Source organism: Microbacterium sp. HJ5, assembly GCF_054824025.1.
Genome location: NZ_JSYE01000021.1, coordinates 57672 through 113826, shown reverse-complemented (window position 1 = coordinate 113826; position 56155 = coordinate 57672). Strand labels below are relative to the sequence as shown.

The 56155-nt window shown below is 68.0% G+C and carries 54 protein-coding genes and 3 tRNA genes (1 of these 57 running past the window's edge); 15 read left to right on the top strand and 42 right to left on the bottom strand.

Annotated features, from left to right (window positions below; genetic code table 11):
* Positions 1-241 precede the first annotated feature (241 nt).
* On the top strand, positions 242-1303 hold the full coding sequence (gene dctP / locus OB08_RS11690; protein ID WP_461474900.1) for a TRAP transporter substrate-binding protein DctP: 1062 nt from the start codon (positions 242-244) through the stop codon (positions 1301-1303).
* A 63-nt stretch (positions 1304-1366) separates the two neighbouring features.
* Here the strand turns inward: dctP and OB08_RS11685 are convergent, their stop codons facing one another.
* Together OB08_RS11685 and OB08_RS11680 are read right to left on the bottom strand one after the other, a co-directional pair.
* On the bottom strand, positions 1367-2131 hold the full coding sequence (locus OB08_RS11685; RefSeq protein ID WP_461474898.1) for an IclR family transcriptional regulator: 765 nt from the start codon (positions 2129-2131) through the stop codon (positions 1367-1369).
* A gap of 1 nt (position 2132) precedes the next feature.
* Positions 2133-2891 (bottom strand): IclR family transcriptional regulator, encoded by a 759-nt coding sequence (locus OB08_RS11680; protein WP_461474896.1) that lies wholly within the window; start codon positions 2889-2891, stop codon positions 2133-2135.
* A 132-nt stretch (positions 2892-3023) separates the two neighbouring features.
* Between OB08_RS11680 and OB08_RS11675 the strand changes: the two genes are divergently transcribed.
* The 4 genes from OB08_RS11675 to OB08_RS11660 are packed head-to-tail and all read left to right on the top strand — an operon-like array spanning position 3024 to position 6755.
* Positions 3024-4874 (top strand): bifunctional sugar phosphate isomerase/epimerase/4-hydroxyphenylpyruvate dioxygenase family protein, encoded by a 1851-nt coding sequence (locus tag OB08_RS11675; RefSeq protein WP_461474894.1) that lies wholly within the window; start codon positions 3024-3026, stop codon positions 4872-4874.
* Entirely contained in the window at positions 4871-5173 is a 303-nt protein-coding gene (locus OB08_RS11670) for a Dabb family protein (protein ID WP_461474892.1), read from the top strand. Before OB08_RS11675 ends, OB08_RS11670 begins: the two co-directional genes overlap by 4 nt.
* Positions 5170-6102, top strand: coding sequence for a shikimate dehydrogenase (locus tag OB08_RS11665; protein ID WP_461474890.1), 933 nt, complete (start codon positions 5170-5172; stop codon positions 6100-6102). The genes OB08_RS11670 and OB08_RS11665 overlap by 4 nt, the downstream gene beginning before the upstream one ends.
* Complete coding sequence (locus OB08_RS11660; RefSeq protein ID WP_461474889.1) at positions 6099-6755, top strand: TetR family transcriptional regulator; 657 nt, start codon at positions 6099-6101, stop codon at positions 6753-6755. Before OB08_RS11665 ends, OB08_RS11660 begins: the two co-directional genes overlap by 4 nt.
* Positions 6756-6766: 11 nt before the next feature.
* On the opposite strand, the gene OB08_RS11655 is transcribed toward OB08_RS11660, so the two are convergent.
* The 3 genes from OB08_RS11655 to OB08_RS11645 form a co-directional block, all read right to left on the bottom strand.
* Complete coding sequence (locus OB08_RS11655) at positions 6767-7534, bottom strand: IclR family transcriptional regulator (RefSeq protein ID WP_461474887.1); 768 nt, start codon at positions 7532-7534, stop codon at positions 6767-6769.
* Positions 7535-7537: 3 nt separating this feature from the next.
* Entirely contained in the window at positions 7538-8278 is a 741-nt protein-coding gene (locus OB08_RS11650; protein WP_461474886.1) for an IclR family transcriptional regulator, read from the bottom strand.
* A 187-nt stretch (positions 8279-8465) separates the two neighbouring features.
* Positions 8466-9431, bottom strand: a complete 966-nt coding sequence (locus OB08_RS11645; RefSeq protein WP_461474885.1) for a ThuA domain-containing protein — start codon at positions 9429-9431, stop codon at positions 8466-8468.
* A 263-nt stretch (positions 9432-9694) separates the two neighbouring features.
* Between OB08_RS11645 and OB08_RS11640 the strand changes: the two genes are divergently transcribed.
* Positions 9695-11494: an alpha/beta hydrolase domain-containing protein gene (locus OB08_RS11640; protein WP_461474883.1), complete on the top strand. Its 1800-nt coding sequence runs from the start codon at positions 9695-9697 to the stop codon at positions 11492-11494.
* Here the strand turns inward: OB08_RS11640 and OB08_RS11635 are convergent.
* From OB08_RS11635 to OB08_RS11585, 11 genes are all read right to left on the bottom strand, one after another.
* Complete coding sequence (locus tag OB08_RS11635; protein WP_461474931.1) at positions 11480-11698, bottom strand: alpha/beta hydrolase fold domain-containing protein; 219 nt, start codon at positions 11696-11698, stop codon at positions 11480-11482. The genes OB08_RS11640 and OB08_RS11635 overlap by 15 nt on opposite strands.
* A 5-nt stretch (positions 11699-11703) precedes the next feature.
* Positions 11704-12981 (bottom strand): ATP-binding protein, encoded by a 1278-nt coding sequence (locus OB08_RS11630; protein WP_461474881.1) that lies wholly within the window; start codon positions 12979-12981, stop codon positions 11704-11706.
* 81 nt (positions 12982-13062) lie between these two features.
* Positions 13063-13929, bottom strand: a complete 867-nt coding sequence (locus tag OB08_RS11625; protein WP_461474879.1) for a sugar phosphate isomerase/epimerase family protein — start codon at positions 13927-13929, stop codon at positions 13063-13065.
* A 25-nt stretch (positions 13930-13954) separates the two neighbouring features.
* Positions 13955-15868, bottom strand: coding sequence for a 3D-(3,5/4)-trihydroxycyclohexane-1,2-dione acylhydrolase (decyclizing) (gene iolD, locus OB08_RS11620; RefSeq protein WP_461474877.1), 1914 nt, complete (start codon positions 15866-15868; stop codon positions 13955-13957).
* A complete protein-coding gene (gene iolB, locus OB08_RS11615) occupies positions 15868-16782 on the bottom strand; it encodes a 5-deoxy-glucuronate isomerase (RefSeq protein ID WP_461474875.1) in 915 nt (304 codons plus the stop codon). The genes iolD and iolB overlap by 1 nt, the downstream gene beginning before the upstream one ends.
* 91 nt (positions 16783-16873) lie before the next feature.
* On the bottom strand, positions 16874-18427 hold the full coding sequence (locus OB08_RS11610; protein ID WP_461474874.1) for a CoA-acylating methylmalonate-semialdehyde dehydrogenase: 1554 nt from the start codon (positions 18425-18427) through the stop codon (positions 16874-16876).
* Between the two features lie 19 nt (positions 18428-18446).
* Entirely contained in the window at positions 18447-19367 is a 921-nt protein-coding gene (locus OB08_RS11605) for a class I fructose-bisphosphate aldolase (RefSeq protein WP_461474872.1), read from the bottom strand.
* Complete coding sequence (gene iolC, locus OB08_RS11600) at positions 19354-20358, bottom strand: 5-dehydro-2-deoxygluconokinase (protein WP_461474870.1); 1005 nt, start codon at positions 20356-20358, stop codon at positions 19354-19356. The genes OB08_RS11605 and iolC overlap by 14 nt, the downstream gene beginning before the upstream one ends.
* A gap of 72 nt (positions 20359-20430) precedes the next feature.
* On the bottom strand, positions 20431-21231 hold the full coding sequence (locus OB08_RS11595; protein ID WP_461474868.1) for an ATP-binding cassette domain-containing protein: 801 nt from the start codon (positions 21229-21231) through the stop codon (positions 20431-20433).
* A gap of 13 nt (positions 21232-21244) precedes the next feature.
* Complete coding sequence (locus OB08_RS11590) at positions 21245-22333, bottom strand: ABC transporter permease (protein ID WP_461474866.1); 1089 nt, start codon at positions 22331-22333, stop codon at positions 21245-21247.
* A gap of 68 nt (positions 22334-22401) precedes the next feature.
* The gene (locus OB08_RS11585) at positions 22402-23466 is read right to left on the bottom strand and encodes a substrate-binding domain-containing protein (RefSeq protein ID WP_461474864.1); all 1065 of its coding nucleotides are present in this window, start codon (positions 23464-23466) and stop codon (positions 22402-22404) included.
* 144 nt (positions 23467-23610) lie between these two features.
* Between OB08_RS11585 and OB08_RS11580 the strand changes: the two genes are divergently transcribed.
* Positions 23611-24639, top strand: coding sequence for a Gfo/Idh/MocA family protein (locus OB08_RS11580; protein ID WP_461474862.1), 1029 nt, complete (start codon positions 23611-23613; stop codon positions 24637-24639).
* Here the strand turns inward: OB08_RS11580 and OB08_RS11575 are convergent.
* Positions 24636-25622 carry a LacI family DNA-binding transcriptional regulator gene (locus OB08_RS11575; RefSeq protein WP_461474860.1) on the bottom strand — a complete coding sequence of 329 codons (987 nt, stop codon included), beginning with the start codon at positions 25620-25622 and terminating at the stop codon, positions 24636-24638. The two genes, OB08_RS11580 and OB08_RS11575, sit on opposite strands and share 4 nt — an antisense overlap.
* A gap of 130 nt (positions 25623-25752) precedes the next feature.
* On the opposite strand from OB08_RS11575, the gene OB08_RS11570 reads away from it, so the two are divergent.
* From OB08_RS11570 to budC, 3 genes are read left to right on the top strand one after another with little or no spacing between them, the layout of a single operon-like run.
* Positions 25753-26943, top strand: coding sequence for a Gfo/Idh/MocA family protein (locus OB08_RS11570; protein WP_461474858.1), 1191 nt, complete (start codon positions 25753-25755; stop codon positions 26941-26943).
* Positions 26943-27956: a sugar phosphate isomerase/epimerase family protein gene (locus OB08_RS11565; RefSeq protein ID WP_461474856.1), complete on the top strand. Its 1014-nt coding sequence runs from the start codon at positions 26943-26945 to the stop codon at positions 27954-27956. Before OB08_RS11570 ends, OB08_RS11565 begins: the two co-directional genes overlap by 1 nt.
* Complete coding sequence (budC, locus tag OB08_RS11560; RefSeq protein ID WP_461474854.1) at positions 27953-28732, top strand: meso-2,3-butanediol dehydrogenase; 780 nt, start codon at positions 27953-27955, stop codon at positions 28730-28732. The genes OB08_RS11565 and budC overlap by 4 nt, the downstream gene beginning before the upstream one ends.
* Positions 28733-28827: 95 nt before the next feature.
* On the opposite strand, the gene OB08_RS11555 is transcribed toward budC, so the two are convergent.
* Both OB08_RS11555 and OB08_RS11550 read right to left on the bottom strand, forming a co-directional pair.
* The gene (locus tag OB08_RS11555; protein ID WP_461474852.1) at positions 28828-29241 is read right to left on the bottom strand and encodes an acyl-CoA thioesterase; all 414 of its coding nucleotides are present in this window, start codon (positions 29239-29241) and stop codon (positions 28828-28830) included.
* Positions 29238-30311 carry a transaldolase family protein gene (locus OB08_RS11550; protein WP_461474850.1) on the bottom strand — a complete coding sequence of 358 codons (1074 nt, stop codon included), beginning with the start codon at positions 30309-30311 and terminating at the stop codon, positions 29238-29240. Before OB08_RS11550 ends, OB08_RS11555 begins: the two co-directional genes overlap by 4 nt.
* Before the next feature lie 142 nt (positions 30312-30453).
* Here OB08_RS11550 and OB08_RS11545 point away from each other — a divergent pair, with 142 nt between their 5' ends.
* Complete coding sequence (locus OB08_RS11545) at positions 30454-31215, top strand: GntR family transcriptional regulator (RefSeq protein ID WP_461474848.1); 762 nt, start codon at positions 30454-30456, stop codon at positions 31213-31215.
* Between the two features lie 98 nt (positions 31216-31313).
* Entirely contained in the window at positions 31314-32753 is a 1440-nt protein-coding gene (locus OB08_RS11540) for a sugar porter family MFS transporter (protein ID WP_461474847.1), read from the top strand.
* 210 nt (positions 32754-32963) lie between these two features.
* Here the strand turns inward: OB08_RS11540 and OB08_RS11535 are convergent, their stop codons facing one another.
* The 7 genes from OB08_RS11535 to OB08_RS11505 all read right to left on the bottom strand — a co-directional run bounded on the left by OB08_RS11535 (position 32964) and on the right by OB08_RS11505 (position 37330).
* Positions 32964-33233, bottom strand: coding sequence for a biotin carboxylase N-terminal domain-containing protein (locus OB08_RS11535; protein ID WP_461474845.1), 270 nt, complete (start codon positions 33231-33233; stop codon positions 32964-32966).
* Complete coding sequence (locus tag OB08_RS11530; protein WP_461474843.1) at positions 33226-33483, bottom strand: acetyl-CoA carboxylase biotin carboxyl carrier protein; 258 nt, start codon at positions 33481-33483, stop codon at positions 33226-33228. The genes OB08_RS11535 and OB08_RS11530 overlap by 8 nt, the downstream gene beginning before the upstream one ends.
* A gap of 130 nt (positions 33484-33613) precedes the next feature.
* On the bottom strand, positions 33614-33961 hold the full coding sequence (locus OB08_RS11525; protein ID WP_461474841.1) for a hypothetical protein: 348 nt from the start codon (positions 33959-33961) through the stop codon (positions 33614-33616).
* A gap of 655 nt (positions 33962-34616) precedes the next feature.
* Positions 34617-34690, bottom strand: a tRNA-Met gene (locus OB08_RS11520).
* Positions 34691-34713: 23 nt separating this feature from the next.
* A tRNA-Thr gene (locus OB08_RS11515) sits at positions 34714-34785 on the bottom strand.
* Positions 34786-34849: 64 nt separating this feature from the next.
* Entirely contained in the window at positions 34850-36322 is a 1473-nt protein-coding gene (locus OB08_RS11510) for a M23 family metallopeptidase (RefSeq protein ID WP_461474839.1), read from the bottom strand.
* 204 nt (positions 36323-36526) lie between these two features.
* On the bottom strand, positions 36527-37330 hold the full coding sequence (locus OB08_RS11505; protein ID WP_461474837.1) for an inositol monophosphatase family protein: 804 nt from the start codon (positions 37328-37330) through the stop codon (positions 36527-36529).
* A 101-nt stretch (positions 37331-37431) separates the two neighbouring features.
* Here OB08_RS11505 and OB08_RS11500 point away from each other — a divergent pair, with 101 nt between their 5' ends.
* On the top strand, positions 37432-39021 hold the full coding sequence (locus OB08_RS11500) for a phytoene desaturase family protein (protein WP_461474835.1): 1590 nt from the start codon (positions 37432-37434) through the stop codon (positions 39019-39021).
* A gap of 10 nt (positions 39022-39031) precedes the next feature.
* Here the strand turns inward: OB08_RS11500 and OB08_RS11495 are convergent, their stop codons facing one another.
* The 12 genes from OB08_RS11495 to OB08_RS11440 all read right to left on the bottom strand — a co-directional run bounded on the left by OB08_RS11495 (position 39032) and on the right by OB08_RS11440 (position 52329).
* Positions 39032-40000 carry a hypothetical protein gene (locus OB08_RS11495; protein ID WP_461474834.1) on the bottom strand — a complete coding sequence of 323 codons (969 nt, stop codon included), beginning with the start codon at positions 39998-40000 and terminating at the stop codon, positions 39032-39034.
* A 129-nt stretch (positions 40001-40129) separates the two neighbouring features.
* Entirely contained in the window at positions 40130-40687 is a 558-nt protein-coding gene (locus OB08_RS11490) for a YbaK/EbsC family protein (protein ID WP_461474833.1), read from the bottom strand.
* A 90-nt stretch (positions 40688-40777) separates the two neighbouring features.
* A complete protein-coding gene (locus OB08_RS11485) occupies positions 40778-42343 on the bottom strand; it encodes a hypothetical protein (protein ID WP_461474831.1) in 1566 nt (521 codons plus the stop codon).
* 503 nt (positions 42344-42846) lie between these two features.
* Positions 42847-42928: transfer RNA gene (locus tag OB08_RS11480), tRNA-Tyr, on the bottom strand.
* A gap of 98 nt (positions 42929-43026) precedes the next feature.
* Positions 43027-43947, bottom strand: a complete 921-nt coding sequence (locus tag OB08_RS11475) for a PfkB family carbohydrate kinase (RefSeq protein ID WP_461474829.1) — start codon at positions 43945-43947, stop codon at positions 43027-43029.
* Positions 43944-44444: an FBP domain-containing protein gene (locus OB08_RS11470; protein WP_461474827.1), complete on the bottom strand. Its 501-nt coding sequence runs from the start codon at positions 44442-44444 to the stop codon at positions 43944-43946. Before OB08_RS11470 ends, OB08_RS11475 begins: the two co-directional genes overlap by 4 nt.
* Before the next feature lie 106 nt (positions 44445-44550).
* Positions 44551-45453: a bile acid:sodium symporter family protein gene (locus tag OB08_RS11465; protein ID WP_461474826.1), complete on the bottom strand. Its 903-nt coding sequence runs from the start codon at positions 45451-45453 to the stop codon at positions 44551-44553.
* A gap of 59 nt (positions 45454-45512) precedes the next feature.
* Positions 45513-46298 (bottom strand): hypothetical protein, encoded by a 786-nt coding sequence (locus OB08_RS11460; protein WP_461474824.1) that lies wholly within the window; start codon positions 46296-46298, stop codon positions 45513-45515.
* Positions 46295-48271: a glycoside hydrolase family 13 protein gene (locus tag OB08_RS11455; protein ID WP_461474822.1), complete on the bottom strand. Its 1977-nt coding sequence runs from the start codon at positions 48269-48271 to the stop codon at positions 46295-46297. The genes OB08_RS11460 and OB08_RS11455 overlap by 4 nt, the downstream gene beginning before the upstream one ends.
* Positions 48272-48389: 118 nt before the next feature.
* Positions 48390-49304: a sugar ABC transporter permease gene (locus OB08_RS11450; protein ID WP_461474930.1), complete on the bottom strand. Its 915-nt coding sequence runs from the start codon at positions 49302-49304 to the stop codon at positions 48390-48392.
* 80 nt (positions 49305-49384) lie between these two features.
* On the bottom strand, positions 49385-50986 hold the full coding sequence (locus tag OB08_RS11445; protein ID WP_461474820.1) for an ABC transporter permease subunit: 1602 nt from the start codon (positions 50984-50986) through the stop codon (positions 49385-49387).
* Between the two features lie 83 nt (positions 50987-51069).
* Positions 51070-52329, bottom strand: a complete 1260-nt coding sequence (locus tag OB08_RS11440) for a sugar ABC transporter substrate-binding protein (protein ID WP_461474819.1) — start codon at positions 52327-52329, stop codon at positions 51070-51072.
* 269 nt (positions 52330-52598) lie between these two features.
* On the opposite strand from OB08_RS11440, the gene OB08_RS11435 reads away from it, so the two are divergent.
* On the top strand, positions 52599-53087 hold the full coding sequence (locus OB08_RS11435; protein WP_461474817.1) for a YajQ family cyclic di-GMP-binding protein: 489 nt from the start codon (positions 52599-52601) through the stop codon (positions 53085-53087).
* 33 nt (positions 53088-53120) lie between these two features.
* Here OB08_RS11435 and OB08_RS11430 read toward each other — a convergent pair whose 3' ends face one another.
* Genes OB08_RS11430 through OB08_RS11415 form a run of 4 tightly spaced genes read right to left on the bottom strand, consistent with a single transcriptional unit; the run spans position 53121 to position 55661 of the window.
* Positions 53121-53513: a DUF5655 domain-containing protein gene (locus tag OB08_RS11430; protein WP_461474815.1), complete on the bottom strand. Its 393-nt coding sequence runs from the start codon at positions 53511-53513 to the stop codon at positions 53121-53123.
* Positions 53514-53561: 48 nt separating this feature from the next.
* Entirely contained in the window at positions 53562-54326 is a 765-nt protein-coding gene (locus OB08_RS11425) for an aquaporin (protein ID WP_461474813.1), read from the bottom strand.
* Positions 54295-54711: an arsenate reductase ArsC gene (locus OB08_RS11420; RefSeq protein ID WP_461474812.1), complete on the bottom strand. Its 417-nt coding sequence runs from the start codon at positions 54709-54711 to the stop codon at positions 54295-54297. The genes OB08_RS11425 and OB08_RS11420 overlap by 32 nt, the downstream gene beginning before the upstream one ends.
* A gap of 47 nt (positions 54712-54758) precedes the next feature.
* Positions 54759-55661, bottom strand: a complete 903-nt coding sequence (locus OB08_RS11415; protein ID WP_461474810.1) for a metalloregulator ArsR/SmtB family transcription factor — start codon at positions 55659-55661, stop codon at positions 54759-54761.
* Between the two features lie 105 nt (positions 55662-55766).
* On the opposite strand from OB08_RS11415, the gene OB08_RS11410 reads away from it, so the two are divergent.
* Positions 55767-56155, top strand: partial view of an NAD(P)/FAD-dependent oxidoreductase gene (locus OB08_RS11410; protein ID WP_461474808.1) — the start only. It continues 814 nt past the right edge of the window; the window shows 389 of its 1203 coding nt (coding positions 1-389); its start codon is at positions 55767-55769; its stop codon lies beyond the right edge, outside the window.

The window sequence follows — 56155 nt, the reverse complement described above, 5'->3', positions numbered from 1 at the left end:
CATCATCCTCGTCGTCCCATTCAGTGGCCGGGCGCCCTGAGCCGCGGTGCGAACGCCTGTTCCACTCGACGGGACATCGCTTTGCGAACGCATGCGAGTCCGAGAGAGTCGGCACTGCCACAGGGCCGTGATCGGCGCCGTCGACGGGATTCCTTCGACTTGCACTTCCCGACGCCACGCGGTCATCGAACGTCACGTCCGCACCTGCACGACGACGTGCACAGAGTAAGAGGAGAGTCACATGGGCACAGCCCGATCGACGCGCCGAGGTCGCCTCGCCGCGTCGGTGCTCGCAGCATCAGCCCTCATCGTCACCGGCTGCGCCGGTGGCGGCGGTGGTGGAGGCGGGAGCACCGAGCCCGGATCCGATTCAGCGAACGAACCCGTCACGCTGACCGTGGCGACGAGCCAGAACGAGGAGACGCCGAACTACTACTGCGGCGTCGAACTGCTCCAGGAGCGCCTGGAGGCCGCCGACATCGGCTTCACCGTGGAGCTGTTCCCGGCCAGCCAGCTCGGCCCGGACGCCGACCGCTTCCCCCTCGTACAGGCCGGCGACATCGACATCGACCTGCAGGGCGCCTCCGCGCTCAGCTCGACGTTCGAGCCGATCGGGGTCGTCGACGCGGCGTACGCGTTCGACGACGTCGATCATGCGTTCCAGTGGATCGACGAGGGGTCGGAGGACCTGTTCACCTCGTTCCACGAGGCGACGGGCGTCAACATCGTCGACGGGTGGTTCTTCGGCAACCGTACGTTCACCACGAAGGATGTCGAGGTCCGCAGCCCCGACGACCTCGCGGGGATCCCGATGCGCTTCCCGAACTCGCCGCAGTTCCTGGCCAACGCCGAAGCCCTCGGCGTCGACAACCCCGTATCGGTCGCCGTCGAGGAGGTCTACTCCGCGTTGCAGCAGGGCATCGCGGTCGGTCAAGAGAATCCGATCGTGGCCACGCGGTCCTCGAGCTACGACGAGGTGCTGAACACGGCGGTCCTCAACGACCACAACGTGGGCATCCACTGGCTCATCGTCAGCGACAAGACCTACGAGAAGATGAGCGACGAGCAGGCCGAGCTGCTCGAGCAGACCATCCACGAGATCCGTCCCGAGAACCGCACGTGCGTCGAAGAGGCGACGGAGGAGATCCTCGACGAGTACCGCGAGGATGACGCCTTCACGGTCATCGAGAAGGAGGACATCGACATGGACGCCTTCATCTCGCAGGCCGAGGAGTTCTTCCAGGGGTACTACACGGGCGAGAACCTCGAGGCCTACCAGGCCATCCGCGACATGGCGGGCTGACAGCCGTTCCGGCTGCGAGGGGGCGGGTGCTTCGGCATCCGCCCCCTCTATCGTGCTCCGGTCTCATTCCGAGCGGGTCGAGGCGGCCATCCGGCTCAGGGTCGCAGCGGCGGCCCGCACGGACGGCCCCATCCGGTCGGGTGTGACGGCAGCGGCATCGCCGGCGACCGAGATCGCCGCGATCGGGACGTCCGCGTACCCGAGAACGGGACTGGCCGCGCACGCGCGTCCGATCACGCACTCTTCGACCTCGACGGCGACGCCGTGACTCCTGATGCGTCGGAGTTCGGCAACGAGAAGCTGGGGATCGGTGATGGTGTGCGCGGTCCGCCGCGACAGGCCCGTCCGGATCACCCGGTCGACCACGTCCCGCGGGGAGTAGGCCAACAGCGCCTTCCCCAGCGCGGTCGTGTGCGCTGGAAGCCGGCCGCCGATCGTCGCATGCGGCCGGAGCGTGGGTGCGCTGCGCACGATGGCCACGAAGACGACATCGGCGCCGTCGAGGATGGCGAGCTGGACGGACTGACCCGTGAGATCCCTGAGCTCGCTCATCACCGGCTGGGCGAAGCGGCGGAGTCTGCGCGGCTGGTCCACGGTTTGGCCGAGCTCGAAGAGCCGGACACCGAGATAGAACTTGTCGCCCTCGCGGTCGAGGAAGCGCTGCTCCACGAGCTCCGCGGCGATCCGGGAGACCGTCGACTTGGGGATGTTCGCCCGGCGCGCGAGCTCGGACACGCCGAGCCCTCCGTCCTGCTCGCCGAACGCCTCGAACACCGCGGTCACGCGGTCGAGGACGCTGACCGATTCGGTCCAGTCGGCGGTGCGCACGTCACGCCGCCGCGAGGCGACGCGTGACCGTCGCGCCGGCGGCGCGGACGAGCGGCGACACGCCGGCAGGGTCCATGGCGCCGCTGGGGCCGGCGATCGAGATCGCGCCGAGGACGACGCGGTCCGGAGACATCACGGGAGTCGCCACGGCCGCGATTCCGGGGTAGGACACATCGATGTCGGTGGCCAGCACGGCGGCGCGGACGTGGGTGAGCTCGTCTCGGAAATGCGCAGCCGCCTCCTCTACGAGCGGGGCTGCGATGCGGTTCACCACGCCCGGATCGGCGCAGAAGGCGAGATAGGCCTTGCCGCTCGCCGTGGTCAGAGCCGGCGAGCGCATGCCGGCCCGCGCCGGAAGCATCGGGAGCCGGCCGGGCACGGCGGCGATCGCGACCATGTCGCTGCCCTGCTGGACCCACAGCCCGACACGTTCGCCCGTGGCGTCGCAGAGGTTGCGGATGACGGGCCCCGCCGCGGCGAGCAGTCGGCGGGGCAGGCTCGCCCGCGCCCCCAGCTCGAACAGGCGCAGACCGAGGACCACCCCATCGTCGGACCTGTCGAGGTATCGCTGCGAGGTGAGATCCGCCACCATGCGCGAGGCGGTCGACTTCGGCAGCCCGGTGTGCAGAGCGAGGTCGGTGATCGTCACCGGACCGCCGGATTCCTTGACAGCATCGAGGATGGCGATCATGCGGCCCAGAACCGAGTTGGGCGGAGCAGGCTCGGACGCGGGTGTGTTCCATTCGGCGAGACGTGTCATCGCGCAGCCCTCCGCACCAGGTTGAATCAGCATTGATCGGCCCTTACACCGAACGTACTAGTTAGTACGCATCCCTGCAATGCTGTGGAGCATTCGATCCGACACCGACGGGGGTGTCGCCAGAAAGGTCTCATGCGCACGTCGATCGCCACGGTCTGCTTGAGCGGGACACTCGACCAGAAGCTCCACGCGGCGCGCGAAGCCGGGTTCGACGGGGTCGAGATCTTCGAACCGGACCTGGTGGCGTCACCGGAGTCCCCGGAGGCGATCCGCGACCGCGCGGCGGAACTCGGGTTGACGCTCGAGCTGTACCAGCCGTTCCGGGATTTCGAAGGCGTGGGGCCCGATCTGCTCGCGCAGAACCTTCGCCGCGCGGAGGCGAAGTTCGGCCTCATGAACCGGCTCGGCATCGACACGATGCTGCTGTGCAGCAATGTCGCCACCGCGCGAAGCGGTGACGAGCAGCTGGCGGCGACGCATCTGCGCCGCCTCGGCGACCTCGCGGAGTCGTTCGACGTCAGGGTCGCCTACGAGGCGCTCGCGTGGGGACGGTTCGTCGACGACTACGAGTCGGCGGCGCAGATCGTCCGCCTCGCCGACCACCCGAGCATCGGCAACTGCCTCGACAGCTTCCACATCCTCTCGAAGGGTCACAATCCCGAGGCGATCGAGACCATTCCGGCCGAGAAGATCTTCTTCGTCCAGGTCGCGGATGCACCGCTGCTGTCGCTCGACGTGCTGTCATGGAGTCGCCACCACCGCCTGTTCCCGGGTGAGGGCGCGTTCGATCTCGGCACCTTCATGGCGCATCTCGTGCGCACGGGTTACGACGGCCCGGTCTCACTCGAGATCTTCAACGACACGTTCCGCCAGTCCGATCCCGCCGCCACCGCGGTCGACGCCCGCCGCTCCCTGCGCTGGCTGGAGGACCGCACGGCCGATGCCCTCGCCCGCACCGGCGGGAGCCGGATCGGTCGGATGACGACCACGCCGCTCCCCCACGTGGATCCACCGTCCGACGTGAACTACGTCGAACTGCGCACACCCGATCGCGACGGACTCCGCGACCTCCTCACCCAGCTCGGCTTCCGCACGCACGGCGCGCACCGCACGAAGGAGGTCGAGCTGTGGTCGCACGGCGCGGCAAGGGTGATCCTCGGCGCGCCGGACTCGCGGAACCCGCAGCCCACCGTCGCGGGGCTGGGCCTGTCGGTCGGCGATCCCGCCACGGCTGTGCGGCGGGCGACGGAGCTCCTGGCGCCCGAGGTGCCGCGGCAGCAGAGCGTCGACGACGAGCCGCTGGCCGGTGTGCGCGCACCGGACGGGTCCGAGGTCTTCTTCGGGGCGGTAGGCCGCGGCGAACCGGACTGGGTGCGCGAGTTCGGGCGACCCGCAGCAGCGGATGCCGGCATCATCCAGCGCGTCGATCACGTCAACCTCGCGCAGCCGTGGCAGCACTTCGACGCGGCGGTGCTGTTCTTCCAGTCCGTCCTCGACCTGCGGGTGGATGCCTCCGTCGAGGTTGCCGCGCCGGTCGGACTGATCCGCAGCCAGGTGCTGCGCAGCGCCGACGATGTCGTCCGGATCGCTCTCAATCTCGTCCCGTCGGCGGCTAGCGAAGACGCGATCCTGCCGCAGCACGTCGCGTTCGCAGCATCCGATGTCCTCGCCGTCGCCCGCTCGGCGCGGGCGCGCGGATTCACCCCGCTCCAGATCCCGGGGAACTACTACGACGACATCGCAGCACGGCACCGCATCCGCCCCGAGCTGCTCGACGAATTGAAGGAGCTGAACGTGATGTACGACGAGGACGACACCGGCGTCTTCCTCCACTTCTACACGCCGCCCGTCGGAACGGTCTTCCTCGAGGTGGTCGAGAGGCGGGGCGGGTATGCCGGCTACGGCGCGGTCAACGCACCGGTGCGGCTCGCCGCGCAGTACCAGCAGCGCGACAGGCGGCAGCGGCAGGAGCCGACGGCATGATCAGGCACGTCGCCGTCTTCCGTTTCGTACCCGACTTCACGGCGCACGAGCGCGACCGCTGGATGGCGCTCGTGCGTGCCCTGCCCGGCAGCATCCCCGAGCTCAGGCGCATCAGCATCGGCGCGGACGTCGTGCACGGACCGTCTTCGCACGAGATCGCGCTCGTCGCCGATTTCGACGACCTCGCCGGACTCGACGCCTACACGCGCCATCCCGCGCACGCCGAGATCCTGGCCATCTCCGGCCCGGTGAAGACGTCTCTCGCGACGGTCGACTTCGAGATCACGGAGGAGACGTGACCCGCGGCGCCCACGCGGACCGGACGGCGCCCGAGCCGGGCGCGCGCCAATTCCTCGTCGGGCTCGTCGGCGAAGGCATCGGCGCCTCACTCACTCCCGCGATGCACGAGGCGGAGGCGCGTCGTCTCGGTCTCGACTACGAGTACCGCATCCTCGATCTCATCGAGCTCGGACGGCCTGCGAAGGAAGTCGGCCAGATCCTGGCCGAGGCAGCCGCCGGCGGCTTCGCTGCGCTGAACATCACCCATCCCTGCAAGCAGCTGGTGCTCGATCTCGTCGACGATCTGGATGCGGATGCTGCGCACCTGCGCGCCGTGAACCTCGTCGTCTTCAGAGACGGCCGTCGGATCGGATACAACACCGATTGGATGGGCTATCGCGACGGACTGGCAGCGGGACTCGCAGGCGCCTCGTTCGACCGCGTCGTGCAGATCGGATGCGGCGGGGCAGGTGCCGCCACCGCGTACGCCCTGCTCTCGCACGGCGCCCGACGACTCGACCTCGCCGACGCCGTCCCGCAGCGAGCGAGCGACCTCGCACAGCGCATGGCCGCGCACTTTCCGCGGCAGCGCGTGAATGCGATCGAGCCGATGCTGCTCCCGGCGGCGATCGCCGCCGCGAGCGGGGTCGTGCACGCCACGCCCCTCGGCATGTTCCATCACCCCGGTGTGGCCTTCGACGTCGGGATGCTGCGACCCGAGGCCTGGGTCTCGGATGTGGTCTACCGCCCCCTCGAGACCGAACTGCTCCGCCGGGCCGCAGCCGCGGGCCATCCGGTCCTCGACGGCGGGCGCATGGCGGTCGGCCAGGCATGCGCTAGTCTCCGAATCATCACCGGAGCCGAGCCCGATCCCGAGCGGATGCGTGAGCACTTCCGCACGCTCATCGGCGCCGAAGCGCACGGCGACCGCCGAAGGGACGATCGATGACGGATCCGCTCACAGACGAGCGCAACGGCGCCGCCACCGACCGAGCGGTGCGGACACGCGGAGACATCCTCGAAGTCGCCACGGCGGAGTTCGCCGCGAAGGGCTACGCCGGCGCACGGGTCGACGAGATCGCCGCGCGGACGCGCACGACGAAGCGGATGATCTACTACTACTTCACCTCGAAAGAGGGCCTGTACCTCGCTGTCCTCGAGCGCGTGTACGCGCAGATCCGGCAAGTGGAGCGCGGGATCCACGTCGAGGAGCTCGCGCCCGACGAGGCGCTGCGGACCATCGCCGAGGCCACGTACGACCACCACACCACGCACGAGGCGTTCATCCAGCTGGTGAGCATCGAGAACATCCACCGGGCCGAGCACCTGCGGCAGTCCGAAACGATCCTCCGCGAGAACGCGACCGCGATCACGCTTCTCGAATCCGTCATCAGGCGCGGCGTCCGCAGCGGGGTGTTCCGCGACGATGTCGACGCCGTCGATGTGCACATGATGATCAGCGCCTACGCGTGCTTCCATGTCGCGAACCGGCACACGTTCGCCGCGATCTTCGACCGCGACATGCTCTCCCCTGATCTGCAGGCGTCGCATCGTCGCCTGATCGGCGACATGGTGGTGGCGACGATGACGGATCGTCGCTGAGGCCTCCCGCCTCAGCCGCGGCGCCTCCTCGTGGGCAGTCGGTCGCTCAGAGCCTGGGCGGCGCTGAAGAGCGCTGGAGCGAAGCGCGAGGCGTCGAACACCTCGGCGGACCCCGACACGGAGATCGCGGCGACGAGACCGCCCGACGGCGCGAAGACCGGGACCGCCGCGCACGCCACGTTGCCGGCGAACTCGCCGTCCTCGGTGGCGAGCGCACCGGCCCGGATCTCGTCGAGCTGACGGCGGAGCTCATGCGGATCCGTGATCGTGCTCGAGGTCCACCCTGGCAGACCGGCGGTGAGCACATCGTCGATGTCGCCGCGTGCGGCGTGCGCCAGCGCCGCTTTGCCCAGAGCGGTCGCGTGGAGCGGAATGCGCCCGCCGGTCCGCACTGGCCACGGGACCGGCGACCGCCCGCGCATGACCGCGACGCACACGAGCTCGCGGCCATCGCGCATCGCGAGATGAGTGTTCTGCCCCGTCTTGCCGCGAAGGTCGGCCAGCACCGGCAGCGCAGCCATACGCAACTCCCTCGGCTGGTCCGCGAGCTGACCGAGCTCGAAGACGCGCAGGCCGAGGTGTATCAATCGCCCGTCGCGCTCGAGGTACCGCTGACGCACCAGAGTGGAGACCAGCCGCGACACCGTCGACTTCGGCAGACGGGCGCGCGCAGCGAGTTCGGAGATCCCGAGCCCGCGATCGTCCTCGTCGAACGCCTCGAGGATGCACGTCATCCGGTCGAGAACGCCGAGCGAGTCACCCGCGGCGGCCTCCGCCATCCGTCACGCCACCTGGAGCGCGAGACGGTGCGTGAGAGCGAGCGCCGCGTGGCGCACCAGCGGCGCCACACGTTGAGGATCCATGTCGCTCACCGGACCCGCGACGGAGATCGCCGCGAGCGGCACCCGGTCGGGCGAGAGCACCGGGCTGGCGACGCCCACTACCCCGGGGAATGTCTCGCAGCGGTCGATCGCGACCGACTCGGCGCGGACCGCGTCGAGCTCTCGCTCGAAGGTTCTGCGTCGCTCCGACTCGAGCGCGGTGAGGACGGGGCCCAGGACGAGCGGATCATCGGTGAAGGCGAGGACCGCCTTGCCGAGGGCGGTCGTGATGGAGGGCACGCGGACGCCGGCGCGTGACGGGACGGGACGCAGGCGGCCGCGCACCGAGATCACCGAGAGCATGTCGGGTCCCTCCTGTACTGCGACGTTGAGGTGTTCGCCGGTCGCGTTGAAGAGCTCGGCGAGCACGGGAAGCGCTGCGACGCTCAGCCGGCGGGGAGTGCTGGCGCGAGCACCGAGCTCGAAGAGTCGGAGGCCTATGGAGACGCCTTCGTCGGTGCGCGTCAGATACCGCTGACGCACGAGGTCTGCCACGAGGCGCGACATGGTGGACTTCGGGATACCGGTGGCCAGGGCGAGCTGGGTGATCGTGGTGGAGCCGTGGGACTCGCGGACGGTGTCGAGGATGGCGAGGATCCGGTCGAGCACCGATACGGGCTCGTCTCTGAGCGCGGATCGCATGAGTGCAGTATCCGTCCGGTCGGGAGGGGGCGGCAAGCGAGTGGGGGATGCTGGCTGCCAAGTTCCCACTCAGTGGAACACCGCGGACGAGCACCGGGATCGGTGCACGCGAGAGGGGTCCGGTCCAGGTGCACACTCACCCAGATCGGACCCCTCGCTATGAGGGCGCTCTCCCCCGCGTCCGTCGTCAGGCCGCGCAGAACGGCTTGATGCCCATCGCGCTTTCGAGACCCTCCAGCACGTGCTGCTTGAAGAACTCGTCCCCTGCGAGGGGCGCGTCGGTCCATGCGGCGGCGTCGTGTCCGAGCGTGGTCAGCCACGATCGCCCGCCGTCGTAGTACTGGCACCAGCTGACGGGGTGGTGCTCACCGTGGCCGGCGGCGGTCGCCTCGCTTGTCTCCTTGTCGACCTCGAGGAGCACGTTGACGAAGCTCGGATACGGCACGAGGTTGTACCACTCGTCCTTGAACGCCCAGGTGTCGGGCATGAACGACGTCGAGACGTCCTCGTGGTTGATCGTCTCGACAGTGCCATCGCGGTTCGGGCCGTGGTTGTAGAAGTTGGCGCCACCCAGAAGGCCTTCGTAGTACGGCCAGTGGTACTCCGCACCGAAGGCGTTGTGGATGCCGACGAAGCCGCCGCCGCCGCGGATGTACTGCATCAGCGTGGTCTGGGCCGAGTCGTCGAGCGTGTCGCGATTCGAGCTGAGGAACACGACCGCCTGGTAGTTGTTCAGTCGGAACTGCGAGAGGTCCTCCGTCCAGTCGGCCTTGATCCCGCGCTCTGCCGCCCAGGCGATCAGCGCGGACTGGGCCACGTTGTTGGCGGCGAGCGGCGGATTCAATCCGGCGGCGAGCGGGCTGCCGAGGTGAGCGTGGCGTGGACCGGCAGTGCGGCTCCAGATCAGGATGCGCTTCTGCTCACCCTCGGTCCAGCCGTTGCCCCACTCGTTGTAGCAGTCGGGGTCCACACCGCGACAGACGCCGTAGTCCTTGATCTCGTCGAGGTAGATCTGGCTGGCAGTGGCGGGCTGTCCGCCGAGCCCCTTGCCGTTCCCCTTGTCGTTGTCCAAGGCCGCTCCCCCGACCACGAGTCCCGCGCCGAGTGCGGCTGCGGCGACCAGGGCGACCCCGGAACGTATGACCGATTTCATGTGATCTCCTTTGATCTGGTGCTTGCTCCTCGGACGTCATCGAGCGGTCGGCCCGAGGCTGGTGCGAATGTAGGACGCCGCGGAGATCGGGGGCAAAGCCCGTTCCACCCAGTAAGCCGCGGAACCGCGGCCGATCGTCGCGAGTGACCGCGCGCGGCAGTTCCATTCAGCGGAAGAGACATTGAGCAGCGCCACGACCGGTCAATAGCTTCTGCTTCACGGTGCTCTCGATCTGCGGGAGCCGCCGGACCGAAGGAGTTCCGTTGAGCGAGTCATCAGCGACCGAGCCGTCGACGTCATCGCGCCCACCCGCCGGTTCGCGGGGTCTCCCTCGCGCGGTCGGGCGGATCGTGGCGGCACTGACGACCGCCGTGGCGGTCCTGGCATCCCCGTTGCCACCAGCGGGTGCAGCCGCTGCGGCGACTGAGGTCGATGAGTCCCTCTTCCCGGTCCCGGACGTCCTCGGTCCCATCGCCTCGGAGGTCGGCGACCCCGCCGTCAGGCACACGTTCATGTCGTCGGATCTGGTCAGCAGTCACGATTACCTCGAACAGGAGTACTTCTTCAGCGGCACCGCGAACCGCTACGACGCGACCGTCGCGGGCGGGATCGGGTCGCGGGCCACCCCCTCGCCCACCGCCGCGATCGTCTCCTCCGGCCACCCGTACACCACCCGCATGGTCGTGCGACGTCCGGCAGACGCAGCCGACTTCAACGGCACGGTCGTCGTCGAGTGGCTCAACGCAACGTCGGGCTACGACGTGGAGGCGATGTGGTACCGGACGCATGAGCAGCTCATGCGCTCGGGAACGGTGTGGGTGGGCATCACCGCGCAGAACGTCACGATCTCGAACCCGACGCTCGGGTTGAAGAAGTTCGATCCGATCCGGTACGCGGAGCTGGACCTCACGGCGGGCGGTCAATTCACCTCCGGAGATCCGCTCTCGTACGACGTGTACGGCCAGGGAGTGCAGGCCGTGAGGCACGGAGGCGTGCTCGGTCCGCTCGAGGACGACCTCCAAACGGTGATCGCCGCGGGGGTGTCGCAGTCCGCAGGTCGGCTCTCGGTCTTCACGAACGCGATCCAGACCCGCGGTGAGCCGGTGGCGGACGCGGCGCTTCTGTTCATCGGGGGAGAGCGGATGCGCTCAGACCTTCCGATCCCTGTGTTCAAGGTCTACTCGGAGTCGGAGAACGCCGCCTCCGTGTTCGCCACCCTCCAGCCCGACACCGACATGATGCGAACGTGGCATGTCGCCGGCACGACCCACTCCGACTGGCAGTCCATGATCGTGCGCTACCCCGAGCTCATCCGGGATCAGCCCACGGCCGCCCTCGTCGACACCTGCGCTCAGGGCCCTACCCGCAGTCGCATCCCCGAGCGCTACACCTGGGCAGCCGCGACGGAGCACCTCACCCGCTGGGCGCAGGACGGGGTCGCGCCCCCGACTGCGGAACCGCTCTTCACGCCGCAGGGCACGATCGAGCGCGACCAATACGGGAACGCGCTCGGCGGCTTGCGGCTGGCCCCGGTCCAGGTTCCGATCGCTCGCGCTGTCGCCGGGTGCGGCCTCAACGGGATCTACGTGCCGTTCGACAGCGTGACCCTCGAAGGTCTGTATCCGACCCGCGGCAGCTATCTGGAGCCGTTCCGCCGGGCGGTGGAGGAGAACGTCGCCGACGGGTACGTGCTGCCTGCCGATGGGAAGGAGATGTGGGGCAACGCCGTATCCTCCATCGTCGGACGCGGACTCGCGTGCGACGAACTCTGTGCGAACGTGTCGCAGTTTCCGGCGTTTCCCTCGACCCAGTCGCTTCGGGAGCAGTGGCCGCCTTCTACCTTCCTCACGGCGACCAGCTCGTCGATCTCGCCGATCGGGCCACGCTCGCGGTGGCAAGCGGGCAGACGGACATCGATCGTCGCGCGGCTCACTACGCCAGGGCGGTCGGCTTCCTCGAGCGCTTCCAGGAGCTGTCGGCGGACTTCCAGCGGCGGGATCGTGCGACGAAGGGGCAGGCCGACCTGCTCATCGGCTTCGCCGACGTGCTCATCGAGCGGCTGAGTCCGGCGCACTGAGCAACCGCCGCGGGGATGTGGGCATCGCGCGGGTCACCGGTGGAGAAATCTCGGACTCCGGCGCCCATGCTCCGAAACAGTGAGGCGCGTCGGCAACTGTTTCGAAGGTCACCTCGACGCCCGCCGCCTCGAGCCGCTGCGCGTAGTCGCGGTCCTCGTCATAGAACAACTCGATGTCCGACGCGTGGATCCATTTCAGAGCCGGCCCACGGTCTCGATGTCTTCCCAGAACTCGTGAGCGACCTCGGGCGAGACGGTCGCCCGAGTTGCGGAGATGGCAAGCACGTAGTCGTCCTGAAACGGTCCTGCGGGGTCGTCCACGCCGGATGCAACAGCGCTCTCGAGCGCGGACTGGGACGCTTTGCGAGCGGCGAACTCGATATCGGCGGGCGAGAATCCTTCGGTCATGGTGACCAGCACTTCGACATCGATCCCGACAGCCGCCGCAGGGATGTACCGCCGCCAGATCGCCTCGCGTGCTTCGCCGTCGGGCAGCCCGATCGGGATCACGTAGTCGAACCGCCCGTGGCGGAGGAACGCGGCATCCAGTGAACGGATAAAGTTCGTCGCACAGATCAATAGCCGACCCGGCTGCTCGCGGAAGGCTGGAATGATCTTGAGAAGTTCGTTCGTCACGCCTTGAGTCGGCGACGGCGGTTCACCCTGACGATGCGAGGCGATCTCCTCGACCTCGTCGATGAACACGACGGCGTGGTCGAGCTCGGAAATAGCAGTGAAAGTCTCGCGTAGCGCCCCGGCCAGTCCCCCGGGATGCGACGCCAGGCGTGACGGGAAGACCTCGACGAACGACCACTCCAGTCTTGACGCGATCGCCTTGGCGAACGTGGTCTTGCCGGTCCCGGGAGGACCGAAAAGCACGATCGCTCTGGGTGGCACGACACCAAATCGGTCGGCGAGCTCGGCCTGAGCCAATGGCATGACAACCCGTCGTTCCAGCAAGTCCTTCTCGGCGTTCATCCCGCCGACCGAGTCCCACAGGCCGCGCGGCAGCACACGCCCACCCAGCTCCGCGAGCAGCTTGAGCTCTTCCCGCTGTACTGGGATATGCCGCTCGAAGTAGTGGAGGTCCTGCTTCAGGGCGAATCCCTGATGCAGAAACGCGCCGACCCGAGTCTCGGCGGCCGGCATGAGCGCAGAGAGCTTCGACACCCCGACCCCTGCCATACGTGTCTCGAGAGCGGCGAGCAGCGAAGACCCGATGCCCTTGCCGCGCAGGTGCGCCGCTGTCGCAAGGAACACCACCCAACCCTGAGCGTGAGCGGCCCGTCCGATTGCGGCGCCGACGACTTCCTCGCCGACGACCGCGATAACCGCGTGGTCCTTCGCACACGACGCAAGCACATCCGACAGTCCATAGACCGGCTCTGCATCAGCCGCGAGAACCTGTTCCCAGAGGCGCAGCACGCCGTCGACATCCTCGGCGTGATAGTCCCGGATTCGCCAGCCAGTCATGCGGCCCCCTTCGACTCCTGGATCGAGCGTGACATACGGGAGGTCCGCCGGCCACGGGCGCGCCGGATCGTGGCAGAGAGCTCAGCCGATCAGTTCGCGGAGCTTCTCGAGCTGATACCGCGACACCTCGTCAGCGGTCTCGTCCTCGGCGAACACGTTCGACACGATCAGCGCTTCCTCGCGATCGAGGTACCCGGACGACCGAAGGACCGTGAACAGCTCTTCCCAGTTCACATCGCCGTCGCCGATGCGCAGATGCTGGTGCACTCGAGCCGCGTTGCCCGGCGGGTTGGAAATGTACCGAAGCCCGTGTGAGCGCCCGTGGTCGAACGTGTCGGCGGTGTAGACAGCACCGAGGCGGTCTCCTAGCTCCGAGATGAGGGACGTCGCGCGGTCGCCGTAATGGAACGTGTGTGATGCGACGTAGACGAACCCCACGGCCTTCGAGTTAAGCCCTCGGAGCACGCGCCACGCCTCCAGCCCGTCCTCGACGAAGTCGTCTGGGTGCGGGTCGATGTTGAGGCGAAGGCCCTCGCGCTCGACGATCGGGAGCAGCTCCTCCATCGAGCGGTAGAACGCTGCCTCACTGTCCTCGGAGCGCTCAGGCCGTCCCGAGAACTCGGTGTTGATGACGGGGATACCGAGCTCGACGGCGAGCTCGATGATTCGGCGGAAGTTGCGCACTGCGGCCTCGCGCTGCGGCTCTTCCGGACACGAGATCCGCTGCACGGGGAGGATCGCCGGAATGGTCACCCCGGCATCGCTCACCGCCTTCTTCAACTTCGCGACCAGCTCGTCGTCGGCCTTGGGGTACCGGAAGAACGGGCTGAAGTCGACGTGCGGCGTGAGCTGGAAGTGCTCGTAGCCCAGCCGGGCCACCACATCGGGAAACTCCAGCAACCGGAAGTCGTGGTGGTACGGAGTCGGGTCGAGGGCGATACGGACCATGTTCGATTTCTCCAGTGAGGAAAGGTCAGCCGAGGAGCGGACGCTGGGACTTCTGCTGTTCGAGGTACTCGGCGCGGGCGCGCTGCGTCGAGTCGAGTGTCGACACCTCGGGCACCGGCACGTCCCACCATCCCGCGCCGTCTGGCGCGTAGAGGAGCGGGTCGCTGTTGATGTGGATGAAGGTCGATCGATCGGACGCCTTCGCCTGGGCCACCGCCGCCTTCAAGTCGTCGATCGCCGAGGCGCTGCGCTCGATCTCGATGACGTCGAGCCCGTAGCTGCGCGCGTTCATCGCGAGGTCGACCGGAAGGATCTGCTCGCCCTGGAAGTTGCGGGCTTCACCGTCGTACTCGCGATACCAGGTTCCAAATCGCTCCGACCCGACTGTCTCCGACAAGTGCCCGATCGACGCGTAGCCGTGGTTCTGGATCAGCACCACGATGAGCTTGATGCCCTCGGCGACCGCGGTCACGAGTTCGGTGTTGAGCATCAGGTAGGAGCCGTCTCCGACCATCACGATCACGTCGCGGTCGTCACCATCGGCAAGCAGGCCGCGCTTGGCGCCGAGACCACCGGCGATCTCGTAGCCCATGCACGAAAACGCGTACTCGACGTGGTACCCGAGGGGATCGCGGACCCGCCACAGCTTGTGAAGGTCACCGGGAAGCGAGCCGGCGGCCTGCACGATGACGTCCTCGGGCGCGCTCGTCGACTGCACGGCACCGATGATCTCCGGCTGGCCGGGCAGCTCGAGGCCGGAAGGTGCGAAGGCGCCGTCAACCGCGGCATCCCACTCCGCTTTCTCGCGGGCGACGCGCTCTGAGTAGTCGCCTGAGATCTCGAAGCCCTCGAGCTCGATCGCCAGCTCGGCGAGCGCCTCGCGCGCGTCGGCGATCACCGGAAGCTGCGAGCCGTGCTTGTAGGCATCGAACGACGCGACGTTGATGTTGACGAAGGTGACATCCGGGTTCTGGAAGGCCGTGCGCGACGCCGTCGTGAAGTCGCTGTACCGCGTGCCGATTCCGATGATGACGTCGGCCTCGGCCGCCAGCCGATTCGCGGCCAGCGTACCGGTCGCACCGACTCCACCCAGGTTCTGCGGATGATCCCAGTTCAGAACTCCGCCGCCGGCCTGTGACGTTCCGACCGGGATGCCGGTTGCTTCGACAAGTGCGCGTAGCTGGTCTTCGGCGCCGGAGTACAACACGCCTCCGCCGGCGACGATGAACGGGTTCTTCGCCGCCCTGATCGCCGCGACAGCACGAGCGAGCGGCGCACGCTCAGGCAGCGGCCGGCGGATGTGCCATTCGCGGTCCTGCAGGAACTCGAGGGGAACATCGAGCGCCTCGGCCTGGACGTCCTCGGGGAGCGCGATCGTGACGGCGCCGGTCTCGGCCGGGTCGGTGAGCACGCGCATCGCCGCGAGCGCGATCGAGTAGAGCTGCTCGGGCCGCTGCACGCGGTCGAAGAACTTCGACAGCGGGCGGAACGCGTCCGACACCTGCAGCCCGATGTCCCACGGCTGCTCGAGCTGCTGCAGCACGGGATCGGCGACCCGCGTGGCGAAGGTGTCGCTGGGCAGCAGGAGCGCCGGCATCCGGTTCGTCGTCGCGAGAGCAGCCCCGGTGAGCATGTTCGCCGCGCCCGGCCCGACCGACGCGGCGGATGCATAGGTGCCGCGTCGGCGGTGCATACGCGCGTAGCCGACGGACTGGTGCACCATGGCTTGCTCGTTGCGGGCCTGGTAATAAGGCATCAGGTCAGGCTGGTCGACGTTGAACTGCTTCAGCGCTTGACCGATGCCGGCGACGTTCCCGTGGCCGAAGATCCCGAACATCCCGGGGATGGTCCGCTCACGGATGTCGCCGTCCACGGTCCACTGGTGGCCCAGGAACTCCACGAGCGCCTGGCTGACCGTCATCCGTTTGGTGGCACCCATCAGCGGCGGCCTTCCTTTTCGTCGGCGAACGGCAGTCGATCGTCGACGTCCTGCCCGTTCCAGGTGTCGCGCACCCAGGCGTGCGCGGGGTCGTCGCTGATCAGCCACTCCCGTTCGGGGTCGGGGCCGGCCATGACGTTGAGATAGTAGAGGTTGTACCCGGGCGCGGCGACGGCGGGGCCGTGGTAGCCGTAGGGCACGAGAGCGATGTCGCCGGTGCGGACCATCGCGTTGATGTCGATCTCGCCCGCGGGCGAGGAGTAGGTGCTGAACATGCCGAAAGATGCCTCAGCCGCGGCATCCGATCCCGCCACCGGCGCCGTCTCGAAGTAGTAGATCTCCTCGAGACGCGACTCGTGCCCGGGCACGTGCTCGTCGTGCTTGTGCGGCGGGTAGGAGGACCAGTTCTCGGCCGGAGTGATCACCTCGCACACGATGAGGCGTGCGGCGTCGAGCGCCTGGGGCGTGCCGAAGTTGTGGACCTGGCGGCTGGAGCGACCCGCGCCGCGCAGTTCAACGGGCGTGTCTGCGGCCGGGATGTACACGCTCGGCTTGACTACGTCGGTCGGCGAAGTCGCGATCGCGACGCGGCCGACCCCGTTAATGAGTGCGGTCGACGCGGACGACAGATAGAGCACATCCGTCGGACCGTCGAAGACGCTCGCCCGCCCCTTCAGGACGATCGTCGTCGTTTCGGGACCCTCGAAGTGCGCCACCGCGAATGAGCCCGACAGGGGCACCACGATCCGCTCGACCCCGGTGGGAGCGAGGGTCAGCGACTCTCCCGCGGCGAGCTCTGCGATACGGATACCGGTGTGCGCCCACCCCGCGGTCGATTCATCGACGACGCTCTCCCATCCATCGCGGGCAAGGTCGCCCCTTCGGTGGAACCAGCGCCGGTCGGTGGTACTCATGTCTCTCTTTCAGCGGGGAATTGGATGCCGCGGCCCGTCGCATCCTCCCGATGCGATCATGCCGGGCCGCGGCATCCGTGTCTTGTGTTCGTCAGTTGTTCTGCGGGAACCCCAGGTTGATGCCGCCGTGGGTGGCGGGGTCGAGCCAGCGGCTGGTGACCGCCTTCTCGCGCGTGAAGAAGTCGAAGCCGTGCACGCCGTAGGCCTTCGCGTCGCCGAACAGCGACTTCTTCCAGCCGCCGAACGAGTGGTACGCGACCGGGACGGGGATGGGCACGTTGATGCCGATCATCCCGACCTCGACCTCGTTCTGGAACCGACGGGCCGCGCCGCCGTCGTTCGTGAAGATCGCGGTGCCGTTCCCGAACTCGCCCGAGTTGATGAGATCGAGGCCCTCGTCATAGGACTGCACCCGCACGACCGAGAGCACCGGTCCGAAGATCTCCTCCTGGTACGCGCGGGACGTCGTGGGGATGTCGTCGATGAGCGTCGGGCCGAAGAAGAAGCCGTCCTCGTGACCGTCGACGGAGAAGCCGCGACCGTCAACGACGATCTTCGCGCCGTCTGCCTCAGCGATGTCGACGTAGCTCGAGACCTTGTCGCGGTGCACGTCGGTGATGAGCGGGCCCATATCGGGCTCGACGCCGTCCTGGCCTGCGCCGTTGCCGATCCGCAGCCGCGCGATGCGCTCGGAGATCTTGGCGATGAGGTCATCGGCGACCGGCTCGACGGCAAGCACCACCGAGATCGCCATGCAGCGCTCGCCCGCCGCGCCGTACCCCGCGTTGACGGCCTGGTCGGCGACGAGGTCGAGGTCGGCATCCGGGAGCACCAGCATGTGGTTCTTGGCACCGCCGAGCGCCTGGACGCGCTTCCCGTTCTTGGAGGCGGTCTCGTAGATGTACTGCGCGATCGGGGTCGAGCCGACAAAGGAGATCGACTGCACGACGGGGCTGTTGAGCAGGCCGTCAACGGCGAGCTTGTCGCCCTGCAGCACCGTGAACACACCGTCGGGGAGGCCCGCTTCCTTCCATGCGCGCGCCAGCCACAGCGCAGCGGACGGGTCCTTCTCACTGGGCTTGAGGACGACGGCGTTGCCGGCGGCGATCGCGATGGGAACGAACCAGAGCGGCACCATGACCGGGAAGTTGAAGGGCGAGATCACGCCGACCACGCCGAGCGGCTGCTTGAGCGAGTACACATCGATGCCGGTGGAGGCGTTCTCGCTGAACGCACCCTTGACGAGATGCGGGAATCCCGTGGCGAGCTCGACGACCTCCTGGCCGCGCAGGATCTCGCCCATCGCATCGGAGACGACCTTGCCGTGCTCCGCCGTCACGATCTTGGCGAGCTCCCCCTTGCGGGTGTTCAAGATCTCTCGGAAGTTGAACAGGACGGCCTGGCGCTTCGCGATCGAGAACTTCGACCACACGTCATATCCGCGCTTGGCCGAGGCGATCGCCTCGTCGATCTCGGCCTGATCCGCGAGGGCGACATTCCCGCTGACGGCACCGGTCGCGGGGTTGTAGACCGGAGCGGTGCGCCCCGAGGTGCTCGGGCGTTCGGCGCCGTCGATCCAGTGGGAGATTGCGGGCACCTCGGCGGGGGTCGCCGGGCGCACGGGAGCGGTGTCGATGGTGCTCATGATGTTCCTTCGATGGGGGTCAGAGGGACGTGTGGACGAGGCGGGCGGCCGTGTCCACGGCGGCAGTGACGTCGCCGTCCGGCGGGTAGAGGAGGGTGCGTCCGACGACGAGGCCATGGACGCCGGGCAAGTCGAGCGCGGACTGCCAGGAGGCGAAGGTCTCGTCCGGGTCGTCGCCGGCGTCGCCTCCCAGCAGGAGTGTGGGCAGCGTTGCTGCTTCCATGACGCGCTCCATATCGCGGACGACCGGGAGCTTCAGCCAGGAGTAGGCCGAGCTCGCGCCGAGTCCGGAGGCGATCGCGACCGAGGTGATGACGGCTTCGGGGCTGAGGTCGTTGACGACCCTCCCGTCGACCCACTCGCTCATGAACGGTTCGAGCAGGATCGGCAGTTCAGCGCGCGCCGCTGCCGTCACGGCCCGCGCCGTCTCCTCGAGGGTTCGGACGCTTCCTGCGTCCTTGAGGTTGACGCGGACGAGCAGCTTTGCCGCGTCCAGTCGCGCTGCGGCAATGGAGTCGATGTCGTAGCCCGTGAAGCGGTCGTCCATCTCGAAGACCGAGCCGCGCAGCCCCCCGCGGTTCATGGAACCGACGGCGATCTTTCCGTCGAGGGCTCCGAGCACCGCGAGGTCCTCGATGATGTCGGGCGTTCCGAGCACGCCGTCGACCCCAGGGCGGGAGAGGGCGATCGCGAGTCGCTGGAGCAGATCGTAGCGGCTGGCCATCGCCATCGGGTCCGACCCGACTCCCAGCGCGCCACGCGCAGGATGGTCGGCGGCGACGATGAAGAGCCGGCCGTCTCCCTGAACGAGCGGGCGTCGTGCCCGTGCTGTGAGGAGGTCGGGGATGAGTGAGGGCTCGGAGTGACGCACAGCGCGCAGGCGGCCGAGCTGCTCGTCGGAGATGGCGCGTGTCGGGTTGCGGAGGTCAGGCGTCGACACGGGTCACCTCCGCGAGGATCGTCTCGACCTCGGCGGTGGTCGGCATGGCGGTGGAGCACTCGCGACGGGTGGCGACGATCGCGCCGGCGATGTTCGCGAAGCGGATGACGCGCTCGAGCGACCAGTCCTGCAGCAGTCCGTAACAGAGCGCTCCCCCGAAGCCGTCGCCGGCTCCGAGTCCGTTGACCACGTCGACTGGGTAGGGCGCAACTTCGACGGTCTCTTCGCGAGTCTTCGCGAGCACCCCGCGCGGACCCTGCTTGACGATCGCGAGTTCGACCCCGCGCTCTAGGAGAGCATCGGCGGCGCGGTGCGGGTCGGTCTCTCCGACCGCGATCTCGCATTCCTCGCGGTTACCCACTGCGACCGTGACCTTCTCGAGCGCGCGCTCGACCTCACGCGTCGCCGCGGCCGGCGACGGCCAGAACATCGGGCGGTAGTCCAGGTCGAGAATCGTCAGCGGTGCCCGTCCGCGCGCCTGCCATGCGGTGTGGTGGGCGGTCCGGCTCGGTTCGACCGAGAGTCCGGTCACGGTCGACCAGTACACGCGTGCACGACTAATTGCGTCGAGATCGAGGTGTGCGTTGGTGAGAACGAGGTCGGGCGCGATCGGCGCGCGGTAGAAGTAGAGCGGAAAGTCATCGGGCGGGAAGATTTCGCAGAACGTGACGGGGGTGTTCAGGCCAGCCGCCGTGGCGACGAAGCGGTCGTCGACCCCGAGCCGCACGAGCTCCTTGTGCGCGAACCGTCCGAATGGGTCATCGCCGGTCGCCGTGATGACGGCCGCGCGGAGTCCGTGGCGGGCGGAGGCGATGGCGACGTTCGTGGCACTGCCGCCGAGGTACTTTCCGAAGGTCTCGACGTCCTCCAGGCCTACCCCGTCCTGGAGCGGGTAGATGTCGACGCCGATGCGACCGACGGTGATGACGTCGTATCGGTTGCCCTCGGCTGCGACCATCTCGCTCAACTCCTCCAGTGTTTGTTCTGACATACTAACATGCTCCTTGGCGTGAGTGACGCCGTGAGCCGTGGCGCTCAGTCTCCACGGCTCACGGGCACGGACTCAAGGCAGTCGCACCGGCCCGGTGAGTTCGGCGAGCTCGGCCTCGAGTTCGGCCATCGCCTCACCGCCGGCCATCAGGTCGGTGATCTGCTCGCGCGTGCGCTCGCCCTTGCGGAAGTCATCGGCCTTCTTGCCATGGATCAGGACGGCGAATCGGTCGCCGACCGCCATCGCGTGCATGACGTTGTGCGTGACGAAGACCACCGCGATTCCCTGCGCGCGCGCGTGCATGATCATGCGCAGGACGTGGGTGGACTGCTTGACACCGAGCGCGGAGGTCGGCTCGTCGAGGATCAGCACCTTCGCCCCGAAGTACACGGCGCGAGCGATCGCAAGCGTCTGGCGCTCACCGCCCGACAGGCTGCCGGCCAGGCGGTTGCCGTCAGTGACCCGGGTGATGCCGAGCTTCTGCATCTCGGTGACGGTCACCTGGCCGGCGGTCTTCTGGTCGAAGTACTTGAACGGCCACGCTCCCTTGACGGGCTCGCGCCCGACGAAGAAGTTGCGCGCCACCGACATCAACGGGAAGGTGCCGCCGTACTGGTGCACGGTCGCGATGCCGACTTCCGAAGCGTCGGCTGGGCTGTCGAAGACGACCGGCTTGCCGTGCACCTCGACCGACCCGGAGCTGGGCTTGTGCACTCCTGAGAGGACTTTGATGAGGGTCGACTTACCGGCACCGTTGTCGCCGAGAAGGCACAGCACCTCACCGGGCTCGACCTCGATCGAGATGCCCGAGAGAGCAGTGTTGGTGCCGAAGGTCTTCGTGACCTGGTTGAGCTTGAGGATCGGAGTTCCCATGGGAGTGCCCTTCCTACTTCGCCGCAGCCTTGGGCTTGCCGGGACCAGCCGACAGCGCGAGCTTGCGGAATGTGTTGTTCATGAGGACCGCGGCGAGCAGCAGGATGCCGAGGATGAGTGCCGCCCAGTCGGAGTTCCAGCCCGTGTAGTAGATGCCCTGGTTGACGATGGCGAACGTCAGGCAGCCGAGGACGACGCCGATTACCGATCCGTAACCGCCGGTCAGCAGAACGCCACCGACGACGACGGCGATCACGGAGTTGAACACGAACGACTGGCCTACGCCGGTCTGCGCTCCGTTGTAGAGCATGGTCTGGATGATGCCGACCAGCGCGGCTCCGAGGGCGGTCGAGATGAAGAGGCCGATCTTGACCTTTGGAACCGGGATGCCGGCGGCCCGCGCGCTCTGTGTGTCGCCGCCGGTCGCGAAGATCCAGTTGCCGAACTTGGTGGCCTGCAGGACCCAGGCGACGACGAGTGCGATCACGATCGCCCAGATGATCGCAACTTCGAATTGGCCGGCGATCAGAGTGCCGAACGCGGCCTTCGCCCAGGGCTCGGGAGTGAGTGGGATGCTCGTCGAACCAGTGATGAGCCGCGCGATTCCGAGCGTGAGGCCGGCCAGGGCGAACTGCATGGCGAGGGTCACGATGAACGACGGGACGTTCGAGCGGGACACGATCCAGCCGTTGATGAAGCCCACCAAGGCGCCGACCGCGAGGGCGGCGAGGATGCCAACGATGAGCGGAAGGCCGAAAGTGCCGGAGACGAGGGCGACGGTGACCGAGCTCGCCGCGACGACGGAGCCGACGGAGAGGTCGAACTCACCGGCGATCATCAGGAGCCCGACAGGCAGGGCTATGATCGCGAGCTCCGAGGCGATGTTGAGCCACGAGGCTGTTCCCCCGGGAGAGAGGAACTGCTGTCCGCCAAAGATGGCGAAGAAGATGAAGACGACCAGGGTGCCGGCGAGGGCGCCGGTCTCCGGGCGGTGCGTCAGTCGACGCCAGGACCACGGCTCCTTGCGGACGCCGGGAAGCTTGACGGGGGTTGTCGGGGGGCGGAGCAGCGCATTCTGATCCTGGGAGACGTTCGTACTCATGGCTTTTCCTGATTCTGATTCGTGCCGATGATGCGGGGCGTCGACATCGGCCGACGCCCCGCTTCGGATCAGCGGACGCCGAGCTCGGTGCCGTTGATGGCCAGGTCGACGTTGTCGGAGGTGATCAGCGCCGGTCCCGTGAGGAGCGGGCTCTGCGGCAGGTAGATGCCGTAGGCGGCCAGCTGGAACGCGTTCGACACGGCGTAGTAGCCCTGTGCGAACGGCTGCTGGTCGATCGAGAACAGCTGCGTGCCGTCCTTGATGCGGTCGAGGCTCGCGGTCGAGACATCGAACGTGCCGAGGAGGACCTTGCCGGCCGAGCCGGCCTGCTCGATCGCGCCCGCCGCACTGTCAGCATCGGTGGTGCCGATGGTGATGAGCGCATCGATCGACGTGTCCTCGAGGAGCGCGCCCTTGATGGCCTGGGTCACTGCGGACGGGTCGCCGAACTGCGAGCTGGGCAGGTTCAGCTGCGTCGCGGTGGCGCCGCCGGACTCTGCGCCTTCGATGACACCGGCGCAGCGGGCCTCCGAGTTCGTCGTGCCGGGCAGCGTGTTGACACACACGATGTTCTTCGCGCCCTCTTCGGCGAACTTCTCGCCACCGGCGACTCCGGCGACGTGGTCGTCGGATCCGATGTAGATCTGCGCGCCCACGTCTTCGACCGACTGCTGGCCGGCGTTGTAGATGATGACGGGGATGCCGGCATCTGAGATCGCCTTGATGTTCTCGTCCTGCGCCTCGGGCGACCAGTTCGGAACGATCACGGCACTCGGGTCCATCGCCTGCATGTTCGCGACCAGCTTGGCCGCGTCGGCGTTGAAGTTGTCGTAGTTGGGCATGGACACGAATGTGACCTCGCCGCCAGCTGCCTTCACTGCTTCGGCGGCGGACTCGGCGCCACGTTTGACCGTCGACCAGAACGGGTCGTCGGGGGCGCCACCCATGATCGCGATGTTGATGCCTTCGCCGCCACCGTTGCCGGAGCCACCGGTGCTGTCGGGGTTCGGGGATCCTCCGGCGGAGCATCCGGCGAGGACGACGGCCGCGACCACGGCGGTCACGGCGGTGGCGGTGGCGGTGATGCGACGCTTCGGGCGAGAGCTCAAAATGTTGAGCAGCGTGGACTTCATCCCGCGACTCCCTTCGTTGGGTATCGGTCCGCTGTGAGCGGGTGATCGACTTCGATCTGACCGCTATGATGATCTATGTCCGTACATACGGACAATAGTTTGATCGCTCTGTTATCTGATCGTGATGTTATGGAAGGAGACACGATGACCATTCGCCTGGGACTCGTCGGCTACGGCGTCGGCGGCCAGTATTTCCACGCGCCGTACATCGCGGCCTCTGATGAGGTGTCCTTCGCGGGGATCGTCGCCCGATCCCCCGAACGCGTCGACGCCGCTCGATCCGATCACCCGGATGTACCCGTCTTCGCGTCGCTGGGTGCGCTCATCGACGCCGGCGTCGACGCCGTGACGATCTCCACGCCACCCCACACGCGACGACAGCTCGCCCTCGAGGCGATCGGCAGAGGGGTCGCGGTGCTCGCGGACAAGCCGTTCGCGCCATCGGCGCCGGAAGGCCGCGAACTCGCGGATGCCGCGTCGTCGGCAGGCGTCGTGCTGAACGTTTTCCACAATCGCCGGTACGACGGCGACATCGTGACCGCGCGCGCGGTGATCGACAGCGGAGAGCTCGGCGCGATCACCCGTCTGGATCTGCGATGCGATCAGGACGATCCTGCGACGCTGGAGGCCGGCCCGCAGGGCGGCCTGCTGCGCGATCTGGGCAGTCACGTCGTCCACCAGGCGCTGTTCCTCCTCGGACCCGCGCGATACGTGACCGCGCAGATCGACACGCGTCTCCTTCCCGAAGGCCCGACCGACACGGGCCTCGTGATCACCATCCAGCACGAGAGCGGCGCACACTCTCACGTGTCCTCGAGCAAGATCAACCGGCTCGCGTCGCGCGAACTGCGCCTTCACGGCGAAAGAGGTTCGTACACCTCCGACTATTCCGACGTGCAGATCGATGCGATCCGGCGCGGGGTACGGCCGGGAGACGAGCGGGAGTCATGGGGCTTCGAGGCGGAGGAACGGTGGGGCATCCTGGCCACGGATGCCGGCACCCGAGCCGTCCCCTCACAGCAGGGCGACTACACCGTGCTCTATGACGCCTTCGCGGATGCCGTCCGCAACGGTGGGATGGGGCCGGTGCCCGCGGAGGAGGGCGTTGCCGTGCTCGCGGTGCTCGACGCCGCGCGTGTGAGCGCGGCGGAGCACAGGACCGTTGCAATCTAAGGCACCGCCGCGGTCGTTCCGCGCGTGACCAGCGCCGGGGGCAGCGTGACCGACCTCGGACCGGGAGCCGCCCCCGACATCCGATCGCGGAGAATGCGGCCGGCCTCGCGGCCCACCCCGAATCCGTTGTCGTCGACCGTTGTCAGATTGATCAGCCGGGTGCGCGCGAGCAGGGTGTTGTCATAGCCGACGATGGACAGTTGACCGGGAACATCGATACCTCGGTCGCGAGCAGCCCCCAGGGCGCCGATCGCCATCACGTCGTTGGCCGCGAAGATCGCGGTGACCTCGGGATGATCTGCCAGCAGCCTCATCGTCCCGTCGTACCCGGCGTGTTCGGTCGCCGGGCCGCTGTAGTCGGTGACGACGGCTCGCGCCCCGGATCCGGCAGTCACATCGACGAAGCTTCGCCGCCGCGCGGCGGCAGCTCCGCCCGTAGCGCTGAGATGTCCGATGACGCGATGCCCCAGCCCGAGCAGGTGGTCGGTGGCCAGCTGCGCACCCAAGACATCGTCGTTCGCGACAGCATCGATGCCGGGGGGCACATTGTCACGGGTCCCGGCGATCACCACCGGTGGCGATGCCGCAGCAACCAAGGCGTTGGGGACGTCTCGGGCCACGACGATTCCATCCGCTCTCATCGACAGGAGTCCTTCGACCGGATCCTCGGCCAGCGAGGTGGTCGCGGTGTCGATGACGGTCACCCGGAAGCCGTCCGAACCGAGGACGTGGTGGAGCCCGCGCAGCAGATCGACGAACCAAGGGTTGGCGTAATCGTCGATGAGGACCCCGACCAGCTTCGTGCGCCGGGCGGCGAGGTCGGATGCCGCCCGGCTCGGCCGGTACCCGAGCTCGCGGATCGCCTCCTCCACGGCGCGGCGCGAGGCATCGCTCACACGGTCGGATCCCTGCAGCACCAGCGAGACCAGGGACTTGGAGACCCCGGCGACGCGAGCGACGTCGTAGATGGTCGGCGCAGGCATCCTGCTCCCTTCGAAACATCTATTGACAGGACATACCAACAAGGCTAGCGTTCTCGTTGGAGCGCTCCACTCGGAGTCTCTCACCGCACCGGCGCCGTGAGGGCCGGGACCGTCTCTATCTGGAGGACCGTTGTCCAAGTCAAGCATCGGCGTCGCCGTCATCGGCGCCGGCATGGCGGGCAAGGCGCACGCCGCCGCATACCGCAACGCACCCGCTCTCTACGAGAGCATCCTTCCCGAGGTGCGCCTCGTCTCGATCGCCGATGCGTACGAGCCGCTCGCGAAGGCCGCGGCTGCCCGGTTCGGGTACTCGCGACACGACTCATCCTGGCAGGCGATCGCCGACAATCCCGACATCGATGTGGTCTCGGTCGTCGTCGCCAACCACCTCCACCGCGAGATCGTCGAGGGCCTGCTCGCCGCCGGCAAGCACGTACTGTGCGAGAAGCCCCTCTCCGACACCATCGAGTCCGCGCGAGCGATGGCGGATGCCGCGAACAAGGCGTCGACGCTCGCCCGCGTCGGCCTTACCTTCCGCCGCGCCCCCGGCATCGCCTACATCCACCAGCTCATCACCGAGGGCGTGCTGGGAGATGTGCTCCACTTCAGCTCGCGCTACTGGACGGACTACGCGGCCGACGCCGGCATCGGCATCAGCTGGCGTTTCAAGGGACCGCAGGGCTCGGGCGCGCTGGCCGACGTGGGCAGCCACGTTTCGTACCTCGCCGAGTTCTTCGGCGGCCCGGTCGCCGAAGTGAGCGGAGGCCGTTTCAGCACCGTCATCGCGCAGCGCCCGAAGCCGCTCGGTGCCGTCTCCGGCCACGGCAACACCGCCGTCAGCGACGAGCTCGACACGGTCGAGAACGACGACTACGCGACCTTCAACCTCGGATTCGAGAGCGGCGCGGCGGGCACGGTCGAGGTCTCCCGCGTCGCGGCGGGTCACCCCAACGACCTGAACCTCGAGGTCTTCGGCTCGAAGGGCGCCGCGCGCTGGACCCAGGAGCGCCCGTCCGAGATCCAGCTCTACCTCTCGGAGGGTCCCGCCGAACAGCGCGGATATCGCACCGTCGGGCTGGGAAACCCGCACCCGTACATCGCCGGCGGACTGCCGATCGACGTGTCGGGCGTGGGCTTCGGCCAGAACGAGGGCTTCCTCTTCCAGGCGCGCGCATTCCTCGAGGAGGTGGCGGGAATCCCCGAGTCTGAATCGCTGCCCCGCAATGCCTCGTTCGACGAAGGTCTGCACAACATGCTCATCCTCGACGCCGTCGCGCAGTCCGCTGCGGCCGGCGGCGTGACCGTGAAGGTCGGTGCCTGATGCGTCTCGGACTGTACAACGCCATCCTCCACGACCGCTCACTCCCGGAAGCGATCCAAGTCGTCGCAGAGCTGGGCCTCACCGGCCTGGAGCTCAACACCGGCGGCTTCCTCCCCGCGGTTCATGTACCGACCTACGACGACATCCTCGTTTCGGATGCCGCGCGAGACGACTTCCTCGGGATCTTCGAGGGCACCGGCGTCGAGATCGCCGGACTCAATGCGAACGGCAACCCTCTGCACCCGAACTCCGCGATCGGGGAGAAGCACGCCGAGGATGTCCGCCGGTCAATCCGATTGGCGGAGCGCCTCGGCCAGCATCGCCTGGTGACGATGTCGGGACTGCCCGGTGGTGAGCCCGGGTCGACCCGCCCCAACTGGATCGTGAACGCGTGGAACTCGGCGGCTCTCGATGTGCTCGACTACCAGTGGGGGATCGCTGCGGACTTCTGGCGCGAGACCGACCGCCTCGCGCGCGACCACGACGTGAAGGTCGCGCTCGAGCTGCACCCGCAGAACGTCGTCTTCAACTCCGCGGACGTGCACAAGCTGATCGAACTGACCGGCGCCACGAACGTCGGCGTGGAACTCGACGCGTCGCACCTGTTCTGGCAGCAGATGGACCCGGTGGCGGTGGTCCGCCACCTCGGCCCCCTGGTGTTCCACGCCGCCGCGAAGGACGTTCGCGTCAACCCCGAGTGGGCGGCGCTCAACGGCGTGCTCGACAACAGCTTCCGCAAGCTCTCGCCTGACGAACCGCGCGTGAATCTCGGTGGCGACGAGTGGGCCAACGAGTGGCCGAAGAACTCGGCGTGGGACTTCGTCGCACTCGGCAAGGGTCACGACGTGGCGTACTGGACCGAGTTCCTTCGCGCGCTGCACGAGGTCGACCCCGAGATGATGGTCAACATCGAGCACGAGGATGTCGAACTCGGCCGCATCGAGGGCATCCAGGTGGCCGCGGAAGTTCTGAAGGCCGCGGACGCCGCACTGCAGGAGTCTCTCGCCGAGTGATCGCCTGGGCCACCTACCCGTATGCCGGCTCCGTCGTGCTCGTCACGGGAGCCGGAACCGGGATCGGGCGAGCGATCGCCCGCGCCTTCCTCGAGCAGGGGGCTTTCGTCGCGGTCGTCGGCCGCAACGAACGCTCTCTGCGCGAGGCGATCGAGGGCTTCGGGGAGGACCGCGCGCTCGTGTCGAGTGCGGATCTCACCGATGCGACGGCTGTTCGTTCGGTCGTGGATGCCGTCATCTCGCGTTTCGGCCGGCTCGACGTCGTCGTGGCCAACGCGGGGACGAGCGAGGCGAGCGCGATCGACAGCTTCGACGCTGCTTCGTGGGAGCGGCTGCGTTCGATCAACGTCGACTCGTTGATCTGGCTGGCTCAGGCCGTCGCGCCCCACCTGCGCGGCACGCGAGGCAACCTCGTCGCCATCTCATCGATCGCCGGCCTGCGCGGTGATTGGGGAATGTTCGCGTACAACGCGACCAAGGGCGCGGTGAACGCTCTCGTGCAGAGCCTCGCGCTCGACCTCGGCGCCGACGGCGTACGTGTAAACGCGATCGCACCGGCCTTCACCGTGTCCCGACTGACACAGGACCGCCTGGACGACGAGGTGTTCACCGATCGACTGCTCGACCGCATCGCGCTCGGTCGAGTGGCGGAGCCGGAGGACATCGCGCGCGTCGCGCTGTTCGTCGCGAGTCCGGATGCGGCCTACCTCACGGGCGCGATCCTCCCCGTCGACGGCGGCACGACTGCCTCCTCAGGCACTCCGCGGCCGGTCTGACGGTTGCAGGCCAGAACCCCCTGTCGACTCTCGTCGCCAGGGGGTTCGTCCGTCTGCGGGAATCGCACCGCTCGCGGAGGGCCGGTAGCCGCGTCTCAGGTCGCGGGCAGCCGATCCCGGTCATAGGTGATGTCCGTGTAGCCGTGCGGGACCGGGCGGCCCGCGGCATCCAGACTCACGAAGACGATCTTCTCGATCGCGAGAATCCGCTCATGCGTGATCATGTTGCGCACCTCGGCGCGCACCGTCAGCGACGTGCGACCGAACGAAGTGGCACGGATGCCGATCTCGATGAGGTCACCCTGCCGGGCGGAACTGGCGAAGTCGATCTCGGACATGTACTTAGTGACGGCGCGCGGATTGCCCAGCTGCAGGATGGCGTAGATGGCCGCCTCTTCGTCGATCCAGCGCAGCAGGCTGCCGCCGAAGAGGCTGCCGTTCGCGTTGAGATCCTCCGGTCGCACCCAGCGTCGCGATCGGAAGGTGACGTCGCCGTCGACTGCGTTCATACCGGGGGAATGAGGATGTCGCGCACGACCCGGTCGAGCTGCTCGTCCGCCTCGAGGAACTGGCGAAGCGTGCGGACGGTTGCGCCGAACGTATCGAACTCCTCCGCGTTCATGCCGTCGATCTCGTACGCACGGCGGAACTCCGGCAGCTCGAGCAGAGTGTCGAGGATCCTCTGATCGACGGGCACTTCGATGCGGTCCTCCGCGTCGAGATCGTTCTCGTTGATCCGCAGCTGCCAGTCGAATGGCGGGGAAACGACGAGATCGCCGCCCTGGAGCTCCGACCACTGCAGGTGGTTGCGGAACGCGGCGGACAGCACTCGCGATCGATAGCCACGTTCCGTGAAGATCCGGTGGGCGCGCTTGAGTGCGGCGACACCGGCCCACTCCAAGACACCGGGATCGACGAGGATGCGGTTCTTCTGCACCCAGAACTTGAGCCAGTCATCGAGCCGGCCACCCATGATCGTGACGACCGAACCGAACTCGCGCTCGGGAAGTCCTTCAGCGGCGCGGCGATCAAGGCCGCGCTCGATCGCCTCGGCGGCGGCCACCGCCTGCGCGACCGTGAATGACACGGTCACGTTGATGCTGACCCCGCGGTATGTGGCCTCCTCGATGGCCCGCAGACCGACCGAGGTGGCGGGGATCTTCACGATGATGTTCTTCGCCAGGCCGCTGAAGCGCACCGCCTGCGCGGCGAGAGCGTCGGCGTCTCGGTGCAGGCGCGGATCGGTTTGAACCGACAGACGTCCATTTCGCCCGCCGCTCTCCCAGAACGCGGGCTCGAGCAGACGCGCCGCCTCGATCGAGAGCTCCTCCACGACCTTCCATCCGAGCTCGGACTCCCCTGCCGCAGGGAACTCGTTCGCGAGCTCCTGGATGCGCGGCCGCCACACGTCGATGTGCGCCTGGACGGCGGCCAAGGCGATGACCGGGTTGCAGGTCGCGCCTACGGCACCGAACTCGATCGAGCGAGCGAGCTCCGCGGGATCCGCCGAGTCATTCCAGAGCGCCGTGGGAAAGCGGGCGGCGGCGCGGCGAAGCGCGGAGTCTGTGGGTGCCGTCATCGGCGCAAGGGTGGTCACGGTGCCTCCAGCATCTTTGTCCGGACATTCCAACGTTAGCGCATGACACGCCGTCATGTGAAGACGTACGAACGAAAGCGCCCGATGTAACATTGTCCGAACAACGAGACCTGGAGGATGCAACGTGGCTCAGCCGGAAACTGTGCTGGCGTCGGACTTCTTCATCGACCTCGACCGGTCGACGCCCGTGCCGCTCTACTACCAGATCGCGTCACGGCTCGAGAAAGCGATCCGCGACGAGGAACTTCCCGCGGGTTCCCGCCTCGAAAATGAGATCTCCCTCGGACAGAGGTTCGGGTTCTCCCGCCCGACCGTGCGTCGCGCCATCCAGGAGCTCGTCGACAAGGGCCTGCTGGTCCGACGCCGCGGAATCGGAACGCAGGTCGTCCACGGACAGGTCACCCGCAACGTGGAACTCACCAGCCTGTACGAGGACCTCAATCAGACCGGCCAAGTTCCGACGACGAAAGTAGTGACGCATGAGGTGACCGCCGCCGATCAGGGCGCCGCCGACGCTCTCGGGATCGGCGTGGGTGATCGCGTACTTCGTGTCGTCCGGGTCCGCTACGCCGACGGCGTGCCTCTTGCCGTGCTGGACAACACGCTTCCCAGCGAGTTCGCGGACTTCACCGAAGAGGCGCTGGCCGAGCGAGGCCTCTACCAGCTTCTGCGCTCTCGGGGCGTCACGATGCGCGTGGCGAAACAGCGCATCGGCGCCCGGGCCGCGACCACCAAGGAGAGCGAGCTGCTCGCCCTGCCGAAGGGGGGCGCGGTGCTGACGATGTCGCGGACAGCGTTCGACAGCTCAGGACGGGCCGTCGAGTTCGGCCAGCACTGCTACTCCCCCGACCTGTACTCGTTCGAGATGACCCTCGTCGACAAGTGAGCCTGCGGCATCCGCATTTGATTTGTCCTGTCATAGTGACGTAACTTCGTCCGCGGGCTCGCAATCCTGCCCTAACGACGAAGTACGGAGTGAAGTCGATGGAGACCAGCGAGATGACCGCGGAACGAGCAAGGTCGGCACGCGCTGCGAGGACCCCGCGCCTCGCCCTCATCGTCTTCATCGCGACGCTGGGCGGACTCCTCTTCGGATACGACACCGGCGTGATCAGCGGCGCGCTGCCGTTCATGACGCTCTCGCCGTCCGAGGGCGGGCTCGGACTGACCCCGGCGCAAGAAGGCCTCGTCGCCGCGTCACTCGTCCTCGGCGCCGCATTCGGCGCATTCTTCGGCGGGCGCATCTCCGATCGACGTGGACGCCGGCGCACCATCTCGATCCTCGCGATCGTCTTCTTCGTCGGCGCGCTGGCGTGCGCGTTCGCCCCCACGATGGAGTTCATGGTCGCGGCGCGGTTCCTCCTCGGCCTCGCGGTCGGTGGAGCCTCCGCGACAGTTCCGGTGTTCCTCTCCGAGCTCTCTCCCGCCGCGCGACGCGGTCAGCTCGTCAGCGTCAATGAGCTGATGATCGTCTCGGGGCAGCTGCTCGCCTACACGTCAAACGCGCTCATCGCGACGTTCTTCCCGGGCGAGAGCGCCTGGAGGTGGATGCTGGCGCTCGCGTCGATCCCCGCGGTTGCACTGTGGATCGGGATGATCTTCGTCCCCGAATCGGCGCGATGGTTCATGTCGAAGGGTCGGGGCGCCGAAGCGCGCGCGACCCTCCTTCGAACGCGGGCAGCGGACGCCGTTGAGCCCGAGCTCGCCGAGATGAAGGCGAACGCCGAGCGCGACGCGACGATCGGGCAAGGCAGCTTCCGCGATCTGCGCACCCCGTGGATCCGACGCCTCGTGATCCTCGGCATCGCCATCGCCGTGCTGTCGCAGTTCACCGGGGTGAACAGCATCATGTACTTCGCGCCCTCTGTGCTGATCGAAACCGGCCTCAGTACCCAAGCCGCCCTCGTCGCGACGATCGCGAACGGAGTCGTCTCGGTCATCGCCGTGAGTTTCGGGATCTGGATGCTGCACCGAGGCTTCGGCCGGCGCCCAATCATCATCGCCGGTCAGGCCGGTCTCACGACGGCACTGATTCTGCTGGGCGTGTTCTTCCTCCTGCCGGAGTCGACGCTGCGCAGCTACCTCGTGCTCGGCGGGATGCTGATGTTCCTCTTCTTCATGCAGTCCTGCATCGGCCCGATCTTCTGGCTGCTGCTCGCCGAGATCTTCCCACTACGGATGCGCGGATTCGCCACCGGCCTGGCGATCTCATTCGTGTGGATTGCGAACACGGTCGTTTCGCTCCTTTTCCCGATCCTCATCGAGGCGATCGCTGGCTACACGTTCTTCCTCTTCGCGCTGATCAACATCGGGACGTTCGTGTTCTACGCGGCCTCTGTACCCGAGACGAAGGGGCGCTCGCTCGAGAAGGTCGAGGCCGAGATGGAGGAGCGCTTCACCGGCGTCGTGAAAACGGTCGCGTGAAACGCCCTGGGGTGGCGACCTGCGCGTTACTGGCGCCTCGGGGTGCTGAGTCCTGCCCGTGGGTGCGGTGCGCCAGAAGAGAGTGGCTCGCAGGGCGACTGCCAGACGTTTGAGCGGAAGCGACTTCACATGTGGAGCGGACGATCACCTCGGGCTGGCGTGCTGCCCCTCCCGCACCGCGAACGCTGAGTCGCAGCCCGATTACTTGCACTACACTCCGCGCCGTCGGCGGAATGAACAGCTTCCATAGTCATGACTTCGACTCGCCGCGCGGACAGGGTGAACGGTCCGGTAGCTCAGGTTCACCTGGGCAGGCCCGATGCACACCGCCTTATCGGCGAGCTTCACCGGGACCGAGTCGGCATCTCCCTGGGAGTAGACGAGCACGCTTTGGATGCCGAGTTCCTGGCATGCGCGAATGACCCGTAGCGCGATCTCACCCCGATTTGCGATGAGGACGCTCGTGAGACCCTTAGCCATCTGCGCGGATGACGATCAGCGGCTGACCGTACTCGACGGTCTCGTTGTTCACGGCGAGGATGCTGGTGACCACGCCTGCGGCGGGGGCTTCCACGTTGTTCATCAGCTTCATGACCTCGACGATGCACAGAACCGAGCCGAGCTCGACGCGCGCGCCGACCTCGACGATCCCAGTGGTTCCAAGGGTTCGCGGGGCTTCGACGTGGCGGTGACGATGGGATTTGAACCCATGTCGGTGCCGATAAATCACGGAAGTTCGCGTACGTCCGCCTTGACTTTCCGCGAGTCAGCGCGATCTAAGGCGTCGCCCGTGAGAGCTCGCGGTCGGTCGCGTCTTCTCACAACAGGCTCCGCGACTGGCGGGCACATCAGGCCTGGCGTCAGAATTGACCGGCCATAGAACCGAGCAAACGATTGTTGAGTGCAGCGACGATCCTTTCGGACGATCGGCGCAGAACCATAGTTGCGCGGAGCGAGTAGCCGGTGCCATCTGTTCTGCTGACGTCGATCATCTGCAGCCCCGCGTTTAGCCAGGACGTCGTGTCCGCAGACCGGTTCCACATGCCCGAGTAGGCGACATCGGCAAACGCTAGGACATCATCGAATCGCTCCACGTATGTCTTCAAGTAAGAGCGCACAATCAGTTCGCTTCGTGTCGCATGCGCCCGCACCCGGAGCGACAGGATGAAAACTGCCGCGGGGGCGCCAATCATCAGTGCCAACACCACATAAGACCCAGAGGCTACCCACCCGGCCCATCCAACAAGGGCTCCGACCAGCAGGACGCATGCACTCAGCAACCGAGGTACTCGTCCAATTCGCTTCAACTGCTCGTTCAGTTCCGAGAGCGACTGATCCGGCTCATACTGCATATCGGCCCCTGAACTCTTCTTCCGCAATGACCTTAGGGAATGTCTCGTCGTACGCCGTGACGAGCCACAACGGGTACTCTTTTCCACCGATCTCCTGCTCAGTAGAACTGGCACCGTCACCTGGCAAGTCCAGCAAGTTCAACCTCTGCCTCCCACGACACCCCAGCATCCCGCGGCCAGCCGCCTGCCCAACCGGATCGGCATGAAGTGACGACCCTGGCGGACGCCAGCACCATCCGGGCCCGGATCGGATCGATCGTCTCGCCTTCACGCGCCCATGAACGGAACACTAGTGGGCGAAGTGGTTCGCGGGCGGCTCGACGCCCAAGGCAGACGGACGCCTTTGTTCTGATCACAGTCCCGAATCGGGCGCGCACAGCTCTTGACCAACACGAATCGCCGCGAACTCTCGTGGGCAGATGTGGGCGAAATGTGGGCAAACGGCCGATTCACGCGAAACCTACCGCACGGAGGAGACAGAAAAACCCCGGCTGACCGGGGTTTTTTCTTGTAGCAGGAGCGGGGCTTGAACCCGCGACCTCACGATTATGAGTCGTGCGCTCTCACCAACTGAGCTACCCTGCCGCGTCACATCTGACGATGTTGCGAGCCCCGAGTCAGGATTGAACTGACGACCCCTTCCTTACCATGGAAGTGCTCTGCCACTGAGCTATCGGGGCGTGCTGCCCGCACGCGGGCAACTAGAAGAGGATACCAGAGCAACGGCGCCTCTCTTAATCGAGGTCACCCTCCGGTGTGCTCCCTGAGCCACGGGAGCGGGTCGATCGCCGTGGTGCCGTTGAGGAGGATCTCGAAGTGCGTGTGGGCGCCGTACGAGCGACCCGTGTTGCCCGTACGGCCGAGCATCGTGCCGACCGTGACCTTCTGGCCGGGCGAGACCTGGAGCGAGCCGTACTGCATGTGCGCGTAGTGGCTCGAGACGAGCTGGCCGTCGATCATGTGGTCGATGATGACGTGCACGCCGTAGGCGCCGCCAGCCTCGGACGCCACCCGGACCGTGCCGTCGGCGATGGCCTGGATCGGCGCGCCGGCGCCGGGAGTGAAGTCGACGCCCTCGTGCATGCGGCCGGAGCGCATGCCGAACCCGTACGACATCGTGACGCCGACGGCGAAGGGCCACTGGATCGCCGCGTTCGGGTCGTTGATGAAGAGGTTCGAGAAGTTGCGGATGCCGGCCTGCGACGCCAGCTCGGCGATCGTGGTCGTGTCGTACCCCTCGTTGCGGTCGAGCGCCGCCGCCTCGACGGTCGCAGGAGCGACGTATGCCTGGATCTCGTCCGCATCGATCTCGGTGACGGTGGAATCGCCGGGAGCGATGATCGACATCGAGGCATCGACTCCGCTCGCCGCGGCGACCGCCTCGGCGGGAGTCGTCATGCCGACGGCCATGAGACCGACGATGCCCATGACACCGACCGAGAACGACGCTGTCGTCATGCGCTTGAACGCCGCGCCGCGCCCCGCGCGCAGCTTGCGGGTCGCCACGTGGGGGCGCGCCTCGCCGGCCGCGTCGGCTGCGGGCTCTTCCGGCGCCTCGGCTGCAGCGGCCTGCACGGGAAGCTCGCCGGTGAACGAGAAGAGGCGGGCTGCGGCTTCGAAATCGTCGACGGATGCCGCGCCCTCCGGCTCGACCGTCTCTGCGGCTCCCGCGGACTCGACGACCGGCTCGAGAAGCTCGAACGGCTCGGCGGGCGCGAGCACGGCGTCGAGCATCGGCGCGGGAGCCGCGGCCGTGGGCAGCTCGGCGCGGAAGGCGGGCGCGGGGCGCTCGGCCTCGACCGGCGCGGACTCGGCGATCGGCGGAACCGCGACCGCGGGCTGCTCTTCGGTGCGGGGCGCGCGGCGGGCGCGGCGGCTCAGCGGAGCAGTGACGGGAGCGGGAGCCGCAGTGGGCTCGGGCGGCGCGACGACGGGAGCTGCAGCGACGGGAGCCGCAGGAAGATCGGTGAGCGGCTGGGGGTGCGCGAGCGTCTCCGCTTCGACCGGGATCACGTGGGTGACCGGGTGGCCGGCGGGCGCGGCATCCTTCTGCTTCTCTTCGACCGGACGGCCCCAGACGACTGCGGGGCGCTCGGGCGTCGCACCCGCGGCCTTGCGCCGGAGCTCTGCTCGCGAAGCCCCGAGGGTCTCCGACGACGCCTGGACAGGCGTTGTGGAGGTGCGGCTGGAACGGCGCGTGGGCGCGGGCTCAGCCATCGGGGCTTCAAAAGGCAAGCGGGGAATGCTCTCGGGTCGTGTCGCTCGGGGGCAACGGTACGGTCTTCGGGCGGGTGATGACTTCCGCCGTTCGGGCGGCAAAAGTAACGATCGGGTAAACACTACCCCGGACAGCCTGGGAATGCCATGAGCGCTGTGGATAACCGCGGCGTTTCGCCGCCGATCCATAAGGAACTCTCGGGCTCAACCGTCGAGCGCCGCCTCGAGGAGCCGGTCGAACAGCGGGGCGCCCGATGCCACGGTCAGCGTGCTCGACGCGGTTCCGCCCTCGCCTGCCCCACCGACGATCCCGCCGGCCTCGGTGACGAGCAGCGCGCCTGCCGCGTGGTCCCACGGCTGGAGTCCGCGCTCGAAGTAGCCGTCGAGGCGTCCGGCGGCGACGAACGCCAGGTCGAGCGAGGCGGCTCCGGCGCGGCGGAGGTCCCGAGCAAGCGGCATGACCCGGGCCACGCGGGCGAGGTCACCCGCATGCGTCGCGGGGTCGTAGCCGAAGCCTGTTGCCAGCAGCGCACCGGCCGGCGACGTCTCGGAGTTCACCACCAGGCGGGTGTTCTCGCCGAGCCACGCCCCTTCTCCGCGGGTCGCGCGGTACAGCTCGCCCGACGCGGGGTTGAACACGACGGCCGCCACGGCCTCCCACTCCGCAGGGGTGGGCTCGCCGATGACCGCGGCGATGCTCACCGCGTAGGAGGGGATGCCGTACGCGTAGTTGACGGTGCCGTCGATGGGGTCGACGACCCAGGTCACATCGCCCGTTCCGCGCTCGGCGCCCGACTCCTCACCGAGGAAGCCGTCGTCGGGACGCTCCACCGAAAGCCGCGAGCGGATGAGGTCTTCGACCTCGCGGTCGGCCTCGGTCACGATGTCGGCGAGGGCCGATTTGGTGGCGGCGATCTCGACGCCCTCGCTCCGGCGGCGTCGGGCCAGTTCGCCGGCCTCCCGCGCGATGTCGATTGCGAGCTCTGCGAGTTGCGTTCCGAGGGCCATGGCTCCACGCTAGCGGCCGGTCCGGGCCGGGCCGCGGGGAACTCTCCCCAGCGCCTGGCCCAGGGCGCGGCATCCGTCCCCCGCCCGGCTAGCGTGGAGGGATGGCCAACGACGCCCGCACACGCACACACGACGTCATCATCGTCGGAGGGGGTCACAACGGGCTCGTCGCCGGCGCCTACCTCGCACGTGCAGGTCACTCGGTCGTCGTCCTCGAGCGGCTCGATCACGTCGGCGGCGCTGCGGTCTCGGAGCGTCCGTGGGCCGGCGTCGACGCGCGCCTCTCGCGCTACTCGTACCTGGTGAGCCTTCTGCCCCGGCAGATCATCGACGACCTGGGCCTGCAGATCGCGTTGAAGCGGCGGCGCTACTCGTCGTACACCCCCGATCCGGCCGACCCGTCGCGCGGCATCCTGATCGATACAGCGGATGCCGCCGCCACGGCCGCCTCGTTCGCGCGGGTCACCGGCGGCCCGACCGAGGCGCGACGGTTCTCGGCGTTCTACGACCGCATCGCACCGGTCGCCCGGCACCTCTTCCCGACGGTGACCGACCCGCTTCCGCGCGCGGCAGCGGTCCGGCGGCTGCTCGGCGACGACGCGCTGTGGGACGACCTCGTCGAACGCCCGCTCGGATCGGTCCTTCGCGCGTCGCTCGACAGCGACATCGCTCAGGGGATCGCCCTCACCGACGGGCTCATCGGGACCTTCTCGCACGCGGACGACGAGACCCTCCGTCAGAACCGCTGCTTCCTGTACCACGTCATCGGCGGCGGGACCGGTGACTGGGACGTCCCAGTCGGGGGCATGGGCCGTGTGAGCGCCGAGCTCGAACGCGCGGCCCGCTCGGCGGGTGCCGAGCTGCGCACCGGCGTCGAGGTCACAGCGGTGCATCCGGATGGCGAGGTCGAGGTCGCCGCATCGGGCGGAGCGGTCGAGACCCTCCGCGGGCGGGTGGTGCTCAGCGGAGTCGGGCCTTCGGTGCTCGGTCGCCTGCTGGGCGGTGCCGCCGCGGATGCGAAGCGACCAGAGGGCGCCCAGGTGAAGGTGAACATGCTGCTGCGCCGCCTGCCGCGGCTGCGCGACACGACGGTGGCGCCGGAGGCGGCCTTCGCCGGGACGTTCCACATCAACGAGACGATGACGCAGCTCGACGCCGCGTACCGCCGCGCGTCGGGAGGCGGGATCCCCGAGCCCCTGCCCGCGGAGATCTACTGCCACTCGCTCACCGACCCGTCCATCCTGGGTCCCGAGCTGCGGGAATCGGGCGCGCAGACCCTCACGCTGTTCGGGCTGCAGGTGCCGCACCGCCTGGTCGAAGGAGCGGATCCGGATGCCGCGCGCCGCGCGCTGCTCGAGGCCGCACAGCGCTCACTCGATTCGGTGCTGGCCGAGCCGATCGCCGACGTCGTGCACGAGGCCCCGGACGGGTCGCCCTGCATCGAGGCCCGGACGACCGCCGACCTCGAGGACTCGCTCGGCATGGTCGGCGGCGACATCTTCCACGGACTGCTCTCGTGGCCGTGGGCCGGCGACGAGGAGCAGCTCGACTCTCCCGCGCAGCGCTGGGGTGTGGCGACCGACCACGAGCGCATCCTGCTGTGCGGCTCCGGAGCGCGGCGCGGCGGCGCGGTGAGCGGGATCGGCGGTCACAACGCGGCGATGGCCGCGGCGGAGATGCTCCGGGGCTGAGGCGCGTGGGTCACGGGCGCGGCGGCAGCGGGGGCGGCGGCGGGTAGCCGTCGTAGCCGCTCGGCGGCGGGGCGTGAGTCGCCTGCGGGGCCGCGTGCGGGTCGGACCCAGGGGTGGCGACCCGGCCCTGCACGGATGCGCCGAAGACGTGCGCGCCCGGAGTGGGATACCCGGTGTAGTACGCGTTCCAGTCGGGCGACCCGTCGGGAAGCATCGGCAGCGGCGTGACGCCGTCGACGTAGTTCGGCCACGGGAGGAGCTCCTGCTGAGCTCCGGCGGGCACGGCATCAGCCGACGAGGCCGGCGCCGATCCGTACGCGGGGTAGACTGCGGCGCGCGGTCGCTTCGGAGCGAAGAGGACGTTGACGAGCGGGATCAGCGCCGTTCCGACTGCTGCCAGGATGGCGACCGCGACGACGACGCGCCAGTAGATGTCGGGGAACCAGAGGTACTCGTTCAGCATGAGCGGCAGGACGAGCAGGACCACCAGCGCCACCACCAGGACGATCGTGATGATCGCGACCGTGCGCGTGAACGGGGTGTCGTAGCGCTGCAGCGCCTTCATGTAGAGGCGGACGTGCAGCAGCGCGAGCTGCAGGATCAGCACGATGAACAGGAACTGGACGAACCGCGTGAACCCGTCCCACGCATAGCGCTCGGGCATCCAGATCAGCACGGCGCCGATGAGGAGCGTCAGGATCCACGTGCCCATGCTCGCGAGCGCGAACCAGGCCGGACGGCGCGGCGCGAGATGCGCGTCGAGGATCGTCACGCCCGCGAAGCCGACCAGCAGCAGGATCGTGAGGAACGCCTTGCCGACGATGTCGCTCTGGTCGCCGACGAGCACCCACACCACGCAGACGATCGCCGAAGCGATGAGCGCGCCGATGGCGACCCAGATCGCCGCCCGGAGGAGCGACGAGATCGGAGCGTCCGCCGGCTGCGGATGAGCCGCGGCCGGGTGGTCGGGAACGGTCATGGCGGTCCTCTCTGTCGCGGAGTGATCCCCCGCACGCCCATCCTGGCACGCACCGTCCGCGCGTCGTGAGGCTTCCGCGCGGTGTCGCGCCGACGCGTCCGCCGAAGGATGTGGGGAGGAGCGGATGCCTCACCCGAGCGCGCGGCCGAGGCCCTCGACGACCTCCGCGCCCGGCAGCGCCAGCAGCGCGCTCCCCGGCAGGAAGAGCTTGCTGCCGCGCACACCGCCGCCGATCACGACCTCCGATGCCTCCGCGACGGCGGCGTCGACCAGGATGGGCCAGTCCGCGGGCAGGCCGAGAGGTGTGATCCCGCCGTACTCCATCCCGGTGAGCGCGACGGCCTCGTCCATCGGCGCGAAGGACGCCGAACGCACGTCCAGTCGCCGGCGCACGGCGCCGTTCACGTCGGCCCTCGTCGTGGCGAGCACCATGCACGCGGCGAACCGCACGTCTCCTCCGCGCTTCCCCTTCACCACGACGCAGTTCGCCGAGGCATCCGGCGCCACGCCGTATCGCTCGCAGAACGCGGCCGTGTCCGCCAGAGCGGGGTCGATCGCCGCGACGCCGATCGTTGCCGCGACGCCAGGAGCCAGGAGACGCAGAGCCTCGGCGACCGGAGCGGCGAGCAGTTCCGGATGATGCGCCGCAGGCTGTGCCGTCAGTGATCCGGTCGCGCTCCACACCATGCGCCCAGGCTAGCGAAACGAGACAAGTGCCCCGCGAGAACGACCGAGGGGCCCCGCTTCGCGGAGCCCCTCGGTCGTTCTGTGGGTTGTTCAGGTTTGCTCCTGACGCCCGGAATCACGCCGAAGTATTTGGCCGGCTACACCATCATCGAAACCGGCACCAGCTCCTACCGGCTCAACCACACACGCCACACCGCCGGAACCCTCAGTTAGGCGCTGCGGAGGCGACGACACAGCAGCAGCGCCGTCTCGGCCCCCGCGCCAGCGCCGAGGCCGACGCACAGGGCCGTGAGCCACAAGAACAGAAGGTGGAACACCGCACCCGTCACAAGCGTCACGACGCCCGCGACCACCGCTGCGAACACGATTCTCCAGTGCATCGGTATCGGCAGAAGGATCAGCAGCGCGGCGCACAGACCCGCGACTGCTCCGATCCCCGCACCCACGAACAGCGCAAAGAGCAGGAACGCGTCGATACCGTCGAGGAACGCCGGGACGACGGCCACGGCGAGCAGCCCACCCAGGAGCGCGCCGAGGAACGCTCCCAGGCACACGCAGGCCGTGGTGGCCCTCGACGCGGTCACAGTCGTGCCGCCGCGAGCTTCCGCGCGAAGTCTGCCCATTTGTTGATCGCTCCCAATCGGTAGGCGGAGTGTTGAGCCAGAAGTTCCCGATCTTCGCTGTCACGTGTAGAGCCTTGTCGCTGCGGAAACTGAACGTGATCGAAGATCCGAGGCCGTCCACGTGGTTCTTGGTCGCGAGGAAAGAGTACTGGTACAGAGTCGTACCGACGCTGGCAACTCCTCCCATCTGACACTGCATGTTGAAGGCCAGGAACCGCAGTGGGAGGATCTGCCCCTTGGTCGGGAACGCGCGCGGGGCGCCGTCGACCGGGAAGAAGCAGTTGAAGCAGAGCTTGAGCAGCGACTTCACGTACGCCGGCGTCTTGTTGGTCGCGAACTTATACGAGTATGTCCAGAACGGGTCCGCGATCACTGGAAAGACCGTGTCCTGGGCGAAGTTGAGATGCTGGGTCAGCGTGCCGCCTTCCCAGGTGTACGACGTCGGCACCGCATTTCCCTCGGCATCCAGCGCCCACGGCGCGTGGAGAACCCCATAGACCTGGGTGGCGTCCTCCAGGAAGTAAAGCTCGCCGACCTGAACGAGCTCGGCGCTGACGGGCACGTCGACTGTGTACTCGTAGGTCGAGGGCCCGGAGGAATCCAGGGTCGCGGTCAGGACACGCACCCCGGCGTCGGTCGGTTGCACGTACGCTTCGCTGGAAGCGTCGTCGGTCGTGATCTCGGTCAGTCCCGCACGGGTCTCCCCCTCGACTCCGTCAGCGAAGTCGATGGAGAAATTGGGTACATCAATCACGTCCGCAGGCACGGGCGCGCCCTCGGCGGTCGCGTCCTCGAGGGTGACCGGCGTGACATCCACGCCAGATTCGCCCTCCGCCAGGTCGGGGGCCGCCTGGGTGTTGGTTTCGTCGGTGATGTCGGGGGCAACGCTCTCCAGGATCTCTTCGAACGATCCCGACGGCGCGCCGTCTTCCGCGGCCTGCGCAGGAGCCGCCATGAGCAGCGACGCCACCATCGCGACGACGACACCGACCCCTGCTCGTCGTGCCCTGACACTTCTCGACATGGTCCTCATGCGTTGCCCTTCATTGGATGCAGTCGTTCTACAAGACGGCCATCCCCACGAATCGTGACGGCGCCATCTGTCCCCTCTTTGGGGGACAACGAGCGTCCGCCGGCCAGCGAAGGACGCAGCGGGTGGTCCTCGATCAGGCCGTCATCCCGGTCCTGAATCAAGTTGACAAGGCCATACGCGGCTCGCCGCGACAAACACCCGCAAGAAGGAAGGCGCCAGCCTGCCCTCTTGCGGGCATTCGGCGTTCGTGGGTTGGGTTTGTGTGCGCTGGCCGACGTGGAGAGAGGCTGTTCGGACGTGAACAACAAGGAAAGCCCCCGGGAGACCCGGGGGCTTTCGTTGTGCGGGTGCGTTTCCTGGATTGTTTCTGGACCAAGTACGAACAAGCCTCTGTGGCGAGTGAGGGACTCCGGGGCTTCGCTTCGCTCGCTCCTCCCCGAATCCCGCAGCGTCCGAGAGAACGACCGAGGGGCCCCGCTTCGCGGAGCCCCTCGGTCGTTCTGTGGCGAGTGAGGGATTCGAACCCCCGAATGCTGAGCAGTCTGATTTACAGTCAGATCCCTTTGGCCGCTTGGGTAACTCGCCAGACGCACCCGTCCGACTTTTCCAGACGACCGGAGGCGCGATTCACCATCTTACGCTGTCTCGACCGGTGCTCGAAATCGAGTTCTGGCCGCCCGGGCTCAGGTGCCCATCCGGTCGAGATCGAGGTCTTCCAGCGCACTCGGCGTGCGCAGCAGGGCCCCCTCGAACCGGCAGGTCGCGGCCGCAGCATCCATCGCCGCGCCCAGCGCTTCGCCCCACTCGTCGTCACCCGCAGGCTCACGGTCGAGCAGGGCCTCGACGGTCGCGGCGAACGCGGCATCGCCCGCGCCCATGGTGTCGACGATGCGTCCCCGGAGGTTCGAGACGGGCCGGGTGACCACGACGTCTCCGGCCTCGATCGTGGCGCCGGCGGCGCCCTCGGTCGCCAGCACCACGGCGACGCCGAGGTCGACGAGACGCGCGCGGAGCGAGTCGAGCGGCTCGTCGTAGAGCAGCGCGGCGTCGTCTTCGCCCACCTTCACGAGCGCGGCGCCGGTGGCGAGCTCCTGGAAGCCGCGCACGAACGCGGCCTTGTCGCGCAGCATCCCTGTCCGGGGATTCGGGTCGATCGCGACGGGCACCCGGGCCGCGCGCACCGCCTCGGCGAGCTCGGCAGCCTGCTCGGCGTCGTCGAACGCGAAGCAGCTGACCACGACCATCGCGGCATCCGCGATCGCGGCCCGCTCCGCGTCGCCGAAGCGGATACGACGCTGCTGCGATGCGTCGTTGAAGTCGTACGTCGGCTCGCCGCCGCCCGTGCGCGTGCTCACCGCGCGGGCGCTGCCCAGCAGCGAAGGCGTCGCGATCAGCTCGACGCCGAAGTCGGCGAGGTAGGAGCGGATGTTCGCGCCGGCCGAGTCGTCGCCGATCATCGCGAGCAGCGTCGACGGAACGCCGAGCCGCGACAGGCCGACGGCGACGTTGAGGGCCGCTCCTCCGACGAACTCGCGCACCCCGTTGTCGTCGCGGAGCTCATCGATCAGGGCGTCCCCGACGACGACCACCCGCCTGACGCTCATCGGCGGATCCCCGCTGTCTCGGCGACGCGCTCGACGAACTGCTCGGTGCGGCGGCGCGTGCCGTCGATGCGCAGGTCGACACTCGCCCGCACCTCGCTCGGCGCGAGCGGCAGTGCGAGGCGGACGTTCTCGTGGCAGGACAGGTCGGTGCAGATGTAGGTGCCGACGCTGTCGCCGTGCTCTCCGGCGCTCCCCGCCTTGCGGGCGGTGAACAGTGACACCTGATCCGCCGGCTGCATCGTGTGGCACAGGTTGCACATCGCCGAGCGGGCACTCGACGTGCCGTCGGCGGCACGCAGCACGACGCCCCGCGGCTCACCGTCGACCTCGGCGATCACGTACCCGCGACCGCGCGTGCGCGGGTCGCGCCATGCGAAGAAGTCGAGGTGATCCCAGTCGGCGAGCAGGAAATCGGTCGGCAGGGCGACCAGTCTCAGCTCTTCGGGTGAGGCGTTCACGAAGGTCGAACGCACGTCATCTTCGGTCAGTGGGCGCATGGCACCTCCTCGCGACCCCAGTCTACGAACGACGGATGCCGGCGCCACCCCGCTTTCGTCCGGGCCGGAGGGCCGGGGGCCGGAGGGCCGGGGCGGGGCGGCCGGCTCAGGCAGAGGCGGCGGGCTCGGCAGCCTCGATGTCCTCCGGCTCGTCGGTCGCCGGGCCGCGCTCGCGGATGAGGAACCCGAAGCCGAAGGCGATGAAGAACATGAGCACGCCGTAGACGGCGGCGGGCAGGCTGAGCTCGACCGAGCCCAGCACGGTCTGCGCGATCACGATGGCGAGCGTCGCGTTGTGGATGCCGATCTCGAACGAGGCGGCGATGGCCTGACGCTTGCCGACCTTGAGCAGGCGCGGCACCAGGTAGCCGACCGTGAGGCTGATCAGGCAGAACACGATCGTGATGAGCGCGAGGCGCGCGAAGTTCTCGACCAGCAGTTCCCAGTTCGACGCCACGGCGCCCGCGATCACGACGACCAGGATGATGACCGACGCGATGCGCACGGGCTTGTCCATCGCCTTGGCGAACGCCGGCCAGAAGCGACGCACGACCATGCCGATCGCGACGGGCACGAGCACGATCGCGAAGACCTCCAGCACCTTCGACCACTGCATGCCCAGCTGGCTGTCGAAGGGGTCGAAGTAGATGATCGCGAAGTTCGTGATGAGGGGCAGCGTCACGACCGAGATCACGGAGTTCACGGCGGTGAGCGAGATGTTCAGGGCGACGTCGCCGCGGAACAGGTGGCTGTACAGATTCGCGGTCGTGCCGCCCGGAGAGGCGGCGAGCATCATCATGCCGACGGCCAGCACCGGGGGCAGCTGGAACGCCAGGACCAGCCCGAAGCAGATCGCGGGCAGCAGGACCAGCTGGCACAGCAGTGCGACGATCACCGCCTTCGGCTGCTTCAGCACCCGGGCGAAGTCTCTGAGGGTGAGGCTCAGGCCGAGGCCGAACATGATGATGCCGAGGGCCACGGGCAGGCCGATGGTGGTCAACGCTGACATGGCACTCAGTGTGCCGGATGCCGCGACCCCGTGTCACGCACCTGTGGAAACGCCGCTCGTCACCAGCCCAGGCGCGCGGCGACCGCATCGGCCGCCCGGCTCGGGAAGTCGCTCCATCCCGGCTCGAGGATCTCGCGCGTCAGGGCGAAGATCGCACGGGCCGCATCCTCGGCCGGCCGGGCCGAGGCATCCGCGATCCGCCCCGCCCACTCGGGGAAGTCGCGCTCGAACCGGCGCATCGGGTCGATGGTGTCGCGCAGCGACGTCGAGACGTCGGCGAATCTGCCCCGGATCGCCCGCACGAGCTGCTGCACCGCCCACTGCCGGATGAACAGCCCGCCGTTCAGCACCTCGCCGCGACGCACGCGTCCCACGCCGATGAGGAGCTTCACCAGCACGAGCCGCGTGTCGTTCATGGGATCGAACCGGTCCCCCGCCGCCGCACGCTCCCGCGATTCCGCAATGAGCCTGGCCGTCGTGCCCTCCGCGTCGTCGACGACCACGGTGGCGTCGCCGGCGAGCGCACCCGCGAGCTCCGCGGCATCCGAGTAGGCGAACTCGAACACGTGCCCGTCGTCGTAAACCGCCGCGAATCCGATCTCCCCCTCACGCGCGGTGAGCACGACGCGCTCGGGATCGGGGAGCCACGAGAGGTCCGGCCTCAGCCGGGACCCTCGGCCGTGCTCGGTGATCGCGAAGAAGTCGTGGTCCGACCACTCGTCGCGGCGAGCGGATGCCTCGTCCGACGCCGAGCCGAGCAGCACGAGCCCGATCAGCCCGTCGGTGCGGCGCACGCCGTCGGCGAGCGCGGCGCTGAGCTCGTCGAAGCGCTCCGGCGACGTCACTGCGCCTTGACCTCGTCGGCGGGCGTCGACTCGTCGCCACTGACGACGCCGCGCGAGACCTCGGCGGGTTCGACGTCGGTGACGGGGCCGGCGACCGGCACACCCACCCCGGGGAGCGCCCACACCGCGAACGCCGGACCCTCCGCCGACAGCACGACCGCACCGTCGTCGGCGACGGCGAGGGTCGCATCGCCGAAGAGCGCACGGGCCGATGCCGCGCCCGGCAGCACGACGGCGTCGAGCGCGGCATCCGCATCGCCACGCGTCGCGAGCACCAGCAGTGTCTCGTCGGCCGACTCGCGCACGAACACGACCGTCTCATCGTCGACGTGGATCCAGCGGAACCCTCCCGTGTGCAGCACGGGGTGGGCGTTGCGCAGGCCGATCAGGTCGCGGTACAGCGCGAGGCGCTCCGCGACCGCGGGCTCGCCCTCGGTTCCCCACGGCATGGGGGTGCGGCTCAGCTCGCCGTCGGCGCCGGTCAGGCCGAACTCGTCGCCGGCGAACACGACCGGCAGGCCCGGCATCGTCATCGACAGGCCGATCGCGACCGGAACGGCTCCGGGCGCGGCATTCGTCGCGAAGCGGGCGGTGTCGTGCGTGTCGAGGGGCTGCATGTTGCCCAGCCGCACGCGCCACGGGATGCCGGCGGTGAAGCGCGTGACGGCGTCGGCGAACTCGCGCGCGGTGTAGCGCGGGATGCCGCCGATCGGCTGCCCGAAGAACCACGACTCGGTCAGCTCCCGGCCGTCCGCGTCGAGGTAGGGCACGCCGGTCGGCTCGCTGAGCCACCCCCACAGCGGGCGCGTGAACGACGGATAGGTCATCGCACCGTGCCAGCCGTCGCCCTGAAGGTCGCTCGCCGCGTCGTTCGTCGACTCGCCGAGCAGGATCGTGTCGGGGTTGATCTCGAGCATCGTCTCGCGCAGCAGCTGCCGCACCTCGTCGTTGAGGTCGACGGTGCCGAGGCGGCCGGTCATGTTCGCGACGTCGATGCGCCAGCCGTCCGCGCTGTACGGCGGATTGAGCCACTTCGCGACGACCGAGTCCTCACCCGAGACGAACCGGCGGCGCAGCTCGTCCGACGACCAGTCGAACTTCGGCAGGCTCGCGTAGCCCAGCCACGACACGTACTGCGTGTTCGCGTCGTCCGTGAAGTAGTAGAAGTCCTCCTCGGGCGCGCCTGGATGACCCAGCGCCGCCCGGAACCATTCGTGGCTGTCACCCGAGTGATTGCTGGTGAGATCGCCGATGACCCGGATGCCGCGCGCATGCGCGGCCTCGACGAGCCGCACGTACGCCTCGTCGCCGCCGAGCAGCGGGTCGATGCGGTCGAAGCTCCCGGCGTCGTAGCGGTGGTTGGACTCCGCCGGGAACACCGGGGTCAGGTAGAGCAGCGTCACCCCGAGCGACACGAGGTGGTCGAGCTTCTCGACGATGCCCGGCAGGTCGCCGCCGTAGAACTGCTGCGAGCGCGCAGGCATCACGGCGTCGACGGGGTCGGACCACTCCGCGGGGATCGCCCACTCCGGCGTCGGGTGGGCGTCGGCCTGCGCCGATCGCGCGAACCGATCGGGGAACACCTGGTACATCACCGACTCGTTCAGCCACGCCGGCGGTGCCGGGTAGGCGACCAGCGCGAAGTCCTCCGCATCCAGCGTCTCGATGCGGTGCAGGCCCGTCTGATTCAGCCACTCGACGCGCCCGTCGGCGTGCTGCAGCATCCAGCGGTAGCCGTGCCGCGGGTTGCGCACCGTCACCGGTGCCTCCCACCACTCCCAGCCGCCGCTCTCGCCGAGCAGGACCGCATCCGTCCACTCCGGCTCATGGTCGGGGTTCGAGCGCGTGCGGATCGACGTGACCGGCCCGTAGCCGACCGGCACGCGCAGGCGCACCGCGACGACGTCGCCGAGCGCGGGCGCGGGGTCCGACACGTACAGCGCGGAGCCGTCGTGGTGGGGAGCGAGGGTCATGACATGCCTTTCGAACGGTCGGCAGCGCGCGCCGCCGGATGCGACGTGGTTGCACGGCCGAAGCCATGACAGAGCCCTTGAGTTATGGATTCAGGATGCCGCGGCCCGCGGCATCCGTCTACTTGACGCTGCCGGCGATCAGGCCGCCGGCGATGTACCGCTGGAGCAGGAGGAAGAGGATCATGACGGGCAGCGCGGCGAGCACTGCACCGGCCGCGAAGATGCCCCAGTTCTGCGACTGGAAGCCCGAGATCAGCTGGTAGAGGCCGATCGCGAGGGTCTGGTCGCGGGGGTCCGTCAGCAGCACGCTCGCGATGGCGAACTCGCCGATGAATCCGATGAAGCTCAACAGACCGATGACCGCGAGGATCGGCGTGACCAGCGGCAGCATGATCGTGAAGAACACGCGCGCGTGCCCGGCGCCGTCGATCTTGGCCGCCTCGTCGATGGCCGTGGGGATGGTGTTGAAGAACCCGTACATCAGGAAGATGTTCACGCCGAGGGCGCCACCGAGGTAGACCATGATCAAGCCGGCGTGCGTGCCGAGGCCGACCGCGGGGAAGACGTCGGTGATCCAGATCATCGTGAGGAAGATCGCCACGATCATGAGCAGCTGGGGGAACATCTGCAGGATCAGCAGACCCAGGAGTCCGGTGCGACGGCCCTTGAAGCGCATGCGCGAGAACGCGTAGGCGCCCATGGCGCACAGCAGCACGGTCGCGAGGCTGGACACGACCGAGATGACGAGCGCGTTCCAGTACCACGTGACGTAGATGCCGCCGTCGCGCGTCAGAATCTCGGTGTAGTTGTCGAGGGAGAACTGACGGAACAGCTGATTCGAGCCGGTCAGCGTGCCGATCGGGTTGAGCGAGGCCGAGAGCACGTAGGCGAGCGGCAGCAGCGCGAAGATGATCGCGGCGATGCCGACGAGGTGTCGCCACCCCTTGTCGACGAACCACCTGCCGAACGGCTGGCGCTTCTGGCCCGGAACGTGCTTGGGCGGCTTCGCGGCGAACTCCGAGATGCCGGCCATGGTGGTCACGCCGTCGGCGCGGCCCAGACGGTTCTCGAGGAGCTGGTCCTCTTTGATCTGGCGATCGATGGAGTCGGACATCAGTGCAGATCCTCCAGTGCCTTCGTCTGTCGGAACGAGATCGCGGCGATGATCGCGACGATGATGAAGATGAGGATCGACAGGGCGCTCGCGAGGCCGTAGTCGCGGCCGCCGCCGCTGCCGAACGCGATCTTGTAGACCATCGTGATCATGATGTCGGTCGCGCCGACGGGCAGCGTCGTGTCGGGGAACCTCGGGTTTCCGCCGGTGAGCATGAAGATCACGGCGAAGTTGTTGAAGTTGAACGCGAACGTGGCGATCAGCAGCGGGACGACAGCCACGAACAGCAGCGGGAGCTTGATGGAGCGGAAGATGCGCCACGCGCCTGCGCCGTCCATCTTCGCCGCCTCGATCACGTCGTCGGGGAGGGACTGCAGCGCGCCCGTGCACACGAGGAACATGTACGCGTAGCCGAGCCACATGTTGACCAGCAGCACGCTCAATCGCGCCAGCCACGGATCACTCAGCCACGGGATGTTCGCGCCGCCGAAGAGCACTTCGTTGATGAAGCCGAACTCCTGGTTCAGCATGCCCGCCCACACCAGACCCGTCAGGTAGGTCGGGAAGGCATACGGCAGGATCACGAGGATGCGGTAGATCTTCTTGCCGCGGAGCGTCGGGTGGTTGAAGACGATCGCAAGGAAGAGTCCCAGCGCGAAGCAGAGCAGCGTCGAGAAGAAGGCGAATGCGAACGTCCAGATCGTGACGCGGATGAGCGGGTCGCGGATCTGCTCGTTGGTGAACGCGAACGCGTAGTTGTCGAAGCCGATGACGACACGCCACCCGGGCGTCAGGGTGTCGCCGTCCTCGGCGCGGAAGTTGCCCTCGCCGTCGTCGACGTAGGTGGCGCCGGTCGCGGTGTCGGTGAACGTGTCAGCGGCCTCGTCGTACTCCAGGGTGGACGTGAAGACGAAAGCAGTGGTGCCGTCGGGGGTGCGGAGCGTGCCGTCGTTGATGTCGTCGGACACCTGCACGTTGAGCGCGAGCACCTCGTCCTGGAAGCGGAGCACCTGGTTGAGGTTCAGCTTCTCCCAGCCGTCGGGAGCGCTCGAGGCGTCTTCCAGGGGCTGCTCATTCGTGCCGAACGCGGTGCCGCCGCCGGGCTCGGCGACGAGCATGCCGAACTGGTCCGCCTGCTTGTATACCTCGACCGCATACGTCGGCGAGTCCGGGACGCGTTCCTGCGAGGTGCGGACGATCTGCGCGATCGCATCCTCTTTGGTGCTGTTATGCGCGTCGCCGTAGTTCGTGAAGGAGATGTAGCCGGTGTACAGGATCACGAAGACCTGGAAGATGGCGAGGAAGAACAGGCCGGGCGTGAGGTACTTCCCCGGGAGCACACCGGGCTTCAGGTAGATGTAGTTGATGAGGCCGACGACGGCGACGAGGAGGACCGCGGCGATCCAGTCGCCCTTGCCGATGAGGACGTAGAGGCCGAACACGGCGAGGGCGTCGATGATGCCGAGCAGCACCACCTTGATGACGAGGGCCAGCATGCCGCCGCTCGTGAGCTTGCGCTGGGGGCCGAACTCGGGCGCTCCGCCCCGGGGCCGCTTGGGGGGCCGCTTCGAAGGCGGTGCCTCGGTCTTCACGTCAGCCATGGACGCTCCCTCTTCGCAGTGTCAGGGTCAGGGTAGAAGGAAGGGCGGGGCTCCCGGAAGAGCCCCGCCCGCAGCTCGATCGATCAGCCGTCGATGCTGGCCTGGACGTTGCCGGCGGCAGTCGTCCAGATCTCGGCGGGCTCGCCGCCCTCACCCTTGATGATCTGCAGCTCGGCGTTGCCCCAGTCGGACCACACCGAACCCATCTCGGGGATGGCCGGCATCGGAGCACCGGTCTGGCCGATGGCGCCGAAAGCAGCCACGTCGGGGTCGTCAGCCGAAGCGGCCTCGTACGCCGAGATCAGTGCCGGCGGGCGACCGCCGACCTCGAACAGGCTCAGCTGGGCATCTTCGGTGCTGAGGTAGTTGACGATGTAGTTCGTCGCCGCGAGCGCGTTGGTGGACTTGCTCGAGAGGAAGAACGCGTTGACACCGACGAAGGGCTTGGCCTCTTCGCCACCGGCGCTCGGAAGCGGGTCGATGGCGTAGTTGATGCCGCCCTCGGCGATCGCGGGGATGTTCCACGGGCCGGTCAGGTAGTAGGGCGACTGGCCGGCGATGAAGAACTCACGCGCCTTGTCGCCGTCGATGTTGGCGTTGAAGACGCCCGTGCCCGCGGCACCCTGGGTGCCGAGCCACGTCGCGAACTCCTGGCCCGCCTCGTCGCCGAGCACGAGCTGCGACGAGTCGTAGCTGCCGTCGGCGTTCTGGGCGAAGACCTGCGAGCCGAACGACGTCTGGAACGGGTACAGGTGGTACGGGTCGCCCTGCTCGGGCGAGAGGCCCACGAGGAACGGGTACTCGGTGTTCGCGGCCTGGCCGTTGGCGATGACCTCGTCGTAGGTCTCAGCCGGCTCCGCGACGAGGTCGACGTTGCGGACGAGGGCCACGTTCTCGACCGAGTACGGGACGCCGTAGACCTTGCCGTCGTAGGTGACGGCGGCGAGGGATGCCTCGCTGAAGCCCTCGGCGACATCGCCGAGCTCGAGCGGAGCGACCACGCCGGCGGCGTAGTACGCGCCGAGCTTGTCGTGGGGGCTGACGATCACGTCGGGGCCCTTGCCGGTGGGGACCTGGCTGATGAAGTCCTGGTCGACCGTGGCGAAGTCCTTCGTCACGAGCTTGACCTCGATGCCGGTCTCTTCCGTGAACTGCTCCGAGATCGGCTCGAGCGCGGGCTTGCGCTCGATGTCGACCCAGACGGTGATGGGGGTCGTGTCAGCGTTGTCGCCGCCGTTGTCGCCGCCGTTGTCTCCGCTGCCGCTTGCGCAGCCGGAGAGAACGAGCGCGCCGCCGGCGATGAACGCGCTGATCGCGAGCGCGCTCTTCTTGTTCACCTTCATCGGTGTGTGCCTCTCTAAATGCTGTCGGGAGATGTCCGGCCGGGGCCGGCGCCAAGCACCGTCGAAGGCCGTTCTTCCGCTCGCAGAAACTGCAAGCGCTTACATTGTTACCACGATCGGCCGGAAACGCAACCTGTGATTGAAGCGATCGATACGACTTCGTGACTTCCGGATATCGCGGATCGACCGCGAAATCTCGGAATCTGCAAGCGCTTCCAAGTCGGTTCCCGCCTTCGCTGCGCCGGAGGCGCCCGGATAGACTGCCCGCTATGGCCGATTCTTCGTTCGACATCGTCAGCAAGGTTGATCACCAGGAGGCGGAGAACGCCCTCAATCAGGCGCGCAAGGAGATCGAGCAGCGCTACGACTTCAAGGGCACGGGCGCTTCGGTCGAGTGGAGCGGCGAATCCGTTCTCATCAAGGCGAGCACCGAAGAGCGCGCGAAGGCCGTTCTCGACGTCTTCCAGTCGAAGCTGATCAAGCGCGGCATCTCGCTCAAGAGCCTCGAGTCGGGCGAGCCGTTCGCGAGCGGCAAGGAATTCCGGATCGTCTCGACGATCAAGGACGGCATCTCGTCCGAGAACGCCAAGAAGATCTCGAAGATCATCCGCGACGAGGGCCCCAAGTCGGTCAAGTCGCAGATCCAGGGCGACGAGCTGCGCGTGCAGTCCAAAAGCCGCGACGACCTCCAGGAGGTCCAGCGCCTGCTCAAGGCTGCCGACCTCGACGTCGACCTCCAGTTCGTCAACTACCGCTGACCCGGGTCCCTCGCCCGGCGTTGTGCGCCGGCGCTACTCCGCATCGCGCAGGTGCGCTCCGGCGCCGACCGCGTACGCCTCGCGCAGCCAGCCGATGAACTCGTCGTCGATGTCGGCCGAGGTCGTGAGCCGGAAATGGTGCACGAACAGTCGCTTCGTGTACGGCGAGACGGTGGTGATGCGCGGGTCGCTCACTTCCCGCTGCAGATCGAGGTACCCGCGGACGCCGTGCCTGTCGGGACGCACACCCGCGAAGCCGCGCCGCTCGCCCTTCAACGTGATCGAGGACTTGCTGACCGCGTAGGTGAACGGGCCGATGCGCTCCACGGCCGCGATGACCTGCCGGTAGAGCTCGACCGCGAACTCGGGCTGACCGTCGACATGACGCTCGATCGTCCACTCGGCATCGTCGCTGTGCTCTGCCATCGGCCCACCGTGCCGCACGCATCGACGACCGCGCAAGAGCGGCGTGTGTCAGACGCGCGCCCGGTGAGTGCGCGGGAAGAGCAGGACCGCCAGCCCGAGCGCGACGGCGAGGCCGGTGAACTGGGCAGCGATGAACGTGAGGGCCGAGGCGGGCGCGATGCCGGCGAAGGTGTCGGTGAAGATGCGGCCGACGGTCACCGCAGGGTTGGCGAACGACGTGGAGCTGGTGAACCAATAGGCCGCACCGATGTACGCGCCCACAGCGACGGCGATCACGGGGACGCTGCGGCCGGCGCGCGTCAGTCCGATGATCAGGAGGACCAGTCCGGCGGTTGCAACGATCTCCGCGAGGAACGTGGCGGGTGTCGCTCGCTCGGTCGTCGAGATGGCGGTCCCGGTGCCGAACATGGCATTCGCGAGCACCGCCCCGCCGATCGCGCCCGCGACCTGCGCGCCGGCATAGGCGGCCAGGTAAATCTGGGAAAGACCGGTCCGGTCTCGTCGACCCAGTACGACGTCGGCCAGCGAGACGACGGGGTTGAAGTGCGCCTCGGACACCGGCGCGAAGAGCAGGATCAGCACCCCCAGTTCGAGGGCCGTGGCGAAGGCGTTCTCGAGCAGCTGCAGCCCCGCGTCGGTCGACAGTCGTTGCGCGGCGATCCCGGAGCCGACGACGACGGCCACGAGAAGGGCCGTCCCGAGGAACTCTGCGAGCGCTCGTCGCCACAGCGGCGTCTGCGACAGCGCAGGCCTGTCGACGGTCACCGGCCGGCGATCGCTCTCACGACCGCCCCGCCGACGGGGCGAGCTCATCGATGAGCACCTCGACGCGAGCACGGATCTCGTCACGGATGCGACGTACCGTGTCGGCATCCTGCCCGGCCGGATCGTCGAGCTGCCAGTCCTCGTACCGCTTGCCGGGGAAGATCGGGCATGCGTCGCCGCAGCCCATGGTGATCACGACGTCCGATTCCCGCACCGCGTCGACGGTGAGCAGCTTCGGGGAGTTGCCGGCGATGTCGATGCCCTCCTCGGCCATCGCCCCCACGGCGAGGGAGTTGATCCGGTCCTTCGGCTCGGATCCTGCGGACAGCACATCGATACGGTCGCCGGCGAGTGCTTCGAGATACCCGGCGGCCATCTGCGAGCGCCCGGCGTTGTGGACGCAGACGAAAAGGACGGTGGGCTTGTCGGTCACGTCGACCTCGCTTTCTCTCGAAGAAAGCATAGACGCTCATCTATCAATCAAGAAGTCGCGACAGTCGACGGAGGGAAGAGCTCGCCGAGCAGAGTACGCACGCGTCCGTCGATGTCATCGCGGATGCGACGGACGGTCGCCAGCGGCTGATCCACGGGGTCCTGCAGATCCCAATCGAGGTAGCGCCTCCCCGGGTAGATGGGGCACGCATCGCCGCAGCCCATGGTGACGACCACATCGGCCGCCCGGACGGCGTCGTCGGTCAGCGGCTTCGGGAACTCGCCGCCGACCAACACGCCGATCTCATCGAGAGCCGCCACGATCGCCGGGCGGACGTCGACCGTCGGGGCCGAGCCGGCGGTGCGAACGATCACACGATCGCCTGCCAGCTGCCTCAGGATGCCCGCCGCGAGCTGAGACCGCCCCGCGTTCTGGACGCACACGAACAGCACCGTCGGCACAGCGGGGTCGGGATGCGCGGACCGCTCCAGATCGTCGAGACGAGAAGCGGCGAACGCTGCGGCCCGGGACGCCAGCAGCGGACCGGCGCCGCGCTCGGCGAGGAGTTCGCGGCTCTCGAGGACGTGCCGGGCGACCGTCTCGCGGCCGAACGTGCCCGCGAAGCGTGCCGTGAGAGCGTCGATGATCCGCTCCCAGTCCGACTCCGCGGCCGACCCGGATGCCGTTCCGAGCAGCGCCGCGACACGCGCCTGCTGGTCGGGGTGCAGGGAGTACCAGACGCGGCGACCCTCTCGCTCGCGGACGACGACCCCTTCGGAGTGGAGGACCGACATGTGATGGCTGACCGTCGGCTGCCGGAGGCCCAGCTGCTCCGCAAGCTTTCCCACCAGCGCCCGCCCGTCGACTGATGCCCCGATGAGCTGCAGGATCCGCGTGCGCGTGGGGTCTGCGAGCGCGGGCAGACCGGTGCTCCCCTCGTGCGAAGCCATAGATCAGAGTCTATGTCTTGTGACACCGCGAACTCTCCGCAGGCACACGCACCGCCCTCGGTCAAGACGTTGCCGTTCCCGTCCTGATCGACTGCAGTGGCGATCATGCGGTCTGACTCTGAGGCGTATCGGGTGCTGGTCATCGGCGGCGGGAACGGAGGCCTGTCGGTGGCGGGTCGCCTGCGGCGCAGCGGGGTCACGGAGATCGCGGTGGTCGAGCCGCGCACGCAGCACGTGTTCGCTCCCCTCCAGTCCCACGTCGCCGGCGGTGTCGCCCGCGCCTCGGAGGCGGTGCGGCCCCAGGCCGACGTCACCCCACGCGGAGTCGAGTGGATCAACGACGAGGTCGTCGGCGTCGACCCCCACGCGCTCACGGTATCCCTCCGATCGGGGCGCACCGTGAGCTACGACCACCTGATCGTGACGGCCGGACTCGAGACCCGGTACGACGCCGTTCCCGGCCTGGGTGACGCGATGGACACGCCGACCGGGCT

Coding starts and splice junctions, on each gene's coding strand:
- dctP (WP_461474900.1), top strand. CDS start 242: ATGGGCACAGCCCGATCGACGCGCCGAGGTCGCCTCGCCGCGTCGGTG.
- OB08_RS11680 (WP_461474896.1), bottom strand. CDS start 2,891: ATGACACGTCTCGCCGAATGGAACACACCCGCGTCCGAGCCTGCTCCG.
- OB08_RS11675 (WP_461474894.1), top strand. CDS start 3,024: ATGCGCACGTCGATCGCCACGGTCTGCTTGAGCGGGACACTCGACCAG.
- OB08_RS11670 (WP_461474892.1), top strand. CDS start 4,871: ATGATCAGGCACGTCGCCGTCTTCCGTTTCGTACCCGACTTCACGGCG.
- OB08_RS11660 (WP_461474889.1), top strand. CDS start 6,099: ATGACGGATCCGCTCACAGACGAGCGCAACGGCGCCGCCACCGACCGA.
- OB08_RS11655 (WP_461474887.1), bottom strand. CDS start 7,534: ATGGCGGAGGCCGCCGCGGGTGACTCGCTCGGCGTTCTCGACCGGATG.
- OB08_RS11650 (WP_461474886.1), bottom strand. CDS start 8,278: ATGCGATCCGCGCTCAGAGACGAGCCCGTATCGGTGCTCGACCGGATC.
- OB08_RS11645 (WP_461474885.1), bottom strand. CDS start 9,431: ATGAAATCGGTCATACGTTCCGGGGTCGCCCTGGTCGCCGCAGCCGCA.
- OB08_RS11630 (WP_461474881.1), bottom strand. CDS start 12,981: ATGACTGGCTGGCGAATCCGGGACTATCACGCCGAGGATGTCGACGGC.
- OB08_RS11625 (WP_461474879.1), bottom strand. CDS start 13,929: ATGGTCCGTATCGCCCTCGACCCGACTCCGTACCACCACGACTTCCGG.
- iolD (WP_461474877.1), bottom strand. CDS start 15,868: ATGGGTGCCACCAAACGGATGACGGTCAGCCAGGCGCTCGTGGAGTTC.
- iolB (WP_461474875.1), bottom strand. CDS start 16,782: ATGAGTACCACCGACCGGCGCTGGTTCCACCGAAGGGGCGACCTTGCC.
- OB08_RS11610 (WP_461474874.1), bottom strand. CDS start 18,427: ATGAGCACCATCGACACCGCTCCCGTGCGCCCGGCGACCCCCGCCGAG.
- iolC (WP_461474870.1), bottom strand. CDS start 20,358: ATGTCAGAACAAACACTGGAGGAGTTGAGCGAGATGGTCGCAGCCGAG.
- OB08_RS11595 (WP_461474868.1), bottom strand. CDS start 21,231: ATGGGAACTCCGATCCTCAAGCTCAACCAGGTCACGAAGACCTTCGGC.
- OB08_RS11590 (WP_461474866.1), bottom strand. CDS start 22,333: ATGAGTACGAACGTCTCCCAGGATCAGAATGCGCTGCTCCGCCCCCCG.
- OB08_RS11585 (WP_461474864.1), bottom strand. CDS start 23,466: ATGAAGTCCACGCTGCTCAACATTTTGAGCTCTCGCCCGAAGCGTCGC.
- OB08_RS11580 (WP_461474862.1), top strand. CDS start 23,611: ATGACCATTCGCCTGGGACTCGTCGGCTACGGCGTCGGCGGCCAGTAT.
- OB08_RS11575 (WP_461474860.1), bottom strand. CDS start 25,622: ATGCCTGCGCCGACCATCTACGACGTCGCTCGCGTCGCCGGGGTCTCC.
- OB08_RS11565 (WP_461474856.1), top strand. CDS start 26,943: ATGCGTCTCGGACTGTACAACGCCATCCTCCACGACCGCTCACTCCCG.
- OB08_RS11555 (WP_461474852.1), bottom strand. CDS start 29,241: ATGAACGCAGTCGACGGCGACGTCACCTTCCGATCGCGACGCTGGGTG.
- OB08_RS11550 (WP_461474850.1), bottom strand. CDS start 30,311: ATGACGGCACCCACAGACTCCGCGCTTCGCCGCGCCGCCGCCCGCTTT.
- OB08_RS11540 (WP_461474847.1), top strand. CDS start 31,314: ATGGAGACCAGCGAGATGACCGCGGAACGAGCAAGGTCGGCACGCGCT.
- OB08_RS11535 (WP_461474845.1), bottom strand. CDS start 33,233: ATGGCTAAGGGTCTCACGAGCGTCCTCATCGCAAATCGGGGTGAGATC.
- OB08_RS11510 (WP_461474839.1), bottom strand. CDS start 36,322: ATGGCTGAGCCCGCGCCCACGCGCCGTTCCAGCCGCACCTCCACAACG.
- OB08_RS11505 (WP_461474837.1), bottom strand. CDS start 37,330: ATGGCCCTCGGAACGCAACTCGCAGAGCTCGCAATCGACATCGCGCGG.
- OB08_RS11500 (WP_461474835.1), top strand. CDS start 37,432: ATGGCCAACGACGCCCGCACACGCACACACGACGTCATCATCGTCGGA.
- OB08_RS11495 (WP_461474834.1), bottom strand. CDS start 40,000: ATGACCGTTCCCGACCACCCGGCCGCGGCTCATCCGCAGCCGGCGGAC.
- OB08_RS11490 (WP_461474833.1), bottom strand. CDS start 40,687: ATGGTGTGGAGCGCGACCGGATCACTGACGGCACAGCCTGCGGCGCAT.
- OB08_RS11485 (WP_461474831.1), bottom strand. CDS start 42,343: ATGAGGACCATGTCGAGAAGTGTCAGGGCACGACGAGCAGGGGTCGGT.
- OB08_RS11475 (WP_461474829.1), bottom strand. CDS start 43,947: ATGAGCGTCAGGCGGGTGGTCGTCGTCGGGGACGCCCTGATCGATGAG.
- OB08_RS11470 (WP_461474827.1), bottom strand. CDS start 44,444: ATGCGCCCACTGACCGAAGATGACGTGCGTTCGACCTTCGTGAACGCC.
- OB08_RS11465 (WP_461474826.1), bottom strand. CDS start 45,453: ATGTCAGCGTTGACCACCATCGGCCTGCCCGTGGCCCTCGGCATCATC.
- OB08_RS11455 (WP_461474822.1), bottom strand. CDS start 48,271: ATGACCCTCGCTCCCCACCACGACGGCTCCGCGCTGTACGTGTCGGAC.
- OB08_RS11450 (WP_461474930.1), bottom strand. CDS start 49,304: ATGGCCGGCATCTCGGAGTTCGCCGCGAAGCCGCCCAAGCACGTTCCG.
- OB08_RS11445 (WP_461474820.1), bottom strand. CDS start 50,986: ATGGCTGACGTGAAGACCGAGGCACCGCCTTCGAAGCGGCCCCCCAAG.
- OB08_RS11440 (WP_461474819.1), bottom strand. CDS start 52,329: ATGAAGGTGAACAAGAAGAGCGCGCTCGCGATCAGCGCGTTCATCGCC.
- OB08_RS11435 (WP_461474817.1), top strand. CDS start 52,599: ATGGCCGATTCTTCGTTCGACATCGTCAGCAAGGTTGATCACCAGGAG.
- OB08_RS11430 (WP_461474815.1), bottom strand. CDS start 53,513: ATGGCAGAGCACAGCGACGATGCCGAGTGGACGATCGAGCGTCATGTC.
- OB08_RS11425 (WP_461474813.1), bottom strand. CDS start 54,326: ATGAGCTCGCCCCGTCGGCGGGGCGGTCGTGAGAGCGATCGCCGGCCG.
- OB08_RS11415 (WP_461474810.1), bottom strand. CDS start 55,661: ATGGCTTCGCACGAGGGGAGCACCGGTCTGCCCGCGCTCGCAGACCCC.